Annotated in this window: 57 protein-coding genes, 2 tRNA genes, 1 other RNA gene and 2 pseudogenes (2 of these 62 cut by a window edge); 34 read left to right on the forward strand and 28 right to left on the reverse strand. The window is 69.9% G+C overall.

Annotation, left to right across the window (positions count from 1 at the left end; genetic code table 11):
- Positions 1-432, reverse strand: partial view of a phytanoyl-CoA dioxygenase family protein gene (locus OG928_RS18275; RefSeq protein WP_406284957.1) — the 5' end (the start) only. The gene continues 813 nt to the left of window position 1, outside the view; only the first 432 of its 1245 coding nucleotides appear in the window; it begins with the start codon at positions 430-432; its stop codon lies off the left edge, out of view.
- 66 nt (positions 433-498) lie between these two features.
- Between OG928_RS18275 and OG928_RS18280 the strand changes: the two genes are divergently transcribed.
- On the forward strand, positions 499-1206 hold the full coding sequence (locus tag OG928_RS18280; RefSeq protein ID WP_406284959.1) for an IclR family transcriptional regulator: 708 nt from the start codon (positions 499-501) through the stop codon (positions 1204-1206).
- A gap of 674 nt (positions 1207-1880) precedes the next feature.
- Here OG928_RS18280 and OG928_RS18285 read toward each other — a convergent pair.
- Positions 1881-1968 (reverse strand) — tRNA-Ser (locus tag OG928_RS18285).
- 62 nt (positions 1969-2030) lie between these two features.
- Positions 2031-2129: signal recognition particle sRNA small type (gene ffs / locus OG928_RS18290), an RNA gene on the reverse strand.
- Between the two features lie 89 nt (positions 2130-2218).
- On the opposite strand from ffs, the gene OG928_RS18295 reads away from it, so the two are divergent.
- The 9 genes from OG928_RS18295 to OG928_RS18335 all read left to right on the forward strand — a co-directional run bounded on the left by OG928_RS18295 (position 2219) and on the right by OG928_RS18335 (position 11440).
- Positions 2219-3802 carry a DNA polymerase III subunit gamma and tau gene (locus tag OG928_RS18295; RefSeq protein ID WP_406284962.1) on the forward strand — a complete coding sequence of 528 codons (1584 nt, stop codon included), beginning with the start codon at positions 2219-2221 and terminating at the stop codon, positions 3800-3802.
- 722 nt (positions 3803-4524) lie between these two features.
- Complete coding sequence (locus OG928_RS18300; protein ID WP_020554881.1) at positions 4525-4869, forward strand: YbaB/EbfC family nucleoid-associated protein; 345 nt, start codon at positions 4525-4527, stop codon at positions 4867-4869.
- An 88-nt stretch (positions 4870-4957) separates the two neighbouring features.
- Entirely contained in the window at positions 4958-5557 is a 600-nt protein-coding gene (recR, locus tag OG928_RS18305; protein ID WP_406284966.1) for a recombination mediator RecR, read from the forward strand.
- On the forward strand, positions 5550-6170 hold the full coding sequence (locus tag OG928_RS18310; protein ID WP_406284969.1) for a DUF5063 domain-containing protein: 621 nt from the start codon (positions 5550-5552) through the stop codon (positions 6168-6170). Before recR ends, OG928_RS18310 begins: the two co-directional genes overlap by 8 nt.
- A gap of 253 nt (positions 6171-6423) precedes the next feature.
- The gene (locus OG928_RS18315) at positions 6424-7692 is read left to right on the forward strand and encodes an aspartate kinase (protein WP_406284971.1); all 1269 of its coding nucleotides are present in this window, start codon (positions 6424-6426) and stop codon (positions 7690-7692) included.
- Positions 7689-8777, forward strand: a complete 1089-nt coding sequence (locus tag OG928_RS18320) for an aspartate-semialdehyde dehydrogenase (protein WP_406284973.1) — start codon at positions 7689-7691, stop codon at positions 8775-8777. The genes OG928_RS18315 and OG928_RS18320 overlap by 4 nt, the downstream gene beginning before the upstream one ends.
- A 248-nt stretch (positions 8778-9025) precedes the next feature.
- Positions 9026-9613 (forward strand): SigE family RNA polymerase sigma factor, encoded by a 588-nt coding sequence (locus OG928_RS18325; RefSeq protein ID WP_406291059.1) that lies wholly within the window; start codon positions 9026-9028, stop codon positions 9611-9613.
- A complete protein-coding gene (locus OG928_RS18330; RefSeq protein ID WP_406284975.1) occupies positions 9610-10605 on the forward strand; it encodes a hypothetical protein in 996 nt (331 codons plus the stop codon). Before OG928_RS18325 ends, OG928_RS18330 begins: the two co-directional genes overlap by 4 nt.
- Positions 10606-10648: 43 nt before the next feature.
- The gene (locus tag OG928_RS18335; protein ID WP_406284978.1) at positions 10649-11440 is read left to right on the forward strand and encodes an SURF1 family protein; all 792 of its coding nucleotides are present in this window, start codon (positions 10649-10651) and stop codon (positions 11438-11440) included.
- Positions 11441-11616: 176 nt separating this feature from the next.
- On the opposite strand, the gene OG928_RS18340 is transcribed toward OG928_RS18335, so the two are convergent.
- The 5 genes from OG928_RS18340 to OG928_RS18360 all read right to left on the reverse strand — a co-directional run bounded on the left by OG928_RS18340 (position 11617) and on the right by OG928_RS18360 (position 17180).
- Positions 11617-13455: a S9 family peptidase gene (locus OG928_RS18340; protein ID WP_406284980.1), complete on the reverse strand. Its 1839-nt coding sequence runs from the start codon at positions 13453-13455 to the stop codon at positions 11617-11619.
- Positions 13456-13467: 12 nt separating this feature from the next.
- Positions 13468-13992: a cell wall hydrolase gene (locus tag OG928_RS18345; RefSeq protein ID WP_406284982.1), complete on the reverse strand. Its 525-nt coding sequence runs from the start codon at positions 13990-13992 to the stop codon at positions 13468-13470.
- Entirely contained in the window at positions 13976-15241 is a 1266-nt protein-coding gene (locus OG928_RS18350) for an MFS transporter (RefSeq protein WP_406284985.1), read from the reverse strand. The genes OG928_RS18345 and OG928_RS18350 overlap by 17 nt, the downstream gene beginning before the upstream one ends.
- A gap of 330 nt (positions 15242-15571) precedes the next feature.
- Complete coding sequence (locus OG928_RS18355) at positions 15572-16807, reverse strand: PP2C family protein-serine/threonine phosphatase (protein ID WP_406284988.1); 1236 nt, start codon at positions 16805-16807, stop codon at positions 15572-15574.
- 79 nt (positions 16808-16886) lie between these two features.
- The gene (locus OG928_RS18360) at positions 16887-17180 is read right to left on the reverse strand and encodes a MerR family transcriptional regulator (protein ID WP_406284990.1); all 294 of its coding nucleotides are present in this window, start codon (positions 17178-17180) and stop codon (positions 16887-16889) included.
- 708 nt (positions 17181-17888) lie between these two features.
- On the opposite strand from OG928_RS18360, the pseudogene OG928_RS18365 reads away from it, so the two are divergent.
- Positions 17889-18092, forward strand: a pseudogene (locus tag OG928_RS18365) (IS5/IS1182 family transposase); the annotation flags it as partial.
- 8 nt (positions 18093-18100) lie between these two features.
- On the opposite strand, the gene OG928_RS18370 reads toward OG928_RS18365, so the two are convergent.
- Positions 18101-18622: a MarR family winged helix-turn-helix transcriptional regulator gene (locus OG928_RS18370; RefSeq protein ID WP_406284992.1), complete on the reverse strand. Its 522-nt coding sequence runs from the start codon at positions 18620-18622 to the stop codon at positions 18101-18103.
- Between the two features lie 108 nt (positions 18623-18730).
- Between OG928_RS18370 and OG928_RS18375 the strand changes: the two genes are divergently transcribed.
- From OG928_RS18375 to OG928_RS18410, 8 genes are all read left to right on the forward strand, one after another.
- Positions 18731-18862, forward strand: a complete 132-nt coding sequence (locus OG928_RS18375; RefSeq protein WP_406284994.1) for a hypothetical protein — start codon at positions 18731-18733, stop codon at positions 18860-18862.
- On the forward strand, positions 18810-19751 hold the full coding sequence (locus tag OG928_RS18380) for a haloalkane dehalogenase (protein WP_406284997.1): 942 nt from the start codon (positions 18810-18812) through the stop codon (positions 19749-19751). Before OG928_RS18375 ends, OG928_RS18380 begins: the two co-directional genes overlap by 53 nt.
- Positions 19752-20200: 449 nt before the next feature.
- Positions 20201-20884 (forward strand): damage-control phosphatase ARMT1 family protein, encoded by a 684-nt coding sequence (locus tag OG928_RS18385; RefSeq protein WP_406284999.1) that lies wholly within the window; start codon positions 20201-20203, stop codon positions 20882-20884.
- A 457-nt stretch (positions 20885-21341) separates the two neighbouring features.
- The gene (locus OG928_RS18390; protein ID WP_406285001.1) at positions 21342-21527 is read left to right on the forward strand and encodes a hypothetical protein; all 186 of its coding nucleotides are present in this window, start codon (positions 21342-21344) and stop codon (positions 21525-21527) included.
- A 251-nt stretch (positions 21528-21778) separates the two neighbouring features.
- Complete coding sequence (locus OG928_RS18395) at positions 21779-23014, forward strand: N-6 DNA methylase (protein ID WP_406285004.1); 1236 nt, start codon at positions 21779-21781, stop codon at positions 23012-23014.
- Positions 23014-24219, forward strand: a complete 1206-nt coding sequence (locus OG928_RS18400) for a hypothetical protein (RefSeq protein ID WP_406285006.1) — start codon at positions 23014-23016, stop codon at positions 24217-24219. The genes OG928_RS18395 and OG928_RS18400 overlap by 1 nt, the downstream gene beginning before the upstream one ends.
- 211 nt (positions 24220-24430) lie before the next feature.
- A complete protein-coding gene (locus OG928_RS18405; RefSeq protein ID WP_360316068.1) occupies positions 24431-24688 on the forward strand; it encodes a type II toxin-antitoxin system prevent-host-death family antitoxin in 258 nt (85 codons plus the stop codon).
- Positions 24689-24698: 10 nt separating this feature from the next.
- Positions 24699-24959 (forward strand): Txe/YoeB family addiction module toxin, encoded by a 261-nt coding sequence (locus tag OG928_RS18410; protein ID WP_406285008.1) that lies wholly within the window; start codon positions 24699-24701, stop codon positions 24957-24959.
- A gap of 321 nt (positions 24960-25280) precedes the next feature.
- Here OG928_RS18410 and OG928_RS18415 read toward each other — a convergent pair whose 3' ends face one another.
- Positions 25281-25775 carry a hypothetical protein gene (locus tag OG928_RS18415; protein WP_406285010.1) on the reverse strand — a complete coding sequence of 165 codons (495 nt, stop codon included), beginning with the start codon at positions 25773-25775 and terminating at the stop codon, positions 25281-25283.
- 839 nt (positions 25776-26614) lie between these two features.
- Here OG928_RS18415 and OG928_RS18420 point away from each other — a divergent pair.
- Positions 26615-27181, forward strand: coding sequence for a hypothetical protein (locus OG928_RS18420; RefSeq protein ID WP_406285012.1), 567 nt, complete (start codon positions 26615-26617; stop codon positions 27179-27181).
- 197 nt (positions 27182-27378) lie between these two features.
- On the opposite strand, the gene OG928_RS18425 is transcribed toward OG928_RS18420, so the two are convergent.
- Entirely contained in the window at positions 27379-27999 is a 621-nt protein-coding gene (locus OG928_RS18425) for a TetR/AcrR family transcriptional regulator (RefSeq protein WP_406285014.1), read from the reverse strand.
- Positions 28000-28086: 87 nt separating this feature from the next.
- On the opposite strand from OG928_RS18425, the gene OG928_RS18430 reads away from it, so the two are divergent.
- The 3 genes from OG928_RS18430 (at position 28087) to OG928_RS18440 (ending at position 31988) form a co-directional block, all read left to right on the forward strand.
- A complete protein-coding gene (locus OG928_RS18430) occupies positions 28087-28503 on the forward strand; it encodes a DUF4345 domain-containing protein (protein ID WP_406285016.1) in 417 nt (138 codons plus the stop codon).
- Positions 28504-28661: 158 nt separating this feature from the next.
- The gene (locus OG928_RS18435) at positions 28662-29441 is read left to right on the forward strand and encodes an ABC transporter ATP-binding protein (protein WP_406285017.1); all 780 of its coding nucleotides are present in this window, start codon (positions 28662-28664) and stop codon (positions 29439-29441) included.
- 6 nt (positions 29442-29447) lie between these two features.
- Positions 29448-31988 carry an FtsX-like permease family protein gene (locus OG928_RS18440; RefSeq protein ID WP_406285019.1) on the forward strand — a complete coding sequence of 847 codons (2541 nt, stop codon included), beginning with the start codon at positions 29448-29450 and terminating at the stop codon, positions 31986-31988.
- A 569-nt stretch (positions 31989-32557) separates the two neighbouring features.
- Here the strand turns inward: OG928_RS18440 and OG928_RS18445 are convergent.
- Both OG928_RS18445 and OG928_RS18450 read right to left on the reverse strand, forming a co-directional pair.
- Positions 32558-32634: transfer RNA gene (locus OG928_RS18445), tRNA-Pro, on the reverse strand.
- Between the two features lie 48 nt (positions 32635-32682).
- Positions 32683-33615 carry a metallophosphoesterase gene (locus OG928_RS18450; RefSeq protein ID WP_406285021.1) on the reverse strand — a complete coding sequence of 311 codons (933 nt, stop codon included), beginning with the start codon at positions 33613-33615 and terminating at the stop codon, positions 32683-32685.
- Positions 33616-33751: 136 nt separating this feature from the next.
- On the opposite strand from OG928_RS18450, the gene OG928_RS18455 reads away from it, so the two are divergent.
- On the forward strand, positions 33752-34207 hold the full coding sequence (locus OG928_RS18455) for a GatB/YqeY domain-containing protein (protein ID WP_406285024.1): 456 nt from the start codon (positions 33752-33754) through the stop codon (positions 34205-34207).
- Between the two features lie 165 nt (positions 34208-34372).
- Here the strand turns inward: OG928_RS18455 and OG928_RS18460 are convergent, their stop codons facing one another.
- Positions 34373-36685 carry a transglycosylase domain-containing protein gene (locus OG928_RS18460; RefSeq protein ID WP_406285026.1) on the reverse strand — a complete coding sequence of 771 codons (2313 nt, stop codon included), beginning with the start codon at positions 36683-36685 and terminating at the stop codon, positions 34373-34375.
- Between the two features lie 381 nt (positions 36686-37066).
- On the opposite strand from OG928_RS18460, the gene OG928_RS18465 reads away from it, so the two are divergent.
- Positions 37067-37381 carry a WhiB family transcriptional regulator gene (locus OG928_RS18465; RefSeq protein WP_406285028.1) on the forward strand — a complete coding sequence of 105 codons (315 nt, stop codon included), beginning with the start codon at positions 37067-37069 and terminating at the stop codon, positions 37379-37381.
- A 166-nt stretch (positions 37382-37547) separates the two neighbouring features.
- Here the strand turns inward: OG928_RS18465 and OG928_RS18470 are convergent, their stop codons facing one another.
- The 4 genes from OG928_RS18470 to OG928_RS18485 all read right to left on the reverse strand — a co-directional run bounded on the left by OG928_RS18470 (position 37548) and on the right by OG928_RS18485 (position 42118).
- Positions 37548-38708, reverse strand: coding sequence for an ArsA family ATPase (locus OG928_RS18470; RefSeq protein WP_406285029.1), 1161 nt, complete (start codon positions 38706-38708; stop codon positions 37548-37550).
- Positions 38705-39715, reverse strand: a complete 1011-nt coding sequence (locus OG928_RS18475) for an ArsA-related P-loop ATPase (RefSeq protein WP_406291061.1) — start codon at positions 39713-39715, stop codon at positions 38705-38707. The genes OG928_RS18470 and OG928_RS18475 overlap by 4 nt, the downstream gene beginning before the upstream one ends.
- Before the next feature lie 211 nt (positions 39716-39926).
- Positions 39927-41219, reverse strand: a complete 1293-nt coding sequence (gene kynU / locus OG928_RS18480; RefSeq protein WP_406285032.1) for a kynureninase — start codon at positions 41217-41219, stop codon at positions 39927-39929.
- Positions 41201-42118, reverse strand: a complete 918-nt coding sequence (locus OG928_RS18485) for a tryptophan 2,3-dioxygenase (RefSeq protein ID WP_406285034.1) — start codon at positions 42116-42118, stop codon at positions 41201-41203. The genes kynU and OG928_RS18485 overlap by 19 nt, the downstream gene beginning before the upstream one ends.
- Before the next feature lie 180 nt (positions 42119-42298).
- Between OG928_RS18485 and OG928_RS18490 the strand changes: the two genes are divergently transcribed.
- Genes OG928_RS18490 through OG928_RS18500 form a run of 3 tightly spaced genes read left to right on the forward strand, consistent with a single transcriptional unit; the run spans position 42299 to position 43394 of the window.
- Positions 42299-42751, forward strand: a complete 453-nt coding sequence (locus OG928_RS18490) for an Lrp/AsnC family transcriptional regulator (RefSeq protein ID WP_406285037.1) — start codon at positions 42299-42301, stop codon at positions 42749-42751.
- Between the two features lie 11 nt (positions 42752-42762).
- Positions 42763-42930, forward strand: coding sequence for a hypothetical protein (locus tag OG928_RS18495; RefSeq protein WP_406285040.1), 168 nt, complete (start codon positions 42763-42765; stop codon positions 42928-42930).
- Positions 42927-43394, forward strand: a complete 468-nt coding sequence (locus tag OG928_RS18500; RefSeq protein WP_406285043.1) for a RidA family protein — start codon at positions 42927-42929, stop codon at positions 43392-43394. Before OG928_RS18495 ends, OG928_RS18500 begins: the two co-directional genes overlap by 4 nt.
- Before the next feature lie 270 nt (positions 43395-43664).
- On the opposite strand, the gene OG928_RS18505 is transcribed toward OG928_RS18500, so the two are convergent.
- Both OG928_RS18505 and OG928_RS18510 read right to left on the reverse strand, forming a co-directional pair.
- Positions 43665-44681 (reverse strand): MarR family transcriptional regulator, encoded by a 1017-nt coding sequence (locus tag OG928_RS18505; RefSeq protein ID WP_406285045.1) that lies wholly within the window; start codon positions 44679-44681, stop codon positions 43665-43667.
- A gap of 378 nt (positions 44682-45059) precedes the next feature.
- On the reverse strand, positions 45060-45518 hold the full coding sequence (locus tag OG928_RS18510; RefSeq protein WP_406285046.1) for an ATP-binding protein: 459 nt from the start codon (positions 45516-45518) through the stop codon (positions 45060-45062).
- Positions 45519-45665: 147 nt separating this feature from the next.
- Between OG928_RS18510 and OG928_RS18515 the strand changes: the two genes are divergently transcribed.
- Together OG928_RS18515 and OG928_RS18520 are read left to right on the forward strand one after the other, a co-directional pair.
- Complete coding sequence (locus OG928_RS18515; RefSeq protein WP_406285047.1) at positions 45666-46508, forward strand: Scr1 family TA system antitoxin-like transcriptional regulator; 843 nt, start codon at positions 45666-45668, stop codon at positions 46506-46508.
- On the forward strand, positions 46505-46696 hold the full coding sequence (locus OG928_RS18520) for a DUF397 domain-containing protein (protein WP_406285049.1): 192 nt from the start codon (positions 46505-46507) through the stop codon (positions 46694-46696). Before OG928_RS18515 ends, OG928_RS18520 begins: the two co-directional genes overlap by 4 nt.
- 92 nt (positions 46697-46788) lie before the next feature.
- Here OG928_RS18520 and OG928_RS18525 read toward each other — a convergent pair.
- The 3 genes and pseudogenes from OG928_RS18525 to OG928_RS18535 form a co-directional block, all read right to left on the reverse strand.
- Positions 46789-46944, reverse strand: a pseudogene (locus OG928_RS18525) (hypothetical protein); the annotation flags it as partial.
- Positions 46945-46963: 19 nt separating this feature from the next.
- Positions 46964-47356: a DUF4267 domain-containing protein gene (locus OG928_RS18530; protein ID WP_406285051.1), complete on the reverse strand. Its 393-nt coding sequence runs from the start codon at positions 47354-47356 to the stop codon at positions 46964-46966.
- Between the two features lie 194 nt (positions 47357-47550).
- Positions 47551-47997, reverse strand: a complete 447-nt coding sequence (locus OG928_RS18535; RefSeq protein WP_406285052.1) for an anthrone oxygenase family protein — start codon at positions 47995-47997, stop codon at positions 47551-47553.
- 91 nt (positions 47998-48088) lie between these two features.
- On the opposite strand from OG928_RS18535, the gene OG928_RS18540 reads away from it, so the two are divergent.
- Positions 48089-48667, forward strand: a complete 579-nt coding sequence (locus tag OG928_RS18540; RefSeq protein WP_406285054.1) for a TetR/AcrR family transcriptional regulator — start codon at positions 48089-48091, stop codon at positions 48665-48667.
- 267 nt (positions 48668-48934) lie between these two features.
- Here OG928_RS18540 and OG928_RS18545 read toward each other — a convergent pair whose 3' ends face one another.
- The 4 genes from OG928_RS18545 to OG928_RS18560 all read right to left on the reverse strand — a co-directional run bounded on the left by OG928_RS18545 (position 48935) and on the right by OG928_RS18560 (position 51610).
- Entirely contained in the window at positions 48935-49333 is a 399-nt protein-coding gene (locus OG928_RS18545) for a RidA family protein (protein WP_406285057.1), read from the reverse strand.
- Positions 49308-49685 (reverse strand): alpha/beta fold hydrolase, encoded by a 378-nt coding sequence (locus OG928_RS18550; RefSeq protein WP_406285060.1) that lies wholly within the window; start codon positions 49683-49685, stop codon positions 49308-49310. The genes OG928_RS18545 and OG928_RS18550 overlap by 26 nt, the downstream gene beginning before the upstream one ends.
- A gap of 212 nt (positions 49686-49897) precedes the next feature.
- The gene (locus OG928_RS18555) at positions 49898-50158 is read right to left on the reverse strand and encodes a tetratricopeptide repeat protein (RefSeq protein ID WP_406291063.1); all 261 of its coding nucleotides are present in this window, start codon (positions 50156-50158) and stop codon (positions 49898-49900) included.
- Between the two features lie 30 nt (positions 50159-50188).
- A complete protein-coding gene (locus OG928_RS18560) occupies positions 50189-51610 on the reverse strand; it encodes an ATP-binding protein (RefSeq protein ID WP_406285063.1) in 1422 nt (473 codons plus the stop codon).
- 182 nt (positions 51611-51792) lie between these two features.
- Here OG928_RS18560 and OG928_RS18565 point away from each other — a divergent pair, with 182 nt between their 5' ends.
- Both OG928_RS18565 and OG928_RS18570 read left to right on the forward strand, forming a co-directional pair.
- On the forward strand, positions 51793-52668 hold the full coding sequence (locus OG928_RS18565; RefSeq protein ID WP_406285065.1) for an NUDIX hydrolase: 876 nt from the start codon (positions 51793-51795) through the stop codon (positions 52666-52668).
- Between the two features lie 44 nt (positions 52669-52712).
- Positions 52713-53537, forward strand: coding sequence for an MBL fold metallo-hydrolase (locus tag OG928_RS18570; protein WP_406285067.1), 825 nt, complete (start codon positions 52713-52715; stop codon positions 53535-53537).
- Positions 53538-53620: 83 nt separating this feature from the next.
- Here OG928_RS18570 and OG928_RS18575 read toward each other — a convergent pair whose 3' ends face one another.
- Positions 53621-54295, reverse strand: coding sequence for a Crp/Fnr family transcriptional regulator (locus OG928_RS18575; protein WP_020554920.1), 675 nt, complete (start codon positions 54293-54295; stop codon positions 53621-53623).
- Between the two features lie 227 nt (positions 54296-54522).
- Here OG928_RS18575 and nth point away from each other — a divergent pair, with 227 nt between their 5' ends.
- A protein-coding gene (gene nth / locus OG928_RS18580; protein WP_406291065.1) for an endonuclease III crosses the window boundary here: on the forward strand, positions 54523-54982 show its 5' portion. It continues 443 nt past the right edge of the window; the window shows 460 of its 903 coding nt (coding positions 1-460); the start codon lies at positions 54523-54525; its stop codon lies off the right edge, out of view.

Raw genomic sequence — 54982 nt, forward strand, 5'->3', positions numbered from 1 at the left:
CCAGACGGCGTTGGTGTAGATGGCCCGCCCCGTCAGCAGGGCCCGGGTGGCCGGCTCCCACCGCTTCCAGTCCTGCAGGGTGCCGCGGACGACCTCCGCGCGCTCGGTCCGCACACAGCCGGTGGCGGTCAGGAGCTCGTTGACGTACTCGGAGAAGGTGAGCTCGTCGAGTTCGATCATGGTGGCTGCGCCCGCGTCGCCCTCGACGGCCTTGACCCCCTCCGGGCCCGCGATCCACGTGTAGGCGCGGCCGTCGGGGACGCGGAACGCCAGCGGCGGCACGCCGCCGAGGTCGTTGATGAAGAGGTCGCGGTGCTTGGTGCTGAGCGCGGGGAGGTGGACGGTGTGGAACTGGCTGAACGAGTGGCGGGGAAAGGAATCCGCGATCGCCTCGACCCAGGGAAGGCCGGTGCCCGTGGTGTCGGCGCCCATGGTGACACTCCTCGTCGTGTTACTATGTAACATGATTGTGTTTCTTAGTGAGACTAGGAGGGCTGAGTGTCCTCGGTCAAGGAAATCCAGTCGGTAAGGAACGCGTGCCGGCTTCTCGAGGAGGTGGCCCGGCAGCAGCCGACCGGAGTCAGTGATCTCGCGCGGATCACCGGGATTGACAAGAGTGCTGCTCATCGGCTCGCGGTGACCCTCAACGCCGCGGGGTGGCTGCAGCGCACCGTGGACGGTCGCTGGTACCTCGCTCCCGGACTGCTCGCGGTGCTGCGCGAGTCCTCCTCGACGTCGCTCGCTGAGAGCACCCGCCCGTTGATGGAGGCTGCCCGTGACGCGACCGGGGAGACCGCGATGCTGGTGGTCCCGGAGGGCAATCGGCTCTTGATCGCCGATGTCGTCGAAAGCAGTCACACGCTGCGCGTCTCGGTCACCGTCGGCTCGGAGATGCCGGCGAAGTCGAGCTCGGCGTTGCGTGCGATCGCGGCTCGGCTGCCCGCGGAGCAATTGCCGGCCTGGCGTCGCGTCGATCCCGAACTCACCGAGGAGGCCCTTCAGGCCACCCGAGACCGTGGATGGGGTCTGAATGACAACGAGGTGGCCGACGGGACTCGCGCCGTCGGTGCGGCGCTGTGTGGTGCCGACGGCGTGTCGATCGCCGCGCTCGTGGTGGTCGGGCCCTCGACACGCTTCGGTAGAGAGCTGATGGCACCCCATGGTGAGCTGGTGGCGCGCCTCGCTGATGACTGGGATGGACGTTGATGTCCGCGGAGAACATGGTGCAGGTGTGCGTCGTTCGATCGGGCTGGGTTGGGCCCTGAAGGGTGAACCGTGCGATCGGGGTTTGGGTGTTACCCGGCGGTGTCGGCCCAGTCGTTGCGGCGTGTCGACGCGTCTGCGGGCGACCCGCGCCGATCTGGCAGCCGCCGGCGGCTTCAGGCCGTTGCTGTCATGACAGTTCGCCGCGGATACCCCGACGACGAGGGGCAGCGGCGCACTCAGTGGGTTGAACCCGACCAGGCATGTTGTCCCGATGCGAGGCCCGCCCCTTGGTCTTCGGTGGCATGCGCAGCCACGCCGTGAGCCGACGATGTCCCATCCGCCGCAGCGCCGTCGGCGTGGGATATCCGGTCAACAGGATCAGCGGCCCCGGAAACGGATCTGCAAGGCTCTGTCGAGAGCGGGCGCGATCGCCATCAGGTGCCGGCGGACCCGGTTTCCATAGCCGATGCAGCCGTGGTGCTGTGGTGGGGCCAGTGGGGCAGTCCGCGCTGCCAGTGCGGGACGACGGCAATAAGCGGTTCAGGGCGGTTCGTGGACGGCCGAATAGTTCGCTGCCGGGTCCGATGCCCCGCAACTGAGACCAGAGCTGAGACCGACAACGACGTTGCCCCCGGCCGCAGTGCGACCGGGGGCAACGTTTTGCCTATTACGGCTGGCGGAGGATACGAGATTCGAACTCGTGAGGGTGTGAACCCAACACGCTTTCCAAGCGTGCGCCCTAGGCCACTAGGCGAATCCTCCGTGCGGAAGCTTACAGGAGGTTGGTGCGTGCTCGCGCACCCCTATTCGAGGTGGGGTGGGGACGCTGTGAACCCCCCGTGCACCCGATAGAGCCTCCCTATCCTTGCTGCCTTCCGGCCCTGGGGAGGTTCAGGAGGATACCGCCGCACGGGGGGTCCGGGGCCTACAGTACCGGACGGCGGTCGGTGATCGGGCACCGGTGGGTGGTGAGGGTCCGCGACTGTCGTCCGGCCCGGCTATCGTCGGGGGCGTGTCGCTCGCCCTCTACCGTCGCTACCGCCCCGAGACCTACGCAGAGGTCATCGGGCAGGAGCACGTGACGGAACCCCTCATGCAGGCCCTGCGGAACAACCGCGTCAACCACGCCTACCTGTTCAGTGGGCCGCGAGGGTGTGGGAAGACCACCAGCGCGCGCATCCTCGCCCGATGCCTCAACTGTGAGCAGGGGCCCACGCCCACGCCCTGCGGCGAGTGCCAGTCGTGTCGGGACCTCGGTCTCGGCGGGCCCGGCAGCATCGACGTGATCGAGATCGACGCCGCGTCGCACGGTGGTGTGGACGATGCCCGTGACCTGCGCGAGAAGGCGCACTTCTCGCCGGTGAGTTCGCGCTACAAGATCTACATCATCGACGAGGCCCACATGGTCACGTCGGCGGGCTTCAACGCGCTGCTCAAGGTGGTCGAAGAGCCGCCGGAGCACCTGAAGTTCATCTTCGCGACCACCGAACCCGAGAAGGTCATCGGGACCATCCGGTCCCGGACGCACCACTACCCGTTCCGGCTGGTGCCGCCCGGTGTGCTGCGCGATCACCTCGCGTCGGTGTGCGAGACCGAGGGCATCAAGGTCGAGCCGAGCGTGTTGCCGCTCGTGGTCCGGGCCGGTGCCGGGTCGGTGCGCGACTCGATGTCGGTCATGGACCAGCTGCTCGCGGGCGCCACCGACGACGGTGTCACCTACGCGATGGCGACCTCGCTGCTCGGGTTCACCGACCGGTCGCTGCTCGACGACGTCGTCGAGGCGTTCGTCGCCCAGGACGGGGGAGCCGCCTTCGAACTCGTCGACCGGGTGATCGAGGGTGGCTACGACCCGCGCCGGTTCGTGGCCGACCTGTTGGAGCGGCTGCGCGACCTGGTGATCCTGGCCGCCGTGCCGGACGCCGCCGACAAGGGCCTGATCGACGTGCCGGCCGACCAGTTGGAGCGGATGGTCAGGCACGCGGGCGAGTTCGGCCGGGCCGGGCTCACCCGCGCGGCGGACATCGTCAACACCGGCCTCACCGAGATGCGCGGGGCCACCGCGCCCCGGCTCCAGCTGGAGCTGATCTGCGCCCGGGTGCTGCTGCCCGCGGTCGACTCCGGTGAACAGGGCCTGCAGACACGTCTGGAACGCCTCGAGCGCCGGGTGTCCGTCGGCGGCCTCCCCGCCGCCGCCCCCGCGCCGGCCACCCCCGACCACGCCCGCCCCGACGCGGCCCCGCCCGCCCCGGTACGCCCGCAGGCAGCCGCGCGGCCCCCGTACAGGCCCCGCCGCCCGCACCGGCCGCCCGGCCCCAGCAGCCCCCACAGCAGGCACCCCAGCAGCCCGCCGCGCCCGCCCCCGGGGCCTGGCCCCAGGCCCGCGCCGCCGGCTCGGGCCCCGCACCCGCCGCGACCCCGCCGCCCCAGGCACCCCAGCCGTCCCAGCCCCCCCACGCCCCCCAGCCCCAGGCACCCCAGCCACCCCCCGGCATCGCCCCCGCGTCCGCCCCCCCGTCGGCCGACCTGGCCCGCGTGCACGAGATGTGGCCCCAGGTCCTGGACGCCGTCCGCGGTCGCAACCGCGTGGCCTGGATGATGCTCCAGACCGTGACCGTGGCCGGCTTCGACGGCACGACCCTGACCCTCGCGTTCGAGCAGGCCGGCACCCGCGAGGGCTTCCGCAGCAGCGGCCGCGACGAGGTGGTGCGCCAGTCCGTGCTGGACGCGTTCGGCTTCGACTGGCGGATCGACTGCGTCGTCGCGGGCGAAGGCGGCGGCAGCGGCGGCGGTACGCCCGCGCGCCGCCCGGCGGCCCCGACCCAGTCCGCGCAGCAGCAGCAACAACAGCAACAGCAACAACGGCCCGCCCCGCCCGCCCCGCCCCCCGGCGCATGGCCCGGCGCCCCCGCCCCCACGCAGCCCTCCGCTCCCACGCAGCCCCCGCCCCGGCGGCCCCGGACCCGCGACCCCGCCCCCGTCGCCGCAACCGCCGACCGCCCGCCCGCAACCGCAGCAGCCCGCCCCGCCCCCGCCGCCCGCCCCACCCGCCGAGCCGGGCTTCGACATCCCCGAGGACATCGGCCGGTACGACGACGAGGACCTGGAGGACGACGGCGGCATGTCCACCCACGAACTCCTGGCCCGCGAGCTGGGCGCGACGATCATCGACGAGTCGCCGACCACGTGAGCTCCGCCGATGCGCGCCGCGACCGCGCATCGGCCCCGCCCGGAGCCGTAGGCTCGACCGCAGGGCGGGTGCGTTCGAGCGCGCCGCCCCGAGGCGGTGCGAGGCCGCGTCCGAGCGACGAAGGGTGTCCAGTGTTTCCCGGTGGTGGCCAGCCCGACATGCAGCAGCTGCTGCAGCAGGCGCAGAAGATGCAGCAGGACCTCATGGCCGCGCAGGACGAACTCGCGCGCACCCAGGTGACCGGGAGCGCCGGCGGCGGCCTGGTGACCGCGACCGTGTCCGGGGCCGGCGAGCTGCTGGCTCTGGAGATCTCGCCGTCCGCGGTGGATCCTGAGGACACGGAGACTCTCGGCGACCTCATCGTCGCCGCGGTCCGCGACGCGAACCGCGCCGCTCTGGAGATGCAGTCCCAGCTCATGGGTCCGCTGGCCCAGGGCATGGGCGGTGGCGGCCCGCTGGGACTGCCCGGGATGTGAGCCGGGCGCCCGGCACGGCGGCGGCACCCACCCGGGGCCGGCCGACGGCACAACCCACCGAGATCGAAGACGAGCAGGGAGACCGTAGGTGTACGAAGGCGTCGTACAGGACCTCATCGACGAGCTGGGCCGACTGCCCGGTGTAGGGCCGAAGAGCGCGCAGCGCATCGCCTTCCACCTGCTGGCGGCCGACCCGGCCGACGTCCGGCGCCTCGTGCACGCTCTCACCGAGGTCAAGGACAAGGTGCGGTTCTGCGTGACATGCGGCAACGTGGCGGAATCGGAGCAGTGTCGAATCTGCCTCGACCCGCGACGCGACGTCGCGGTCATCTGCGTGGTCGAGGAGTCCAAGGATGTCGTGGCGATCGAGAAGACCCGCGAGTTCCGGGGTCGCTACCACGTGCTCGGCGGGGCGATCAGCCCGATCGAGGGCGTGGGGCCCGACGACCTGCGGATCCGTGAGCTGATGACCCGCCTTGCGAACGGCGCGGTGACCGAGTTGATCCTGGCCACCGACCCGAACCTGGAAGGAGAGGCGACCGCGACGTATCTGGCTCGCCTGTGCAAGCCGATGGGTCTGCGAGTGACCCGGTTGGCCAGCGGGCTGCCGGTGGGGGGCGACCTGGAGTACGCCGACGAGGTCACGCTCGGGCGTGCCTTCGAGGGGAGACGACTGCTCGATGTCTGACGACCTGAACGAATTCACCAGAGAGATCGCCGACCAGATCGACAGCTTCGTCCTGGCGGTCACCGAGGTGGCCAAGGGCGAGGAGCCGGAGCAGGCGGTGTCGATGCTGCTCCTGGAGGTCTCGCAATTGATGCTCGCGGGCGGCCGGCTCGGCGCGATCGCCGACGTGGTGCCCGACGACCGCTTCGAGCCCGACTCGGGCCCCGACCCGGACGTCGACGCGCTGCGCTCGGCGCTGTCCCGGCTGCTCGAGCCGATCGACGTGTACTACGAGGTCTTCGACCCGTACGTGCCCAAGTCCAAGCCGGTCGCCGCGCGCCTGTCGGACGACGTCGCCGACGTCGTCGCCGACCTCGCGCACGGGCTCGCCCACCATCGTGCCGGGCGCAGCCACGAGGCGCTGTGGTGGTGGCAGTTCTCGTACCTGTCCAACTGGGGTGCGACGGCCAGCGCGGTACTGCGCGCGTTGCAGTCCGTGGTCTCGCACGCCCGTCTGGACGATCCGATCATGGAGAGCCTGGACCCGGCCGGACAGGCGCTCGCCGACGAGTTGGTCGAGGAGCTCGCCGAGCAGCTCGACGAGGCCGTCGTACTGGGCGGCCCGCAGAGCTGAATCCGCCCCCGCGAGCTCCGAGAGATCCGAGGGCTCCGAGGGCCCTGAGAGCCCCAAGGGCCCCAAGGGACCCGAGGGCCTCGAGACACGCCGACCGGGCCGGAACCGATCGCGCTCCGTGGAGCCGAGATGGGCGTTCGGTTCCGACTGCCCGTTTAGTGATATATACGTCTCACAATGTGAATAGAGCTTTGACCACTGTGCGGCCTAGTTAGACTGAGCCGACCGCACAGATATCAAGCGAGGAGCGCACGTGGGCCTTGTCGTGCAGAAGTACGGCGGCTCCTCCGTCGCCGATGCCGAAGGCATCAAGCGCGTGGCCAAGCGAATCGTCGACACCAAGAAGCAGGGCCACGAAGTGGTCGTGGTGGTGTCCGCGATGGGCGACACGACGGATGAGCTGATCGATCTGGCGCAGCAGGTGAGCCCCATCCCTTCCGGGCGCGAACTCGACATGCTGCTCACCGCGGGTGAGCGGATGTCGATGGCGCTGTTGGCGATGGCGATCAAAAACCTGGGCGTCGACGCACGGTCGTTCACCGGCAGTCAAGCCGGTGTGATCACCGACGCGGTCCACAACAAAGCGCGCATCATCGATGTGACGCCCGGTCGGATCCGCTCCGCGCTGGACGAGGGCGCGATCGCGATCGTGGCCGGCTTCCAGGGTGTGTCCCAGGACACCAAGGACATCACCACGCTCGGCCGCGGCGGTTCGGACACCACCGCCGTCGCGCTCGCCGCCGCCCTCGACGCCGAGGTCTGCGAGATCTACACGGACGTGGACGGCATCTTCACCGCCGATCCCCGTGTGGTGAAGAAGGCCCGGAAGATCTCCCGGATCAGCTACCAGGAGATGCTGGAGCTGGCCGCGAGCGGATCCAAGGTGCTGCACCTGCGGTGCGTCGAGTACGCCCGCCGCTACGACATGCCCGTGCACGTGCGGTCGTCCTTCTCGGGACTCGTCGGCACTTGGGTGACGGATGAACCCGAAGGGGACGACATGGAGCACGCGATCATCTCCGGGGTCGCCCACGACACCAGCGAAGCCAAGATCACGGTGGTCGGGGTCCCGGACAAGCCGGGCGAGGCCGCCAAGATCTTCCGGCTGGTGGCGGACACCGAGATCAACATCGACATGATCGTGCAGAACGTCTCCGCGGCCTCCACGGGTCGCACCGACATCACCTTCACGCTGCCCATGTCCGACGGTCAGGCCGCCATGACGGCCCTCACCAAGGCCCAGGCCGAGATCGGCTTCGAGTCGCTGCGCTACGACGACCAGATCGGCAAGATCTCGCTCGTCGGCGCCGGCATGCGCTCGCACCCGGGCGTCACGGCCAAGTTCTTCGAATCGCTCAACAGCGCGGGGGTGAACATCGAGCTGATCTCCACGTCGGAGATCCGGATCTCGGTGGTCTGCCGCGCCGATGGCGTCCCGGCCGCCGTACAGGCCGTGCACACCGCGTTCGGCCTGGACGACCAGTCCGGCGAAGCCGTCGTCTACGGAGGTACCGGCCGATGACCCGCAAGGACAAGCCCACCCTGGCCGTCGTCGGCGCCACCGGCGCGGTCGGCACGGTGATGCTCGAACTGCTCTCCACCCGCCAGGACGTGTGGGGCGAGATCCGACTCGTCGCGTCCGCGCGCTCCGCGGGCAAGAAGCTCGTCGTGCGCGGCGAGGAGGTCGAGGTCGTCGCGCTGACCGAGGAGTGCTTCGAGGGCGTGGACGTCGCCATGTTCGACGTGCCCGACGAGGTCTCCGCGCACTGGGCGCCGATCGCCGTGGCCAAGGGCGCGATCGCGGTCGACAACTCCGGCGCGTTCCGGATGGACCCCGACGTCCCGCTCGTGGTGCCCGAGGTGAACGCCGCCGCGGCGCGCCAGCGTCCGCGCGGGATCATCTCGAACCCGAACTGCACGACGCTGACGATGGTCGTGGCCCTGGGCGCGCTGCACGCCGAGCTCGGTCTCAAGGAGCTCATGGTGGCCTCCTACCAGGCCGCGTCCGGCGCCGGGCAGCCCGGCGTCGACGCGCTGCGCGAGCAGATCGGCAAGGTCTCGGGCAGCCTGACCCTGGGCACCCAGCCCGGCGACGTGCGCCGCGCGGTCGGCGACTTCGGCCCGTTCCCCGCTCCGCTGGCGCTCAACGTGGTGCCGTGGGCCGGCTCGCTCAAGGACGGCGGCTGGTCGTCCGAGGAGCTCAAGGTCCGCAACGAGTCCCGCAAGATCCTGGGGCTGCCCGACCTGAAGGTGCACACGACCTGCGTGCGCGTCCCGGTGATCACCACCCACTCGCTCGCGGTGCACGCCGTGTTCGAGAACGAGGTGTCCGTCGCGCGGGCGCACGAGATCCTCGACGGCGCCCCCGGCGTCGTGCTGTGCGACGACCCGGAGAACGGCGAGTTCCCGACGCCCGCCGACGTGGTCGGCACCGACCCGACCTGGGTCGGCCGGGTGCGGCAGTCGCTCGACGACCCGTTCGCGCTGGACATGTTCATGTGCGGCGACAACCTGCGCAAGGGCGCCGCGCTGAACACCGCCCAGATCGCCGAGGTGGTCGCGGCCGAACTGGCCGAACGCGACCAGGACGGCCACGACCGGCCGTAACAGGCCGCCGAAGCCGAAGCCGAAACAAGTACCGCAAGTACCGCAAGTACCGCGGTGGCAGCCGGTGTCTCCCGACGGGGGACACCGGCTGCCGTGCGTGCGCGGACCTTCCCCGGACCCGAACAGCTGACTGCACGTCACCGAGCCCACTACGGTGGGCTGATGTGTGGATGAGCCGACGACCGTCCCCGGATCGCAGGCGTATACAACCTTCCCGGGGGGTCGGGTGTCCAACAGTCGTGGCAGAAATGGTCGTGAGGGCGGAACCGGTGCTGCGCCCGGTCCGAATGCCCGTGGTCGGTGCGCTGCATCCGGGTGTCCCGGGAGTTTCCGTGTCCTCTGACGCGGGGGTGTCCATCGACGTCCTCACCGAGACCTACCGCGCCCACTATGGTTCGTTGTTGCGGCTGGCATCCCTGTTGCTCGACGACACCGACTCGTGTGAGGACGTGGTGCAGGAGGCGTTCGTACGGGTGCACACGGCCCGGCATCGGTTGCGTGAGGCCGACAAGACGCTGGCCTACCTGCGACAGACCGTGGTGAATCTGTCCCGGTCCACGCTCCGGCGCCGGATCATGGGCATGCGGTTGTTGTCCAAGCCCGAGCCGCACTCGACGAGCACCGAGGACGGTTCGCGGCACGTGTTGGAACGCGACGTTCTCGTCAGGGCGTTGCGGGAATTGCAACGGCGGCAGCGGGAAGTGATCGTGCTGCGCTATTACGCTGATCTGACAGAGGCTCAGGTGGCCGATCTACTCGGGCTGTCGGTCGGCTCGGTGAAGGCGTACGCCTCACGCGGACTGGAAGCCCTCCGGGCCCGGATGGAGACGCCGTGACGAACGACCCGGGGACCCTCGGTCCCGACCCCGACGACCTCGCGGAAGAGGTACGCCGGCGGCTGCACGAGGCCGTCGCCGACGTCCGCCCCGCGTCGGACGCGCTCGACCGCCTACGGGTCGCCGTGCCCGCGCGGCGTCGACAGCGACGCGTCGCGGTGCTCGGCGCCGCCGCCCTCGCGGCGGCGCTGCTCCTGGCCACACCCGTGCTGCGCACGGCGGGGAACTCGGGCGACAACCCCTCCTCGACGAAACTCGGCGGAGTCAACGCGTCGTCGCCGGTCGACGCCGCCACCGAGCTGCCGCCGGCCGCACACGACGGGATGAGCGCCGGGGTCCCGGGCGCGTCCGGGCACTCCTCGCCGGCGACCCACAGCGGCGCACCGACCACCGGGGCCGGCGGCTCCATCGCGCCGACGAACGGACAGAACGCCGGATCCGGTACGGGACAGCCGCAGACGAGCGCGTCGAGCGCGCCGCCCAGCGAGTCCCCGGCGCCGCCCAAGCCGGTCCCCGCCTGCCTGACCAACGAGCTGTTCGGCGAGGACGCCCGCCTGGGGCCGGTGGGCACCGACGGACTGGCGTACGGCGTGCTCCAGGTCCGCAGCAACGCGCGCAAGGACTGTCGGGTCGCCGGTCCCGGCGTGGTCACGGTGTTCTCCCCGCCCGGCAACCCGGTGGTGCAGGTGTCCGTCGTCCAGCACGTGGCGGGCGACGCCGCGACCAGGCTGCCGCAGCCGGTCTCGTCGGAGTCGGGCATCACGCTCAAGTCCGGGCAGGTGTACGAGTTCCAGTTCGCGTGGCAGCCGCAGGCGCCGGGCGCCGACGGCACCTGTGCCGCCGACGCGCCGAAGGCGCCGGTGCCCGCGCTCGGGTACGCGCTGGCCGCGGGCGACTTCAACGTGGCCAGGGTGACGTTGACCCCCACGTGCGGCGGCACCGTCTACCGCACCGACATCTACCGGACGGGGCAGCACCCGCGCGTGGGGTGACACCCGCGCTCGGCGCCCGTCGGCGGGCGGTTACCTTTGGGGGGTGTACCGGTTCCTGCTCCAGCCGCGCTGGCTGGTCTTCCATGTGATCGTGCTCGTCGCGGTCCCGGTGTGCGCGGCCCTGGGTTTGTGGCAGTTCCACCGCTACGGCGAGCACAAGGAGGCCGGCGGCACCGAGGAGAAGGTGTCCGCGGCGCCCACGGTCCCGCTCGGTGAGCTCGTGCCGGGCGCCGGCAAGGTCGAGAGCGACGACCGGGGCCGGTCCGTGACGGCCACCGGGACGTACGACGCGGCGCGCCAGGTGGTCGTGCCGGGGCGGAAGTTGGCCGGCCGCTCCGGGTCGTACGTGGTGACCCCGCTCCTGGTCCCCGGCGGGCCCGCCGTGGTGGTCAACCGCGGTTGGGTCGAGGGAACGGTCGCGCCCGCGCCGCCGGTCGGACCGGTCACGGTCACCGGGCGGCTGGAGTGGTCGGAGGCCGAGCACACCTCGGACGCGGACCGGGCCGACGACCTGCGGCCCGGCCAGATCTCGATGATCAGTACCCCCGAGCTCGTCAACGTGCTGCCGTATCCGCTCACCGACGGCTTCGTCGCGCTGACCGCGCAGACCCCGACGGCCGATTCGGCCGCGCTCGCGCCGATGCCGGTGGCCAAGGAGAGCGGGGGCGGGGGCATTTCGGGGCGCGCGTGGCAGAACCTCGGGTACACGGCGCAGTGGTTCGTCTTCGCCGCCGCCGCGGTGTTTTTGTGGTGGCGGGTGATTCGCCGCGAAGCCGATGAGAGGCGGGAGGCCCAGGAGGCGGAACTGCTCTTGGAGCTGGGCGTCAAAAGCTGACACTTGGCGGCGCGGAAGCGGTTGTCGGGTTGGCCGGCCTGCGGCCCGCATGTCCTCAAGCGCCGGACGGGCTGGAGTGGCTTTGTCCTCAAGCGCCGGACGGGCTTGAAAAGCTCGTCCTCAAACGCCGGACGGGCTGAAACCAGCCCGTCCGGCGTTTGAGGACGTCCTATCGGCTATGCCGGGTTGCGGACCGGTAGGCCGATTACGCTGTCCACGAATGCGAACTCCTTGCGCAGTTGCCGGATCCGCTCCTCGACCACGAGCGAGCCGTGCCCGGCGTCGAAGCGGTAGACCTCGTGCGGCTTGCCGAGTTGTTCCAGGCGCTCGACGTAGTTCTCGATCTGCTTGATCGGGCAGCGCGGGTCGTTCTCGCCGGCGCTGATGTACACCGGCACCCGGACCTGCTCGACGTAGGTCAGCGGTGAGGACGCCGCCCAGCGCTCGGGCACCTCGTCCGGGGTGCCGCCCAGCAGTGTGCGGTCCATCGCCTTCAGCACGTCCATCTCGTCGTGGTACGCCGTGACGTAGTCCGCGACCGGGACCGCCGCCAGCCCGAGTGCCCACGCCTCGGGCTGCACGCCGAGGCCGAGCAGGGTCAGGTAGCCGCCCCAGGAGCCGCCCGAGAGCACGAGCCGCGCGGGGTCGGCCAGGCCCGACTCGACCGCCCACGCGCGCACCGCGCCGATGTCCTCCAGCTCGATCAGGCCGATCCGTACGCGCAGCGCGTCCGTCCAGTCCTTGCCGTAGCCGGTCGAGCCGCGGTAGTTGACCCGGACGACCGCGAACCCGTGGTCCACCCACGCCGCGACGTCCGGCGCGAAGTGGTCGCCGTCGTGTGCGGTCGGCCCGCCGTGGATGTCGAACACGGTCGGGAACGGGCCCTCGCCCACCGGCTTGGACACCAACGCGTGCACCGTGCCGCCCGGGCCCTCGACCCACGCGTCGGAGACCGGGACCGAACCGGGCGGCCGCTCGCCGGGCGGTGTGAGCACGACGTCGCCGGTGGTCGAGCGCAGCTCGGACGGGGTCGAACCGCTGGACCAGTGGTACTCGACGCTGCCGTCGGGGCGCGCGCCCGCGTTGCCGATGGTGCCGGGCGGGGTGTCGATCCGGGTGAGCTCCTTGGTCGCGAGGTCGTAGCGGTAGAGCTCGGAGCGCCCCTGGTACTCGTGGTCGATCAGCAGCGCGGCGCCGTCCGGGTACCAGCCGGCGGACAGGTCGCCGGGCAGGCCGAGGTCGATCTCCGACTCGGCGCCCGTCGCCGGTTCCCAGATCAGCGGCTCGTCGCGACCGCGGCGCTGGTGGATCACCAGCACCCGCTGGTCGCCGGCGACGGGGGAGAAGCCCATCGAGGACAGGTCCGAGTCGGGTCGGCCGCCCTCGGGGCCGTCGTGCAGGTCGGCCACGGGCGTGCCGTCGGGGCGCAGGACGCGCAGCGACGAGTGCATCGCGTCGCCGTGCTCGTTGTGCGCGATCACGAGGTGGGTGGCGTCCTCGGACAGAGCGGACAGCCACGCGGACTCGGTGTGGCGGTACACCGTCACCGGCTCGGCGCCCGGCCGCGCGACGTGGATCGAGGAGCCCTCGTCGTCGGTCATCCGGCCGACGACGACCGTGCCGTCGTTGGCCAGGGCGAGCCCACCCGGGTAGGACGGGTCGAGCCCGGGGACCGCGACCTCGTCGGGGCCGCCCGTGAAGGGCTGGCGCATCCAGACGCCGAATTCGTCGCCGTCGGTGTCGGCGAACCACCAGATCCACTGTCCGTCCGGGCTGATCCGGGCCGACGCGGTGCCGTTGGGCCGGTCCGTGACCTGGCGTTGTGCGCCGGTGTCGCGGTCCCACGCGTACACCTCGAAGGTGCCCGAGGCGTTGGAGACGAAGACGGACTTCGCGGGCGCGTGGTCGGCCCAGCGCGGCAGGCCGATCCGGGCCGCGCGGTAGCGGCGTTCCCAGGCGGGCGCGGGTGGGCTGCTCGGGGTGTCGTTCGGCGTGGTTTTCTCGGGAGCGGACATGTGGCAATTCAACTACGCGAGGGCACCGTTGTGTTCCGGGATCGCCCGACAGCGCTTGATCCCGAGCAGGCGCGCGTAACGCGGGCGCGCGGCGAAGTCCCCGTAGGTCCAGATCGCCGGCAGGCCGACCTCGTGGCACAGGTGCAGCACCCGATCGGGACCCAGGTGCACCGCGATGTGCGCCGCGTAGCCCTCGTCGAGGCCGGGCCGGGGACCGCCGTCGAACAGGAGCAGGTCGAGCGGCTCGGGCTCGGCAACGGTGACGGTTGCCGCATTGTCGGCCCACAGGTCGGACGAGCGCAGCGGCGGGACGTGCAGGCCGTGGTGGGCCAGGAAGGCGTACGCGTACAGCTGGCAGTTCGCGCCCGCCGACAGGTCGCCGGCGGCGACCGCCTGCGGATGCCGGGCGTACACGTAGGGGACCGCGCGAAAACGCGGCGGCAGCGCGGACAGCGACGCCGTCCGGGGCAACGCCTCGGACGGCGTCTCGGAAGCGTCGGACGAGGTGGCGGACGAGGTGTCAGGTGTGCCGGGCATGTTTGGGATCCAACAGCAGCGAGACCGCGAGTTCCACCGCGGTCAACGCGAACAGCACGCCGAACACGATGGTGTAGTCGTCGGTCAGGTCGTGGATCGCGCCGAAGACGATCTGCAGCACGGCCGCGATCGGGTACGCCACCACGAACGTCATCGCGGACAGCCGGCCGGCCGCCGCCGGGCTCGGCGCGAACCGCACCAGCATCACGAGCATGAGCGGGAACGCCCCGCCGAGGGTCAGACCGAGGAGCGCGATCGTGGGCCACGGGGCGAGGTTCGGCGCGAACGCGAGCAGGCCCATGCCGACCGTCGCGCCCGCCACGGTGACCGCGAACAGCGGCCTTGGATCCGCGAAGCGGTCCGCGAGCAGCGGGATCACCAGGCCCGAGACGATGCCGGTGAGGCCGAACACGGACAACAGCAGGCCCGCGCGCCCGGCGCTCCAGCCCTGCTCCTCGTACGCCGCGGGCACCCAGCCGACGACGCCGTAGTACGAGCTGGTCTGCATCACCAGGAAGATCGCCAGGATCCAGGCCACGGGCCGACGCCACGGCGAGGCGTCCGCGCCGGTGCGCCCGGTCGCCGTCGGGGTGCTCGGAGTCGCCGGCACGGGCCTCGTGCCGCGCATCACCGGTGCCCACGCGAGCAGGCCGAGCACGGCGGGCACCGCGACCACGCCGAGTGAGAGCTGCCACGAGCCGAATCCGTCCGACAGCGGCACCGCGAGCGCGCTGCCGCCGGCCGCGCCGACGCCCACCGCCGCGCTGTACAGGCCGGTCACCGCGCCGGCCCGCTCGGCGAAGTGCGTCTTGACCACGCCGGGCAGCGCCGCGCCCAGGACCGCGATGCCGGCGCCGGCGATCAGCGTGCCCAGGAAGAGCGGCACCGGGGCGGCGCCGCCGAGCCGGACCAGCACGCCCACGAGCAGCGCGGCCACCGACGCGGCGACGGTCCGCTCGTACCCGTATCGAGCCGCGCCGCGATGCGCGAGCGGCGCGAACACGCCCATCGACACCACGGGGATCGCGGTCAGCACGCCGGCGGCGGCGCCGGACAGGCCGAGGTCGGCGCGGATCGCGGTCAGCAGCGGTGGCACGTCGGTGATCGCCGCGCGCAGGTTGATCGCGACCAGGAACAGCGCGATCAGGGTCGTCGTCTGCGACGGCGGCCGCTCGTCGATCCGCCCGGGTGCCGGTCGGTCGCCGAGTGTGCGGGCGAAACGTCGCGACTCGGCGGGGGCTGACGGCATTGCGGTACTTCCTTCGTACTTCCTCGTTCGACACGACCCGGCGGGACGGGAATCGGCCGAGACCCGGGCCGTCGAAGTCTAACCGCCGGCCGGCGACCCGCCCGGGCCTCGGCGGCGGCAACGAGGTCAAGGTCTCGCGCCCCTCGGACGCGCCGGCCGCCCGACAGGCCACGGACACACAGCCGGCCTGTACCCGCCCTGCGTGCCGCCCGCCTCTCCCCGACGGAAGCGCTCGCGGCACCCTGACCCCCGTTCGAACCCACGACGACGCTCCCCACCCCACCCCCGCGCGGAGTCGCGAGGGGCTGGGGCGCGGCGCGTCCGCCCCGGTCAGGTGCCGGCGGCGCCGTGCCATTGGAGGAGCAGGATCGTGGCGTCGTCCTGGAGGTGGTCGTGGTGGTACTCGCGGATCGTGCGGATGAGCCGGCGCAGGGTCTCGGGCGCGGGCAGGCCGTCCGCTATGTGGCGGATGACGAAGTCGACGAACCGGTCGAGGCCGAAGATCTCCCCTTGCGGGTTGCGGGCCTCGGTGACGCCGTCGGTGTAGAGCAGGAGCCAGTCGCCGGGTTCGAGCTGCTCGTCGTAGAGGTTGACGGGCAGGCCCATGTCGGTGCCCATCGGGTGGGCGGGCGGGCGCTCCAGCGTCGCGACCCATTGGCCGTTGCGGATGAGTACCGGTGGGTGGTGGCCGCGGTTGACCCAGGTCAACCGGCCGCTGCGCAGGTCGAGTTCGGCGATGATCGCGGTGGCGTAGCGGCTGCGGCCGAACTGCTCCACGAGGGCGGCCTCGATCGCCTCGCTCGTCTCCACCAGGCCCACCCCGTGGCGTCTGCTGCTGCGGCAACCGGCCAACGCGAGGGCGACGGTGAGGGCGGCGGCGGTGTCGTGGCCCATGGCGTCGAAGACGCCCAGGTGCGTGGTGGTGCCGTCGACGGCGTACTCGTACGCGTCGCCGCCCATCTCGTAGGCGGGCTCCAACGCGGCGCTGACCGTGACCTGTTCGCCGGCGAAGGACCCCGGCGGCATCAGCGTCCACTGCATCTCGGCGGCGAGTCCCATCGGCCGGGTGCGGACCAGACGCTCGTAGGAGTCGCTGTACGCACGCTTGCTCACCAGCAGCAGACCCACGAGGGAGGCGAGGTCGAGGGCGTACTCCAGGACGCCTTCCTCGGCGTCGTCCGTTTCCAGACCCAGGACGCCCAGGCGTTCGGCGCCGTCCATGAGGGGGAGCCACAGGCTCCTCGTCCGCGGACCCTCGGGTTCGGCCTCGTCGGCGCCGGCCGGGGCCTCGACGAGCTCGGCGCTCTGGAACGCGCGACCGGCCAGCGTGGCGTCCACCCGCAGCTCCGGCTCGGGGGTTCGTTCCGCCGTACCCCCGTCCGCCGTCCGGCCGGGCACGAGGCGGAGCAGTTCCTGCTGCACGTCCACGAGGTAGATCAGCGGCCTGCGCAGGCCCAGGGGCCGGGCGTGCGAGGCGATCAGGTCCGGAAGATCCTCCAGAGAAGCACGAGCACTGGCCCGAAGCAGGCCCCTCGTCATGGCCGCACCGATCGAGAGGAGCTTCACTCGGGCATCCCGTCCTGACATCGTGCGGGCCCCGAAAACAGCGGGGGCGACTCTTCCGTACCCTACGTCCGAGCGCGGGTCAGGGGTTCTCGTCCGGCTGCGTCTCGTCCGGCGGCGTCTCGGCCGCGCCGCGCAGTTCGGCGTTCAGGCGCAGGGCCTCTTCCAGCTGATCCTTGAGGATCACGATGCGGCAGGCGGCGTCGATCGGGGTGCCCTGGCCGACGAGCTCACGGGCGCGCTGGGCGATCCGCAACTGGTAACGGGAGTAACGGCGATGTCCGCCCTCGGAGCGCAGCGGGGTGATCAGACGAGCCTCGCCGATCGCGCGCAGGAAGCCCTGGGAAGCGCCGATCAGCGCGGCCGCCCGGCCCATCGTGTAGGCGGGGTAGTCGTCGTCGTCGAGCCTGTCGGCCCTGGCCGGAGTCGAGCCGGTTTCTCGGATCCATCGGCACCTCCCTTGAATTCGCTTCCGTTCGGGACAACGCGTCGAGGGGCCCTGGCGCCGTACGGCACCAGGGCCCCGAAAGAAATCCACACCATCACCGACACCGACGTGTCGGCCTATTTGTTCCGCAACCGCCCGAAGTATCGGGGAAGCGGGGATCGCAATTGCGTGACCGCGGACCACCTTTCGTACCGGCGTCTCTACGGATCCCACCCGGCCGAAAACCTCACCGCGCCGAGCGGGCGATCCAGATGGCGTTCGCTCCTTCCTCTCCTGTCTGTTGTGCAACGAGTACTGCCACCGCGGGTACAACCGAACTGCAGGTACTGCCGAACTGCGGTCCTGCACGGCGGCCCCGTGGGCCGCCCCAGTCTCTCCTCGGCCCGACAGCCGGCCTCCGGAACCCTCGCCGAACAACTCGGTCCCGGACTCTGCTGTCGAACCCTCAACAACGCGCGCCAGTTCGTCTCTGTCGCGCCTCACTGATTCGCTTGGCTACGAGAGAAAACCTATGCACCAAACGACGCGATGTCTAGTACCGCCACAACAGATTTTCCTGCGCCGCCGAAACCGGAAAACGGCACGCTTCCCGCCAGGCTCCGCTGGTACAAGAAGGCGCCCACGCCGCGATGCGACGGCAGCCGGGGCGGGCGGCCGGTCAGCCACGGCGGCGCCGAGCTCTACAAGGAACGGAACGCCGTCGAGCGCCTGATCAGCCGACTCAAGGACTGGCGCGGCATCGCCACACGCTTCGACAAGACACCCGAGGGCTACCTCGCCGGCCTCGAACTCCGCGCCTCGATGATCTGGCTCGAAGATCTCGTGCAAGCAGCCGATTGATCACCACATCACACACGCCTGACTAGTGCCGCGCCCGTCGCGTCGGGGTGCGGCGGGCGCTGGGCGTGGTGGTCCAGAAGGCGGGTGAGCAGCTGGACGAACCGGTCGCGTTCGGTGGGGGCCAGGGGTGCGAGCAGTTCCTCGTGGAGATCGTCGAGGGCTTGGTCGAGGAGGACGAGGTGGCCGTTGCCCTGGCCGGTGATCGTGATGACGTTGCGGCGACGGTCGTTGGGATCCGGTGTGCGCTCGACGAGGTCGCGTTCGGCCAGGTCGTTGAGGACGCCGACCATGTCGCTGCGGTAGATGCCGGTGCGCCGGCTCAGCGTCGCCTGGCTGCCCGGGCCGTACTCCTGCAACGAGGCGAGCACCGCGTAGTGCCACTTGCGGGCGTCGAGGCGGGCCAGGCCCTCGGTGACCAGTCGATCCGACTGCGTGGATAGCTGTGCCAGCAGCCGGCTCGCCCGTTTGCGCAGCCCGCCCGGCGTCCGCCTCTCGGGGTCGGGAGTGTCCATTGCTTCGGCTCTGGTCATGACGGTGATCGTAGCCGTTGCGTTAGTCGGACTAACGATATAGGTTCGTTCACGCCGGAAACGTTCGGCAGATAAACATTAACTCGGCGAACGAATGGGGGTCGGATCATGACCGGCACCGCCCTCGGCCCGATCATCCAGGGGCTGTGGGGCGACCTGCCGGCCGAGGCCCCGGCCGTCGCGGGCCGTGCCCTCGGCATCGTCCTGGAACGCGCCGACGCGATCCCGACCGGCGCCTGAACCCCCTCATCCCAGCTCGGACAAGGAACACCTCATGCCCACGATCGACGTTCTCGACTCGACCATCCACTACGAAGTCCACGGCAGCGGAGCCACCGTCGTCTTCCTGCACGGCAACCCCTCCTCCTCCCACGCGTGGCGGAACGTCCTTCCCCTGGTCGGAGAGGGCCGGCTGATCGCCCCCGACCTGATCGGCATGGGCCGCTCGGGCAAGCCCGTCAGCGACTACCGGTTCGACGACCACGCCCGCTACCTGGACGCGTTCTTCGACGCGCTCGGCCTGGACGAGGTCGTGCTCGTCGGCCACGACTGGGGCGGCTCGCTCGCCTTCGACTGGGCGGCCCGACACCCGGACCGGGTGCGCGGCCTCGCCTTCTTCGAGACGATCGTCCGCCCGATCGCCTCGACCGAACTCTCCGATCAGGCCCGCGCTCGCTCCGTGAAGCTCCGCACCGACGAGGGCGAGTCCCTGGTCCTCGACGGGCACTTCATGGTGAACGCGGCCTACACCGGGGGCGTGCTCAACCCTCTCGGCGACGAGGAGATCGAGGTCTACCGGGCCCCGTACCTCACCCGCGAGAGCCGTCGCCCGCTGCTGAACTGGACCCGCTCCCTACCGATCGACGGCGACCCCGCCGACGTGACCGCCCGGATCGAGGCGTACGGCCCCTGGCTGGCCGACAGCCACGACGTCCCGAAGCTCCTGCTCACCTTCGACTCCGCAAAGACCCTCCTCATCACCCCTGCGGTCGCCGCCTGGTGCCGGGACAACATCGCCGCCCTCCGGGTCGAGCACATCGGCCCCGCCGGCCACCACGCCACCGAGGACCAGCCCGAATCGATCGCCAAAGCGCTCTCCGCCTGGCTGGACCGGCACCACCTCCGCTAGAGCCGAGTTCCGCTCTGAGCGCGCAAGTAGTAGTCAGCAGTGCCGTTTCGGCTGCTCGGGGGACTGTGATGCCGAAGTTTCTGATGGCCAGTCAACCCGTGGACGGGGCGCGAGGAGCAGAAGGTCCGGAGACTGGCCATAGCGCGTCATGCACCGGCGGACCGGGTCCTCCGCGCCAGGATCATCACGCCGACCCGGGAAGGTCTGCACGTGCCGCGGGTTTCCCCCGGGCGGTGTGCCGCGCGAAGACAAGGAGGTCGGCAGGAGGCTCGGCGGCAAGTGGGTCGGGCCGACGTCGATTGCCACCGAAGGCGGGCCGCTCGACCTGGCGGTCGATGGAGGTTGCCGGCAGCCGGAGTAGTTGCTGTACTTTCGCGCCCGCGATACGCCAAAGGCCCCATCGGAATCATCCGATAGGGCCTTTGACCTGCTGGTCGGGGTGGTGGGATTTGAACTCATTCGACATCACCGCCTCGGCCGGGGATGCCCAATCCCCCGCCCTGATCGCGGACGACAGCCCGCTCCTGTGGTCCGCGCTCGCTGCTGCGAGCAACCCGAGGGTCTGTGTCATCGCGGACAACGCCGGGCGGGAGCTGCTGCCCGACCTCGTCCTGGTCGACCATCTCCTCACGAGCGGGCCGGCCGCCGAGGCCGTCCTGTACGTCAAGCCCTCCCCCTACTACGTGTCGGACGCGACCACCACCGACGTCCTTGCGACCGTCGACCGCCTTCGCGTCGCACCGGGGCAGGAGGCGGGACGGATCGGCCGACGGCTGTGGCAGGCGATGAACGGCGGCACCCTGATGGTCCGCACCCACGAGTTCTTCTGTGCACCGCTGCCGTTCCACGACATGCCCGCCGACCTCAGGGCAGAGCTCTCCGGCGCCACGATGACGATCAGCAAGGGCGACCTCAACTATCGCCGCCTCGTCGGGGATCAACTCTGGGATGCCACAACCCCGTTCGCCGAGAGGGTCAGGCACTTCCCGTCCCCGGTGGCCGCCCTGCGTACGTTGAAGTCGGACGTCGTCGTTGGCCTCGACGCACCGGTGGTCGCCGGGCTGGACACCACAGGGGAGCCCTGGCGCACCAGCGGCAAGTACGGCCTCATCCAGGCCTACGCCGGCACGTAGTACCGCCTGCGGCCGTTGGAACATGCACAGGACGCCGGCGGTGGTCGGGTCTGATTCCGATCGGGGAAGCCGACAGACCGACCTCGACGGGGCCGCCAACGCTGCCCACGGGAACCACGAAATCTCGCAGACCCCCTGCATCCGGTATCGAGGCTCCCGACTACCGTCGCGCTTTCGGATGTCGGCATCGATGTCTGTGCCCCCGAGCGGCAGTTCGTTGGGCCGCCGGTTGAGTATCCAAGCGACGATGGAGAAGAACCCAAACCTTGTGCCCTCATCGTTTGGGCTTAATGGGCTGTTTTTGGGCCATAGGAAGAATCCCAAAAGGCGTGCTCCAAGTGCTCTCTTCTGCGCGGGACCTACGGTTCGTACGACTCAGGGAAGTGGTGACGACTTGAACGGGTCTCATGTGGATCTTCTCGGGGTGCATGAGGTGTCGAAGCAGATGGAGTTGCGCATGAAGCGGAAGCTGTTGTTTGTGATCGTGGCGACCTTGGTAGCGGTGATTGCGGCCCTGTTGGCTGGGATTGTGAGTACAGCCGGTGGAGCACACCTGCCGGTGGCGATTCAGATGGGTGCTGCGGCCTTCGCCGTTACGCTGCCGCTTGTCCTCACGGTCATGTCCACGATCGGGCTGGTGTGACTGTGGGCGATCGGCATCCCGTGGGGCAGGGGACATGGACACCTGGGGCGAGAGTGGAAAGACCGGATGAAGTATCCCGTCGAGTCCGGCAGTTGACGCGCAGGCTCAGCGATCGACTGAACGTACATGACGCCTACCGAACCGTCATCGGCCTGATCTACCTACGATGCGAGGCGCGAGACCATCGTTCTGTGGCGTCGGGGAGGGCTTCGTGGTCCTGGCTCGTTGCGCAAGCCGCTCATGCTGCGGCTGTGGGACCCGATGTGCGGCTATGTCTGCGCCAGTGGCTGCCACGCGGCCTTACGCGAGACGAAGCGGATGGGGACCCGGATCTCGTGCCTCGGCTCCCGGGGACAGTCGATGACGACCTCCGTGGCCTGATCAAGGCGATCGACCGAACCGATGCCCTGGGAGAGCTTCTTGATCAGTGCTTGCAGGACATGTCCGCCACACAGGCCAAGGGCGGACACTACTTCACCCCCCGAGGCGTCGCGCGACTGATGGTGGCGTTGGTGGCGCCTCAGGACGGCCATCGGATCTACGATCCGGTGTGCGGCTCGGCGGGGTTGCTGATCGACTCCGTTCGCCACGTGTATGAACGGACAGGCCTTGACGCGAAGTTGTCGCTCACGGGGCAAGACCTGCACGCCGGCACGCTTCAGATCGCGCAGATGAATCTTGCCGTGCACGGCGTCGAAGCACACCTTGAGCTGCCTGTGGACAGCCTGGCCCAGCCTACGAACGCGTCCTACGACATCGTGCTTGCCAATCCTCCGTTCAACATGGCCCCGTGGGGTCCCGAGCCCCTGCGCCGGGGGGATCCACGGTGGCCGGACGACGCGCCCCCGCCTCGTGACAACGCGAACCACGCCTGGATCTTGCATATTGCACACGCACTGGCCCCGCAGGGCAGGGCAGCCATCCTGATGGCTGATGGCGCTGCTACCGGGGTGCGGCCGATCGATCGAAGAATTCGCGAACAACTGATCCGCGACGACCTCGTCGAGTGCGTGGTGGCGCTGCCCCCGGGCCTGTTTCCCCACACCCGGATTTCCTGCTGTCTCTGGGTACTGAACCGGGACAAGCGTCCGCATGTGGAATGGGGACCGAGTGACCGCCGTGACATGGTCCTGTTCATCGATGCCCGCAAAGCGTACGAAACCACCGGCAGCCGTCGGCAACGGCGCCTGACACCGGAGGGTGTTGCGAAGATCCGGCACACTCTCGACGCCTGGAGAGGATCGGCGACGACTGGACAACCGCATGCCGCCTATCAGGACGAGATCGGGTGGTGCCATGCCGGGTCCGGTCAGGAGATCGTCGTCCACGAGCATGATCTGCTGCCCACTCTGTACACCGCCGAACCCGCCGCCGAGGGGGTGGTGGAGCGGCAACTCGTCGAAGAACTCACCGAAGAGCTGTACTCCAGATTCGACGAGGCACATGCGCTGGAGCGCGACTTGCGACACATCCTGGATGGCCTCTGATGCCCAACCTCGCAGCAAATAACCCGGCCCGTCCAGGACGGCACCACGCCTGGAAGATGGTCACGGTCGCCGACCTCGCGGATCTGAAGATCACCTACGGGACCCTCGACGAGAACCTACCCGACCACCAGGGGATCGTCCGGGCAGGCGACATTCGTGACGGACGGATCACGACGTCCCAGCCCGGTCGCATCGGTGCGGCCGGTCCGAAGGACACGCGGGCGGCGCTACAGGAGGGCGATCTGGTGGTCGTGTTGGTCCGCCGGGTCGGCGACGCCGCACTTGTCACCGAACAACACAAGGGATGGATCGCCACGCGGGCGGTAGGCATCGTCAGGTCCCAGGACCCCGATATCACCCACTGGCTGCGAATCTGGTTCCGGACCCCTGCGGGCCAAGGCTGGATCAATCAGCAGGTTTCCGCGCACGTCGAGCCCACGCTGAGCCTCGACGCACTGCGCAAGATGCGAGTGGCTTTCCCGCCACCAGAGCAGATCAGGGCGATCCACGAACTGGTCACCCTGATAGCGAGAAAGGTCGAGCTCAACCATCAGATCGTCGCCACAGCGATCGCTTTGGCAGACGCTCACTACGCCACCTGGACGCGACAGCGCGAATCGTGGACGCCAACCACCTTCGGTAAGGTCACCCACGCGAGGACCGGAAAATCCGTCCCACCGGCATTTCCGGACGATGGCGGCGTGGACGTCGCCCGGGTCTCTCCTGCCGATATCTTCAAAGCGTCACTGCCGTATATCGACCAGACCGTCCGACGAGAGTGTGTCGATCCAGGTGTCGTGTGCGAGCCAGGCACGATTCTGGTGGCTCCCAGGCCGGGTGAGGCACGCACGGCGGTGGCCTTGGAACCCACCGCACCTTGCCGAGGGATGCTTGCCGTTCGCCCTGTTGACGCGACGGACCTGTGGTGGCTTTTGCACGAACTCCGTTCCAGAAGCATTCAATTACCGGAAGCTGCGCAAGGTAGTCACGCGCGCGAGATCACTCGACGGGCCTTTTCACGGTTGCACGTCGCCTGGCCTGGCCCGGACGTACGCCGGCAATTCTTCCGGGTTGCGAAGCCCTTGCATGACAGAGCGCGCGCCGCGCTCGCCGAGAATCGCAGCCTCAATGTCCTGCTCGACATGTTGCTGCGTGACATCTCGTCCGCTTCGGGTTCCTTCTTCGGACGGACCGACCCCGTGTAGCGGGAGGCGGCGCCAAGCATGGCCTCACGTTGACCCCAGGCATCGGGTGGCAAGGGTTGAACCCTGGAAACGTGCGGGTTGGAGCAGTCGTCGGAGCCGTGTGTCAAGCGCGGATCATGCATCTGCGGCGCCCGGCCGCAGGCGTCGTTCGGGGACTTGCCGCGTCACCAAATGCGACGTACAGTTTCTTGTACATCAAGGAGGGTCGGCTATGAAGACTATGACGTATTCGGAGTCTCGCGCGCGGTACGCCGAGGTTCTTAACTCCGTCAACGACGACCGCGAAGAGGTTGTCATCACCCGAGCCGGACATGACCCGGTCGTCATCGTCTCCCTTGAGGACTACGAGTCCCTGAAGGAGACGGCCTACCTGTTGCGAAGCCCCGCGAACGCCCGGCGCCTGCTCGCGTCCATCGACGAATTGGAAAACGGCGGCGGCACCGTACGTGAGCTGACGACCGACGAATGAGGGCCGGCGCATGAAGATCACGTTCTCCTCCCGCGCCTGGGACGACTACCTGTGGTGGCAGCTTCAGGACCGAAAGATCCTGAAGCGCATCAACACACTTATCGCGGACATCTCCCGGAGCGGCAACGAGGGGATCGGCAAACCGGAACCACTCAAGCACGGGTTCCAGGGCTACTGGTCGCGCCGTATCAACGACGAGCACCGACTGATCTACAAGGCCACCGAGGACACCGTCCTGATCGCTCAGTGCCGCTACCACTATGAGAACTGACGCGACCCAAGCGGATCGAGCGCAGTGCCGGTCGGCTGGGTCGGCGGCCGGTAGATGAATGCCGCCGGCGACCAGCGTGCGCTGTATTTTCGTGCAGGAAACGCACCAGAGGCCCTACCGGATTTCTCCGATAAGGCCTCTGACCTGCTGGTCGGGGTGGCGGGATTTGAACCCACGGCCTCTTCGTCCCGAATCATGGGCAGGCGGGTTGCTGGGGCCATCTGCGCAGGTCAGAGGTAGTGCCAGGTTCGTTGACGGTCACTGCTGGGGGGCGTGGTTGCTGTACTTTGCTGCTGCACAACAGGGCCTGCGCAAGCACTGTTACGAGGTCAGGCTCTTGCGGCGTGCACGCATGTAGGTCCCGGCCGTGCTGCTTCCTCCCCAACCGCCGGTCGTGGCGATGTCCCACCCCTGCTGGTCTCGCATCTGTTTGGCGAAGGCGTCGAGGTCGCGGATGCTGCAGCCGCAGTCGAGGTGGACGCGGATGGTGATGTAGCTGCCCATGGGCTTCTTCTCGGAGGGGTCGAGTTCCCATCGCGCCGTGTGCTCGTGATCGGCGAGTCCGGTGCGTTCCGGGTCGTGGACGAGGCCGTGGGCGCGGGCGTACTCGTCGAGGTCGTCGATGACGAACAAGTGGCTCGCCCACTCGCCGGGCCACACTGCGAACAGCCGGGACTTCCCGCTCCGGGCCCGCTCGTAGGTGCCGGCGTCCGTGCCGTGGGTGACCGTGCCGTTCTCGGATATCTCGATGTAGCACAGGGTCTTACGGGTGTACGGGAATTCCTGGCCCATGGCTGCCGCGCTGCGGGGTTCCATCCTGCTCCTCTGCGTCTTTGGCCCCCGGGGCGCTCGGTCACCCGGCGCCGCCCGGGGATTCACCGTTCCTCGGAGATCCTGCCACGGGCCCATCCCCGCAACTTGGCATGAATACGTCGGCTCTTGCAGGCCGGTCGGGTGAGTGGCCGCCGGCTAGCCGGATGGCCCCGTGGGCGGCCGGCCCGTTGGCCGGCGCCTGCTTGTCCGTGATCCACGAGCTGACCCTGGCTTGTAGGTCCCCCTGTCCCACGGCCGGTTGCTCCTGGATCTCGGCTCCGATTGGGGTCTACCCATGAGCTGACGGGGGCCCTTGCTCCGTTCGAGGGAAACCAGCCGAACCTCATCGCGCGGCGGTCAAAGTCCGCCCGTTCGATCGCAGCCCGCCGCGACCAGCAGCCCGGTGAGGTAGGGCCCGCCGGCCGGCGAGAACCCGGTTCGCAAGCGTTTGGCACACCGAGGCCGGCTGGTATTCGGTGCGTCGCGCGGGTCGGATCGAAGCCATCTCAGGTGGGCCGACTCAGGTCAAGGCCACCTCAAGGTGAACGCCACTGCGTGTGCCCGACCGCAGGACGTGCGGGGGTTCGCGCGGTGGCTGCTTCCGGGGGAGCAGGTCGCCACCTCCCCGGGGAGCAGACGAACGCGTCTCACGGAGGTCTTCGACCTGCTCCGGGAGCACTCCCGGAGCATCTCCCGGCGGGACGCCCGGCGGGCCGGAAATCGCGAGAGTTGAACCCGTCGACGAGGCCGAGATCGCAGCCGGATCCGCGCCTCGCCGACACGGTCCGGATCGTTCGGCCCGTCCCCGCCCGCGCGTTCGATCCGTTGCTTCGGAGGCAATCGTGACCACGACTCCCGCGCCGAGTACCCGCCGCTTCTCGCGCCCCGTGCGCCGGGCCGTCAACGCCGGGCACGTGGTCTTCGCCGTCGGCATGCTGGGCGTCGAGTGGACCATGATGCTGATCGCCGGACTGGCCCGGACGACGGACGACCCCACGCTGCGACACAGCGCCTACAGTGTGTTGCGCCTGCTCGCCTTCGCCGGTGGCATTCCGTTCGGGGTGCTGTCGCTGCTCACCGGTGTCCTGCTGTGCGTATTCACGCCATGGGGGCTGTGGCAGCACCTCTGGATCAAGGTCAAGATCGTGCTGCTGTTCGCGGTGCTCATCAGCGGCGGCGCGGTCGTCAGCCAGTTCGTGCACCGCCTCATGAGCGCCTCCGGCCCCGGTGGCAACGCGGATGCGCTGCCCGCCCTGCAGAACTGGCACATGGCGGTGGTGGCCTTCCAACTGCTCGCGCTGATCGCCGCCACGGCCCTGTCCGTCTTCAAGCCCTCCGGCCGGCGCCCCCGCCCCGCGGCCCGCGTCAAGGCCGCAGCCCCCGTGCGCGAGACCGTCTCCGCGCGCTGACTCCCGACGCTCGTCCCCTCGATCGTCAAGGACTGTCATGACTGGCTCGACTGCGGAGACGAACAGGTGGCTTGCCCACTCGCCGGGCCATACAGCGAACAGCCGGGACACGTCTGGTCGACGGACATGTGGTGCCGGCCTTTCTCGGCGGGTCGCGGGCCTGGCTGGGCCCGCCGGTCTCGCCGGTCGGGGCCGGTTCAGGCGGGCAGGGCGGGCGGCCAGTCCGGGGCGGGGTCCTCGGAGAGCAGGGGCCGCAGGGCGCCGATCGCCGCGCCGATGCAGGTGTCCCGCAGCTCGGTGCGGGTGCAGGTCTCGCGTGTGAGCCAGTCCACGCACAGCACTTGGACGAACACGAGCCAGGCCTTCAGTGTCGCGGAGACCGCGGCGTGCGTGCGTTCCTCGGCGAGCGGGAGCACACCGAGGAAGCGTGAGCGCAGGGCGTCGAGTTCGTCCGTCATGATCGTCTGGATGACAGGGTCGCCCGCCAGCACCCGGTTCGCGGCCAGGACGGCGTGGCGGTTGGTGATGAAGTAGTCGAGGTGGGCGTCCAGGCCCTGGGCGAGCTGCTCGACGAATGTGGCGCCGGGGTCGAGCGTGGTCGCCTCCAGCAGCCGGTCGGTCGCCTGCTGGTAGACCGCCGCGAAGAGGGCGTGCTTGCTCGGGAAGTGCTGGTAGAGCAGGGCGCGGGACACACCGGCCTGCCGGGCGACGTCCTCCATCAGCACGTCGTCGTAGGGGGCGGCGGAGAAGAGCCGGGCGCCGACGGCGAGCAGCTGGGCACGGCGGTCGGCGGGGGGCAAACGTCGGCGTGGCGGCATGCGCTCAGATTACTACTTGACATGCGTCTATTAAAGGAGGCTACTCTGAAGCTAAGTAGACACACGTCAATTAAGTGAAGTGGGGTCATGGCCAAGGCACTTCGGGTGTTCGCATGGGTGATGGGCCTCGCCTGCACGGCGATCGGGCTGTTCCACGTGGTCGGCGGCAATGCCGCGATTCCGGGCGAGGCCGACGCCGGCCCCACTCTGGACAGCCTGGGCCGGTTCTTGGGCGCGATCTTCGCCGGGTACGGGCTGGCCTGGCTGTGGGCGGCCCGGCAGGACCCCGTCCCGGCGAAGGTGGTGCGGTGGCTCGCGGCGGTGTTCCTGCTGGGCGGCGTGGGGCGGCTGCTGTCCCTGGCGGTGCACGGGTGGCCGCACTGGTTCCAGGTGGCGCTGACCGTGATCGAGCTGGTCTTCCCGCCGGTCTGGTTCTGGCTGGCGGATGCCGACGAGCGGGCGTCCCGGGAGTGGCGGCCCGCGAGTGCGCCGGCCGCCCGGTAACTGCTCGCGCTGATCGCCGCCACGGCCCTGTCCTCTTCAAACCGTCCGGCAGACGCACCCGCCCCGCGGCCCGCGTCAAGGCTGCGCGGTCCCCGTGCGCGAGACCGTCTCCGCGCGCTGACTCCCCACGCTCGTCCCCTCGATCGTCAAGGACTGTCATGAACACGAGCACCATGCCCAGTGACCGCCACGCGGCCCGGACCGTGCGGGTCTCCCGAGTGCACGGCGACGGCGACACCGTTGTGCGTGCCCTGGACGACGTCACGATCGGATTCGAACGGGGGCGGTTCACCGCCGTCATGGGTCCCTCCGGATCGGGCAAGTCCACGCTGTTGCACTGCCTCGCCGGACTCGACGACGTCTCGGCCGGAGAGGTCTACCTCGGCGACACCGAACTCGGCTCGCTGACCGACCGTCAACTCACCCGGCTGCGCCGGGACCGGATCGGCTTCGTCTTCCAGGCGTTCAACCTGCTGCCCACGATGACGGCGCTGGAGAACATCCTGCTCCCCGCCTCCCTCGCGGGCCGCAAGCCCGACCTCGACTGGCTCGACCGCATCGTGACCTCGGTGGGGTTGGACACTCGCCTGCACCACCGGCCCGGGGAGCTGTCCGGCGGCCAGCAGCAGCGCGTCGCGGTGGCCCGGGCGTTGGTGGGTCGGCCCGAGATCGTGATGGCCGACGAACCGACCGGCAACCTCGACTCGCGCTCGGGCTCCGAGGTGCTCGCGCTGCTGAGGAACGCGGTGAACGAGTTGGGACAGACGGTCCTGATGGTCACCCACGACCCGGTCGCGGCCGGCTTCGCGGACTCGGTGGTGTTCCTGGCCGACGGCCGCATCGCCGACGTCATGGACAGCCCCACGTCCGATCGAGTCCTGGACCGAATGAAGGCATTCGACCGCGTGGCCGCCGGTGTCGGCGCCCGAGGGGTGTGACACACGATGCTGATCCGTCTCTCGCTCGCCAACCTGTGGGCCCGCAAGCGCCGGCTCGTGGGACTCGTCCTGGCGGTGCTCCTGGGCACCGCCTTCCTCTCCGGCTCGCTCGTGCTCGCCGACACGATGAGTTCCTCCATCGGCGGCCTGATCCGCGACAGCGGCGCCGGCACCGATGTGGTGGTGCGCAACGCCACCGCGGTGACCGACGACCCCGGCGCTCAGCGCGGCGGGATCGACGCCTCGCTCGTGGACCGGGTCCGGGCCGTGTCCGGCGTCGCCGCCGCCGAGCCGATCATCCAGGGCTACGGCCAGGTCGTCGGCAAGGACGGCAAAGCGCTGACCGGCAACGGTCCGCGGATGGCGGGCAACTGGGTCCCCGACCCGGCACTGACCCCGTATCGGCTCGCCGACGGCCGGGCGCCCGCCGGCCCCGACGAGGTCGTGATCGACCGGGGTACCGCGAAGCAGGGGCACCTGAAGCCCGGCGACCGGGTCACGGTCCTGACCCCCACACCGGTGCCGGTGACCATCGTGGGCGTCGCCACCTTCGGTGACCAGGACGCCTTCGGCGGCGGCTCCTACACCGCGTTCGATCTGGACGGCGCGCGGCAGCACGTGCTGCGTGATCCGGGCAAGGTCTCCACCATCGCGGTGCGGGCGGTGTCGGGCACCGATCAACGGGAACTGGCCGCCCGCATCCAGCAGGCGCTGCCCGCCGACACGCAGGCACTGCCCGGCAGCGAGGCCACCGGTGAGGCGGTCGACGCCGTCGAGGACGGCTTCCTGAAGATCTTCCGCACGTTCCTGACCGTCTTCGCCGTGATCGCACTCGTCGTCGCGGCCTTCTCGATCAACCACACGTTCTCGGTGGTCGCCGCGCAGCGCACCCGTGAGGTCGCGTTGATGCGGGCACTGGGCGCCGGGCGCGGACAGGTGCTGCGCCAGGCGCTGATCGAGGCGCTCGTGATCGGGGTGACCGCGTCCGTCGCCGGTCTGGCGGCGGGGCTGGGTCTGGCGGCGGGGCTCAAGGAGTTGTTCACCGCGCTTGGGGTCGAACTGCCCGCACGGGGCCTGACGTTCAAGGCGTCCACCGCCTACACGGTGCTGCCGGTCGGCATCCTGGTGACGGCGTTCGCGGCACTCGTGCCGGCCGTGCGCGGCTCGCGGGTCGCCCCGGTCACCGCGCTGCGCGGTGCGGGCGCCGAGAGCGCCGAACTGCCTCGGCGTCGGCTGATCGCGGGGGCCGTGCTGCTCGCCGCAGGCATCGCGGTCGGCATCGCCGGCGGCGGCCTGACGGGCCTGGCGATCGCGGCGCCGGCAGTGCTCGTGGGCGTGGTCCTGATCGCCCCGGCCGGCATCCGCGCGGTCGGTGGTCCGCTCACCGCGCCACTGGCGCGACTGCGGGGCGCACCGGGCGCCCTGGCCCGGGGCAACCTCCTGCGCAGCCCGCGTCGGACGGCGGGGTCCGCGATCGCGATGGTGCTCGGGATCGCGATCGTCACGATCTTCGCGGTGTTCGCCGCGTCCCTCAAGCAGGGCTCGGGTGAGCAGACCCGTGAGGTGATCGCGGGCGAGATCGTGATCGGTGGATCGGCGCCGGGCGGCTGGGCCGGTGGCGGTCACAGCCCCGAGCTCAGCCGCAAGGTGGCCGAGGTGTCCGGGGTCGAGGTTGCCGGTGGCATCCGCGGCGCGAACGCGCTCGTCGACGGCCACAGCCGACAGGTCCTCGCGGTGGAATCCGCGCGCTTGGACCGCCTGTTCGACCTCGACGTCACCGCCGGTCGGGTGAGCGGGCTGAGCCCGAACGACATCGCGGTCTCCGCCGACACGGCGAAGGACCAGGGTTGGCGGATCGGCTCGACGGCCGAGGTCACCTTCCCCGACGGCGCGCGGCAGACGTTCACGGTGGCGGGATTGTACGACCGCACCGCCGTGGTCGGCGACTACCTGATCGACCGTCAGGCGTGGGAACCGCACGCGGACACGGCCCTGGACTCGGCGACCGTGCTGCGGCTCGCCCCGGGCGCCTCCATCGACGAGGTCAAGGCGGCGGTCGAAGGCCTGGCCAAGGAGTACGGGGCCCCGCCGGTGCGCGACCGCGAAGGGTTCGTCAAGGCGCAGGGCGCGATGTTGGAGACGCTCGTCGCCGTGGTCTACGTACTGCTCGCGCTCGCGTTGGTGATCGCGCTCGGTGGAATCGCCAACACGCTCTCGCTCGCGGCCTACGAACGCACCCGTGAGCTGGGCCTGTTGCGGGCGATCGGTGCGGCTCGGGCCCAGGTGCGGTCGGCGCTGCGCTGGGAGTCCACCCTTGTGGCCACGATCGGCGCCGTGACCGGGCTCGTGATCGGCCTGTTCCTGGGCTGGACGACGATCCGGGCGATCGGTTCGGGCAACACCGGAGCGGCCCTGCCGTTCGAGATCCCGACCCTGCAACTGGCCCTGTTGATCACGGTGGGCGCCCTGGGCGGCCTGCTTGCCGGCGCCCGCCCGGCCGCCAAGGCCGCCAAGATCCCGGTCCTGCGGGCGATATCCACCCAGTAACCGACCTACCGCACGTGCGAGTGCCGGGCCCACGGGCCCGGCACTCGCACGCCCGAGCCCACCCCGCCGACCCACACCGCGGGGCTCCGCGCGTCAGGCGGCCCGCTCCGACTCGCCGGCGAAGCCGGCCCACGGCGCGTCGAGCAGCGCTCACCGGAACGCGGGTCGCATCCCTCGCTCGCGGCACGTCCGTACGATCTGCGACACGCGCCTGCGTCCACGTGGCTCAACGCCGGAGCGCCCCGAACGCAGGTCGCGGAGTGGGCCGGCCAGTCGGTGACCTTGCTGCCGCGGTTCCACGTCAAGTGCATCGTCGGCCAGGACGCGCACGCCAGAGAGCTCATCGAACGCGCGCTCGGGAGGACTACGACGGCCCTGACCTCGAAGAACCGGGCCCGGGAGCGGCCGTAACCCAGCGCGTATTTTGCCGGCGTTGGTTGCCACCGAGGGCGGGCCACTCGACCTGGCGGTCGATGGAGGTTACGGGCAACCGGAGTGGTTGCTGTACTTTCGTGCCGGTAACGCGCCAAAGGCCCCATCGGAATCATCCGATAGAGCCTTTGACCTGCTGGTCGGGGTGGCGGGATTTGAACCCACGGCCTCTTCGTCCCGAACGAAGCGCGCTACCAAGCTGCGCCACACCCCGATGCTGCGCGTTCAGCTTAGCGGGTCGGGGGCCTGAGGCGAAATCCGGTTATCGCGGGGTGGGGGCGGCGGTGCTGCCGGGGGACTGACGGGGTGTCAGGGTCAGCAGGGTGGCCTCCGGGGGGCACGCGAAGCGGAAGCGGGCGTAGCGCGAGGTGCCGCAGCCCGCGGAGACGTGCAGGTACGCCTCGCGCTCGGCCGAGACGTGCCTGGAGAGGCCCTTGGCGCGCTTGCGGTCCAGGTCGCAGTTCGTGGCGAGGGCGCCGTAGAACGGGACGCACACCTGGCCGCCGTGCGTGTGGCCGGCGATCACGAGCGGGTAGCCCTCGGCGGTGAACGCGTCGAGCGCGCGCAGGTACGGCGCGTGGACGACGGCGAGCGAGACGTCGGCGGCCGGGTCCGGGCCGCCGGCCACCTGCTCGTAGCGGTCCCGGTCGATGTGCGGGTCGTCCAGGCCGACCAGCTCGATCTCCAGGCCCTCCACCTTGAGCCGCCCGCGCGCGTTGTTCAGGTTCTCCCAGCCCGCCGCGTCGAAGCCGTCGCGCAGGTCGGTCCACGGGTTCTCCCGGCCGAGCCGGCGGGTGCCGTCGTCGCGGCGCAGGTAGCTCGTGGGGTCCTTGGGCCGGGGGCCGTAGTAGTCGTTGGAGCCGAACACGTACGCCCCGGGCCGCGCCATCAGCGGGCCGAGCGCGTCGAGCGTCTCCGGCACCGCCTCCGGGTCGGACAGGTTGTCGCCGGTGTTCAGCACGAAGTCGGGATGCAGCGCGTCGAGCCGGCGCAGCCACTCCTGCTTGCGGCGCTGGCCGGAAACCATGTGGATGTCGGACACCTGCAGGATCCGCACCGGTCGGGCACCGCGCGGCAGCACCGGCACCTCGACCCGGCGCAGACGGAACGAACGGGCCTCATAGGCCGCCGCATAAGTGAGGCAGGCTGCCCCGGTGGCGGCAACGGCAAGGGGGATGGCTGAACGCGGTCGCATCCCTCCATGCTGGCAGAGCCGGCCGGCCGTCGGCAGTCTCGTGATCGCACTCGTGTGTGCGCGGGCGCACTCGCGGCGCCCGGCCACCGGGTAATTGGGTGGGGTGGTGGGCCCGACGGCTGCGACACTTGAGCGCATGAGCCCCTTCAAGAGCCGTTTGCAGAGCGACCTCACCGCGGCCATCCGGTCCCGCGACGAACTGGTCTCCTCCACGCTGCGCCTCACCCTGACCGCGATCACCAACGAGGAGGTCGCGGGCAAGACGGCCCGCGAGCTGTCCGACGACGAGGTCGTCAAGGTCATCGTGCGCGAGGCGAAGAAGCGTCGCGAGGCCGCCGAGGCCTTCGAGAACGGCGGCCGGCCCGAGTCCGCCGCCCGCGAGCGCGCCGAGGGCGAGGTCCTCGCGGCCTACCTGCCGGCGCAGCTGTCCGACGACGAGCTCAAGGTGATCGTCGCCGACGCGATCGCGGCCACCGGGGCGAGCGGTCCGCAGGCGATGGGCCAGGTCATGAAGGTCGTCCGGCCCAAGGTCGGGGACAAGGCCGAGGGCGGCCGGATCGCCGCCGAGATCAAGGCCCAGCTCGGCGTCTGACGCACCGCCGTCCGACGCACGGCCGTCCGACGCACCGCTGTCCGACACACCGCCGTCCGACACCGTACGAAACGCCGATGGCGGTGCCCCCCGATCGGGGGGCACCGCCATCGGCGTCTGCGTCAGGATCCGGGCGATGCCGGTTCCGTCCCGCCTCGTGCGTCCTCAGCCATCGATCCACGGCGGAGTGGTCCACGGCGGCCGCGGCGTGTGCGGTGGCTTGGTGTTGCCGCCGCCCCCGGGTGGCGGGGTGCTCGGCGTCGTCGGCGGGGTCGTCGGCGGCTTGGTGTTGCCGCCGCCCCCGGTCGGCGGCCGATTCTCGCCGCGGGGATTGGGCTTGTCGTCCGGCTTCTTGTTCGGATCCGGCTTGGCCGGAATCGTGCCCGCGGGCGGGTCGACGAAGTCCGGATCGTCCATGCCCTTGAGGGCGCCGGTCATGGCGCTCTTCCAGATCGGTCCGGGGACCTCGCCGCCGTAGACCTTGGCGTAGGTCTTGCCGGCGATCCGGATGTTGACCATCTCGACGTCGTCCTTGGCACCGCCGACCCAGACCGCGGTGGACAGGTTCGGCGTGTAGCCGACGAACCAGGCCGCCTTGCGCTCGTTGGTGGTGCCGGTCTTGCCCGCGTTGTCCCGGTCGCTCAGGCCGGCCTTGGTGCCGGTGCCGTCCTCGACCACGCCCTTGAGCAGGGTGTTGATCGTGTCGGCGGTGGACTGCTTCATGACCTGCTTGCAGCCCGCCTGGGGGACGGGCAGCTTCGTGCCGTCGAGCTTGGCCACCTCGGTGACCGCGACCGGCGAGCAGTACACGCCGCGCGCGGCGAAGCCCGCGTAGGCGGCGGCCATGTTCAGCGGGGCGATCGCGTTGGCACCGAGCGTCATGCTCGGGACCTGCACCAGCGGCTTGCCGTTGCCCTGGTGTACGCCCATCTGGTCGGCCAGCGTCGCGATCGGACACAGTCCCACGTCCTTGGACAACAGGACGAAGTAGGTGTTGATCGACTTCTCCAGCGCGGTCTGCATGTTCCACGTGCCGGTTTCCGAGCGGCTCTCGTTGACCGGCTTGTAGTTGGGGTCGCGAGCGGTGTCACCGCACGTGCGGAACTTCTCCTTCCGCATGTCGATCTCGTAGCCGGTGGAGTATTCCTGATCGACCTCCATGCCGCTTTCCAGCGCCGCCGCGGCGGTGATCGGCTTGAACGTCGAGCCGGTCTGGAAACCGAAGGTCGAGCCGCCCATCGAGTGGTCGACCGAGTAGTTGAGGGTCGTCTCGTAGTCGCCGAATCCGTAGGGCCGGCTCTGGGCCATCGCCTTGATCTTCCCGCTGCCGGGTTCGACCATCACGACGGCGTCCGCGACCGGATCCTTTTGGAGTACGCCCTTGGTTGCGGCGGAGTAGGCCGCCTTCTGGGCCTTTCGGTCCAACGTGGTGGTGATCCGCAGACCACCCTCGCGCCACAACTGGTTGCGCTCTTCCTTCGTCTTGCCGAACGCCGTGTCGTTCTTGACCACCCGTTCGACGTAGTCGCAGAAGAACGCCGCGCCGTCGATCTGGTCGGCGGTGATGCAGCCGTTGGGCAGCGGCTGGGTCTTCAGGTTGAGTTCGGTGGCCTTGGCCCCGTCGGCCTCGGCCTGCGAGATGACGTTCACCTCTGCCATCCGCTGCAACACGATGTTGCGGCGGTCCCGGGCGGCCTTCGGGTAGCCGATCGGGTCGAACGCCGAAGGAGCCTGCACGACGCCGGCCAGGGTGGCCGCCTCGGGCAGGGTCAGGTCCTTGGCGTGCTTGCTGAAGTAACGCTGCGACGCGGCCTCGACGCCGTACGCCTGGCGGCCGAAGAAGGTGATGTTGAGATACCTGGTCAGGATCTCGTCCTTGGACAGCTGCTGTTCCAGGCCGATCGCGTACTTCAGTTCCTTGATCTTGCGGGAGATCTCCTGGGCCTGGGCCTTGGCCACCTTGGCCGGGTCGTCGCCGGCCTCCTCCACGAAGATGTTCTTCACGTACTGCTGGGTGAGACTGGAACCGCCCTGCTTGGTTCCGGTGCCCGACTGCTGATTGCGCATCAGGGCGCGCAGGGTGCCCTTGAGGTCGATCGGACCGTGCTCGTAGAAGCGCGAGTCCTCGATCGCCACGATCGCCTGACGCATGATCGGCGAGATCTGGTCGAAGTTCACCAGGATGCGATACCGGTCGTAGACCATCGCGAGTTGGTTGCCCTCGGAGTCCAGGATGTACGACGGCTGCGACAGGAACGGCTGGGCCAGGTCGCCGGGCAGGTCGTCGAAGTTTTCCGACGCCGCCTTCGCGGTCAGGCCGAAGCCGCCCACGAACGGCAGCGCGATTCCCGCGACCAGGGCGCCGGCGAGGATGCTCGCACCCACGAAGGCGGCGAACCGGCCCACGAAGCCCAGCGGGGATCGGGGGCGGGACGGGCCGCGTTTCGGACGGGCCGAGCCGGAGGAAGTTCGGGCCATGGACGACACCCTACGTGCCGAAACACCGCGCACGGACAAGGGACTTCGCCTAAGCTTGCCGTGCAGCCGTGGGAATGCTGTCACCGCGCATTTCACTCTTTGGAGTGAATGTGGCCGAATGTCGCATTCCCGGCACCGTGTTCCGTGCCGGCGAGCCGCCGACGACATGCCTCCATCTGAGTGAGGCCGCGACCGGAAACGCAAGAGCATTCACCCGGACGGGTGGGTCCATATTTGCGCATAGTCCTTCCGGGCCATCGATGACTGCCCGTGAAGGGGCTGTTGCGCGTGCCCAGGGTTTCGTACCGTCCTGCTTGGCGACGGGAATTCCCATCGCCGCCGTTGGGGGAGCCTCGAAAATCGGGAGAGGACGGCACCAGCATGAGCTGGGTTACCGACTGGAGCACGCAGGCCGCCTGCCGGAGTACCGATCCGGATGAGCTGTTCGTGCAGGGGGCGGCGCAGAATCGAGCCAAGGCAGTGTGCACCGGATGTCCGGTTCGCACCGAATGCCTGGCGGACGCGCTGGACAATCGAGTGGAGTTCGGCGTCTGGGGCGGCATGACCGAGCGGGAGCGGCGCGCGCTGCTGCGCCGCCGGCCGCTGATCACCTCGTGGCGTCGACTGTTGGAGACCGCGCGTGAGGAGTACGAGCGGGACATCCACGGAGACGAGGAGTTTCGGGTCGCCGGCTGAACACCTGCCACAGCCTTGAATACAACCTTGAACGCAGCCTTGAACGGCGCCATGGTCGAGAACCACCGTCTTGGAGCGTCACAGCCCGCCGGGGCCGGGAGTCAGGCCCGGGCCCCGGCAGGGTGGTGACGGATCGTCGGTGGTCGGCCGAGCAGACGGCACGAGATCAGCCCGAGCCCAGGCTCTGGCCGATGACGCGCAGACCGTCCAGGTCGTGCACGTCGCCGGGCAGTGCCGGGACCTCGGCCACCCGCACCTCGGGGTGGATCGAGGTGAAGCGCGTGCGCATGCGCTCCTCGCGGTCGATCACGCGCAGCCGCTCGGCGTGCAGCGTGAGCAGTCCCGCGACCAGGCGCAGGTCGGCCGGGCGCGGCGACTCGTCGTCCTGCTCGCCGTCGGCCTGCTCGGTCAACGCCTCGGCGGCGGCCACGCTCCGCTCCGCGGACAGCCGGCCCGCGCGGGTCGCGTGCACGCGGTTGAGCACGAGGCCGGCCAGCGGCATGCGCTCGGTACCCAGGCGCTCGACGAAGTACGCGGCCTCGCGCAGCGCGTCCTTCTCGGGGGCCGCGACCACCAGGAACGACGTCCCGCGGGCCTGGAGGAGTTTGTAGGTCGCGTCGGCGCGCTTGCGGAAGCCGCCGAACGTGGTGTCGAGCGCGGCCACGAAGGTCTGGATGTCGGTCAACAGGTGGGTGCCGACGACCTTGCTGAGCGCGCCGGTCATCAGCCCCATGCCCGCCGACAGGAACTTGAGCGCACCGCGCCCGCCCACCTTGGCGGGGGCGGACAGGATTCGGATCAGCCGACCGTCGAGGAACGAGCCGAGGCGCTGGGGGGCGTCGAGGAAGTCGAGCGCGGACCTGCTCGGCGGGGTGTCCACCACGATCAGGTCCCACTCGCCGGTCGCGTGCAGCTGGCCGAGCTTCTCCATCGCCATGTATTCCTGCGTGCCGGCGAAGCTGGAGGACAGCGATTGGTAGAACGGGTTGTCCAGGATCTGCTGCGCGCGCTCGGGGTCCGCGTGCTGTTCGACGATCTCGTCGAACGTGCGCTTCATGTCGAGCATCATCGCGTGCAGGCTGCCGCCCTTGCTCTCGTCGACGTCGACGACCCGGCGGGGCGTGTTGTCCAGCTCGGTCAGCCCCATCGACTGGGCGAGCCGACGCGCGGGGTCGATGGTCAGCACCACCACGTCCCGACCGCGTTCGGCCGCGCGCAGGCCGAGCGCCGCGGCCGTGGTGGTCTTGCCGACCCCGCCGGAGCCGCAGCACACCAGGATGCGCGTGCCCAAGTCGTCGATCAGCGCGTCTATGTCCAGCCTGTTCATGCCATCCCCTGCTCGCGCAGCGCCTCGGCCAGCCGGTACAGACCGCCCAGGTCCATGCCGTCGGCCAGCAGCGGCAGTTCGTAGACCGGCAGGTCCAGGCCGCGAACCAGGCCGCGACCGGTGCTCTCCAGCTCGATCCGGCTCGCGTGCTCGTCGGCCTCCGCGAGCAGGGACGCCACCAGCGGCCGCGTGGGCTTGATGCCGCCGGCGACGAGGCCGGCCTCGAGCAGCTCGGGGGTGAGCCGCTGCCCGGTGTCGCTCTCGTCCTCGGCCTGCAGCGGCGGGCGGGCCATGTTGATCACCACGCCGCCGGCGGGCAGCCCCGAGGCGCGCAGTTCGGTGACGCCGTCCACGGTCTCCTGGACCGGCATCTCCTCCAGCAGCGTGACCAGGTGCACGGCGGTCTGCGGCGAGCGGATCACGCCCATCACCGCCTCGGCCTGGGTGTGGATCGGGCCGAATCTGGCCAGCCCGGCGACCTCGGTGTTCACGTTGAGGAAGCGCGCGATCCGACCGGTGGGCGGCGCGTCCATGACCACCGCGTCGTAGGCGAATCTCCCCTGCACCCGGCGGCGGGCCGACTCGCACGCCTTGCCGGTCAGCAGCACGTCGCGCAGACCCGGCGCGATGGTGGTCGCGAAGTCGATCGCGCCCAGTTTCTTCAGGCCCTTTCCGGCCCGACCCAGGTGGTAGAACATGTCGAGGTATTCGAGCAGGGCCTCCTCCGGGTCGATCGCGAGCGCGTACACCTCGCCACCGCCCGGGGCGACCGCGATCTTGCGGTCCTCGTAGGGCAGATGCGGGCAGTCGAAGAGTTGGGCGATGCCCTGCCGCCCCTCGACCTCGACCAGCAGGGTTCTGCGCCCGCCGCCGGCCAGGGCCAGGGCCAGGGCGGCGGCCACGGTCGTCTTGCCGGTGCCGCCCTTGCCGCTGACGACGTGCAGGCGCACACCCTCCCAGTCGCCGTTTCCCTCGGTCGTATGTGCGCCCACCGCTGTCGCCGTCATCGTGTCCGTCCAGCGCGTCCGACCGAGGCGGCCGACGGGGCGGTCGTTCCGGGTGCGTGGCATGCCCGGATCCCTGCCCCCACCGGCATGCCCCATACGGCCGTACCCGCGGAAATCCCGGACTCGCGTGACCTCGCACCCAAACTCACGAGTCGAGCCTAACCACCCGGTCCCCGCGGGGTCCGAGGTGATACCCCAGTGGTGACCCGAGTCACGTCACCGTCGCCCGAACGGCGTAGCGCGCGTCCTTGTACGCCCCCGTCTCCAGGATGTCCCCGAGGATCCGTACGGACTCCACGACATCGGCGTAGCCGACGTACAGCGGGTTGAAGCCGAACCGCAGCACGTCGGGGGGCCGGACGTCGCCGATGACACCCCGATCGATCAGCGCCGACATCACCGCGTGCGGCTCCGAGTGGCGGACCGCGACCTGGCTGCCGCGCAGCGCGTGCTCGGCCGGGGTCAGCGTTTCCAGGCCGAGCGCGCCGACGCACTCGATGAACAGGTCGGTCAGCGCGAGGCTCTTGGTCCGCACCGCCCGCATGTCCACGCCCTCGTACGCGCCGAGCGCGGCCTCGAGCGCGAGCATCGACAGCAGCGGCGGGGTGCCGATCCGGGCCCGCTCGATGCCGGGCGCCGGCGCGTACCCGGCCTCCATGCCGAACGGGTTCGCGTGCCCGTGCCAGCCGGTCAGGGCCGGCGCGAAGCCGGCGATGTGCCGTGCGGCGACGTAGATGAACGCCGGCGCGCCGGGGCCGCCGGAGAGGTACTTGTACGAGCAGCCGACGGCGATGTCGACGTCGTTGGCATCCAGGTCGACCGGCAGTGCGCCGGCGGAGTGGCACAGGTCCCAGATCGTGAGCGCGCCGGCGTCGTGCGCGGCGGCGGTGAGGCCGCGCAGGTCGCGCAGCGCGCCGCTGCGGTAGTCGACGTGGTTGTACGCGATCGCCGCGACCGCGTCCCCCTCGGCGCGCAGCGCGGCGGGCAGTTCGGCGACCGGGACCCGGCGCACCTTCGCGCCGAGCAGGTCGGCGACCGATTCGGTCAGGTAGAGGTCGGTGGGGAAGCTGTCCGGGTCGGCGAGGACCACGGTGCGACCCGGTCGCAGCCGCAGCGCGCCCGCGACCGCGTTGAAGATCTGTACCGACGTCGAGTCGCCGCACACGACCTGGCCGGGGGCGGCGCCCACGAGCGTCCCGATCGTGTCGCCGATCCGGGTGGGGGCCTCCCACCAGCCGTTGGCGTTCCACGAGCGGATGAGGTCGGTGCCCCACTGGCGGTGCACCGCGTCGTTCAACGCCTCGGGCACGGCGGCGGGCAGCGCGCCGAGCGAGTTGCCGTCGAGGTAGATCACCCCGGCGGGCAACAGGAATCGCTCGCGCACGTGCGCCAGCGGGTCGGCCGCGTCGAGCTCGGCGGCCCTTGTTCGATACGTCGAGTCGAGCGCGAAGGAGGGTCGGGCCGGGGAATCACCGGCGACCGCGTTCAGCAAGGGATCGGACATGCCACACCATCTTTCGATGAAGATGAATCAGCCTTCGAAGGTTCGACCAAGGTGCGCATGGTCCACAATTCGGGAAAAACGCGCACGCGTACGGTCTGTTCCAACCAAGATGCTCCGGCCGAACCACCTGTGCCCGGCCGATTTCCCAGCGCTCGAAGTGTGGCGGCCAGATGCCGCTCGCGCCAGCGTGTCCAGCGCTCGGAAACATCCGTGAGCGCCTCGCCGAGCTCGATCAGGTCGCGCACGCCGTCCGTGTAGGCGCTCGCCCAGGCTCGCTCGACGTCCTCGGACGGGGTGTACGGACGGCTCGGGTCCGAGGTCTCGTCGGCGCGGTACAGACCCCGGCGGGCCAGCACGCCGAGCGCGTGGTCGTACAGGCTCGGGGCGCGCAGCGAGCGGTCCAGGTCGGCGTGCACGGCCGGCGCGCCCACGTACGGCCGGAGCACGCCCGCGCGCTTGATCCCGAGCAGGAACTCCAGGTGCCGGTACAGGTGCGACTGGAAGCCGGACGAATCGCCGAGCGCCCCGCGGAACGCCCCGAACTCGCCGGGGGTGAGCGTCGCGAGCAGGTCCCAGGTGGACACCAGCACGTCCAGCTCGCGGATGCTGCGCCGGATCGTGCCGGTCGCGCCGGGCACGTCGTCGGCGTCGAGTTGCTCGCCCGCGATCGTCCATTCGTGCCGGAGCAGCGCGAACAGCAGCTCCATGACCTGCGACGAGATCAGGAACGAGAGTTCGGCCGGCACGTCGGTGCGGGTCTGCTGGATCGAGAGCAGCTGGTCGAGGTGCACGTAGTCCGAGTAGGGCGGCGCGGTCGCGCCGGGGAAGTCCTGGTGCGGGCCCGCCATCGGGCAGCCGCCCGTCGTCTCGGTCTCCACCGCATGTCCACCGGCTGGCATCGCGGACCACCTCTCGTGCGCATCCCACCGGAGTCCGGAGGGGTCGGTCGGGGAATGCCCACATGAAACCGTTCGACCATTCGGTTGGGAATGGGTGTCGGGCACCACCGGAGGCGATTCGGTTTACGCTCCCAAGGTGTCGAACGGCAGATCTCTCACGATCGTGAACCGAGGATGAACATGGATGCGATCGACCGCGCTCTGCTCGCCGAGCTGCAGCGCGACGCGCGGACCTCACTCAACGAACTGTCCCGCCGGATCAACCTCTCCGCGCCCGCGGTGGCCACCCGCGTGCGCCGACTCGAACACGCCGGGGTGATCACCGGCTACCACGCGCACGTGGATCCGGCGGCGGCCGGGCGCGGGGTGATCGCGCTGGTCCGGATGAATTGCTACGGCCCCGCGTGCCTGCTCCGCCGGGACGCGGACACTGTGCGCGAGTGGCGCGAGGTGCTCCAGGTGCACCGGGTCACCGGCGACGCGTGCTGCCTGTTGATGGTCGCGGTCCCGACGATGGCCGACTTCCAGGTGCTGATCGACCGGCTCGGCGAGCACGGGCAACCGTCGAGCACGATGGTGCTGTCCTCGCCGGTGGCGTGGCGCCCCGTCGAACCGCCGGACGTGTCCGTCTAAAGTCTTCAGACATGACGAAGTGGGAATACGTGACGGTCCCCCTGCTGGTCCACGCGACGAAGCAGATCCTGGACAACTGGGGTGACGACGGCTGGGAACTCGTGCAGGTCGTACCGGGCCCGAACCCCGAGAGCCTGGTGGCCTACATGAAGCGGGCGAAGCAGGTGGCGGGCCAGTGAGCGAAGCAAGCCCCGAACAGCGCATCACCGATCTGGGTCTGACCCTTCCGGGCGTGGTGCCCCCGGTCGCGGCCTACGTTCCGGCGATCCGTACCGGCAACTACATCCACACCTCGGGCCAGCTGCCGATGATCGACGGCAAGCTGCCCGCGACCGGCAAGGTCGGCGCCGAGGTCACCGCCGAGGAGGCGAAGGAGTTCGCGCGGCAGTGCGCGCTCAACGCGCTCGCGGCGATCAAGGCCGAGCTGGGCGACCTGTCCCTGGTGCGCCGGGTGGTCAAGGTCGTCGGCTTCGTGGCCAGCGCCCCGGACTTCACCGGTCAGCCCGGTGTGATCAACGGCGCGAGCGAGCTGCTCGGCGAGGTCTTCGGCGAGGCCGGGCGACACGCCCGCAGCGCCGTCGGCGTGGCCGTACTGCCGCTGGACTCCCCGGTCGAGGTGGAACTCCTCGTCGAGGTCGTCTGACCCGGACGCCGCGGACCACAACGACGACCCGCAAGCCGTCGGCCCCGACCACCACCAGGTGGCCGGGGCCGACGCCGTTCGCCCCGAACCGAGAAGCGGTCCTGACGGATCCGGTTCTCGCCCCCTCCAGGCAGCGTCCCTACGCTGCGACGAGTCGAAGCCCTGGTCCTGTGCCGACGTATCGGCGAGTGGCGACGCGCGAAGATCGGTCAGGTTTCCAAATGGGACAAGATTTGGTCCACCTCGACGCGCCACATCCGAGCGGCCTCATCAGCCATGTGTCCCGACCGAGTCGGCAGGGCGGGCGTGGAAGGCCCGACGCAATTCTTGGACGCGTCGGCGGACCTCGTGCACGGGTAGGCCGGTGCCGGGAGCCGACGGTTGTTCGTGGCGACACGTCCGGCAGAGGCCGCCGGGAAGGGCTTCGGGGCGTCCTGGCACGGCGCAGGTTGTGCATTCCAGGAGGCGGCGGGGAGGCGGAGGTGTCTCGGGTGTAGTGGTTTCAGCTCGCAGGGGCTCGGGGGGCAGCTTTTCGATGAGTCGCCTGCGAGTGAAGGCGCCCGGGGCGTGGATCTGGTCGGGCAGGCCGGCCGTCAGCGCGAGGACGAGCTGCGGCTTGGTGATTCCGCGTGCGAGCCAGGTGGCGGCGAGGGGTTCCAGCGTGGCGCAGTCGGTGGCGGAGAGGGTCAACCGGGCGTCTTTGTGGCCGAGTTCGCCGAGGGCTTCGTACGCGGCGGAGCGGGGGCCGGTGGGGGCGCGGTGGGCGTCGGATGGAGCGGGGGGATCTGCGGCGGGCGGTGAGGCTGTGGGCTGCCGGGCGCGTGGGGTGGGTTCGCGTTCGGGAGACGATGTGGTGGGGGCTTCGGCTGCGCGAACTTCCCTGCTCGCTGCGGGAGGTGGCGTCACGGTGGGCTTCGCGGGCTCGACCGGGGCCGGAGCCGGGGCCGGCGGATCGGCGGTCAGGAAGTGGGCCCACCAGGTGTCGTCGCAGGCCGTGCGGGAGAAGTACGTCCGGTACACCCAGCGCGTTTGGTCGCCGCCGACGGCCTCGCGGACTCGGCGCAGGTGGCCGGCTGCGGACAGCGCGGTGAGCGCGGAGCGGACGGCTTGCTGCCCGTAGCGGGGGAGGGACTTGGCCAGTGTCTTGACGTCCATCGCGGCGCCGTCGGGCAGGCGGTCGACGTAGGCGGCGATGTACGCCTCACGTTCGGGCAGGTGTGCGAAGTCGTGCCTGCGGCGCGGGGGTTGGTCGGGGACTACGCGTTTGCCGTAACCCGGATTGGCCATTGGATGCGCGGCGTGGCGCGGGGCGGCGTTAAAGTCATCACAAGCCATGGGATCGCCTTTCAGGTTCACGATCGTTGTGGTCAGACCCCGGTTCGGTGTTGATGCACCTGCCGGGGTCGTTCGTTGTCGCGAACCTAGGACGCTGCGACGCTGCGCTGCAAGCCGGTCACGAATAGTCATACATGCAGATCGCGTCCGGTCCCCGCGCCCCACGCGCGGGCATGGGGAGGGTGGGTGGGTGGGTTCAAATAACCGCCCAATCCAACAAAAGGGCGCTCGGATCTCGACCCTCGACACCCGATGCCCGGCGCCTGTGCTTCGAGCTTCGGGGCTGAGCAAAGCCAGCGCGCGGACCGCCTGTTCGCCGAGCTATCGAGATCATGGAGACCCAGGCAGATCCTCATCGCGGGTATTCATTTCCGCGAAGACGACCTTGCCCGGCCCCGATCGTTCGGTCACTCCCCAACAGGTCGCGACGGAATCGACGATTACCAGACCCCGGCCGCTCTCGGCGTCTGCGGCCGGCGGCGGCGCGCTCACGGGTCGTTCGGGATGGGCGTCGGCCACCTCGACCCGAACGACACCCGTCGCGCTGTCATAGGCGAGTCGCAGCGCGAAGCCGGTGTCCGGAACGCCGCCATGCAGCACGGCGTTTGCGGCGAGTTCTCCGACGATCAAGGCCACCGAGTCGGAGACCCGACTGCCGTACGGGATGCCCCAGGTTGCCAGCTGGTACGTGGCGAGACGGCGCGCGCGGCGCGCACCGCGCCCGGTGGCCGAAAAGCATTGTGCGAACACCCGTGCGGTGGCGCTGATTTGCGTCAGTGGAAATGTCATGCCCCAGAGTTCGCAGCTCGCCGACGTCACGAACAGGGACTGCGCCAGTACAACCCGATCTGTACTGGTTGACGGTATGGACTGGGCGAGTAACACGCCGTGACAATGAATCACGTTGCCGGGGCACGGGAACGGAAGGTGGCGGGGATGACAGCGGACAACGGCGGTAGGTGCGGTGAGCCCGAGTTGTCGGACAGTCTCAAGACGTTCGGCGTGGTTCTCAAGGCTCTTCGAGACGAAGCCGGGCTGACGCAAGAGGAGTTCGCGCCATGCGTGGGCTACTCGGGTCACTACATCGCCAAGATCGAACAGGGCAAACGCTTCCCGCCCCGGGACCTCGTGACTCGCTCCGAGACAGCACTCGGACCGACTGCGGGACGCGTGCTGAAGGCGGCGGCGCAGAGCTTGTCCCGCAAGGCGGGATTGGCCTCGTGGTTCCGGCAGTGGGCGGGGATCGAGGAAGACGCGGTGTCGCTGTGCACGTACGAGTGCCGGGCGATCCCCGGACTACTGCAACCGGAGATGTACGTCCGAACCATCTTCGAGCGTAGGCTTCCACCGCTTTCCGAAGACCAAATCGAACAGCAGGTGGCCGCTCGCCTCGAACGACAGCGCCTACTGGTCGAACGGCCGAACACGGCGTTCAGCTTCATCATCGAACAAGCCCTGCTGGAAAGGCGCCTGGGAGGCAGGGAGGTCACCCGTGCCCTGATAAACCACCTCCTCGAGCACACCAAGCGGCGCAACGTGGAGATCCAGGTCATGCCTCTGTGCCGGGAGGACCATGCGGGCATCGACGGTCTCATCTATCTGGCTGAAACCACCGAGCACAACTGGGTCGGATACTCGGAGGGCCAACAATCCAGCGTCCTGATCACAAGTCCGAAAGACGTGAGCGCGATGCTCCAACGCTATGGCAGGCTGCGCTCGCAGGCCCTCGGCCACGACGCCACGGTGAGCCTGTTGGAGGAGATGCGAGGAGCGCTATGAGTACCCGAGAGTCGACATGGTTCAAGAGCAGCTACAGCGGCAGCTCCGGCGACAACTGCGTCGAGGTCGCCGTGCGCCCTGAGGTGGTTCGTGTCCGGGACACCAAGGACGTACGGATCCACCCTCTCACCCTCTCGCCCACCGCCTGGTCCCGTTTCACCGCAGACACGGCAGGCAACCGAGACTGAGCACCGCAACGGTGGCCAAGCATCCGGCCGCCGCTGCGGCGAGTCCAGGCACCGCCGCGACTTCGCCCCCGGGGCCATTGCCTGGCGAACGTCTCCATCTGCATGAGGACCAGGTCGATGGCCTCGCGCTCCTCGTCGGGCGGGTAGTCGAACTTCGTCAGGACTCGGCGAATCTTGGGCGCTGGTGAGTTGGTGGAGCATAGGGCCGCAGCCGTCCAGGTCGAGCATCCGCGTCTCTTGATCCTCAATCCGACTCTCGTGCGGATTTCAGGCGGTTGCCGGCCGCTCGCGCAGCAGCAGTCCTGCGGTCACCGCGACGGTGGCCGCAGCCAGCCCGTGGACGCCGTACGCGGTCGCCGTCGAGCCGCCTTCGTTCAGCACGATCGTCATGTCGCCGACCGGGACGACGGCCATCGCCGCCATCGCCAGCCCGAGCGCCTTGCGCTGCCCGGCGAGCACCAGCGCGAGGATTACCAGTCCGAAGCCGATGTCGCGCATGCCCTTGACCGCCAGGAACCCCTCCCCCTGGTCCTGTGGCCAGGTCGGCAGCCCGAACCCCTCGGCCGTCGCCTGCGGCGCGAGCAGGTAGCTGATCCCGGTGTAGAGGAGGAACAGGCCGCCGAGGACGGCGAGGACGGTGGCGAAGCGCTTCATGGTCATTGAGATTCTCCTGAGGGTGTCGTACGGCAGGGCAGGGCGGAGCGGGATCGGCGGCGGGCGTCGCATCGCCCGCGAGGCGACGCGTCAGCGACAGCGGGGAGCGGGGAGCGGGCGGGGACTTCGTCCCGTGGCCCCGACGTCCCGGCGCTGTCCCGACGGACGTCGTGACGGCCGGGGCGGGTGGGCCTGCGGGTTCAGACGAGGGCGCTGACGAGGAGGGTGAAGGCGGCGATGATGACGGCGACGCGGACGTAGTGGAGGCGCTCCCAGCGGCGCACCTGCTCCTGCCAGTCCGCGGGCCGGTTCTCCGGGGTCCACGTCTTGTTCCGGTTGTTGATCGGGACGAGCAGCAGGACCGACATCACCACGCTCAGGAGCAGCAGCGCGCCGGCGGCGACGACCAGGGCGGTGCCGTCGTGGTGCCGTCCGGCGACGGCCCAGACGCCGACCAGGACGAGCGAGCCGATGTACCAGACCGGCATCACCGCGCCGAGCATCCGCCCCCCGTGGGCGTGGCCGCTCTGGCGGCTGTCCTCGGGCAGCGCGTTCAGGATCGGGTTCATGACGAAGGCCACGGCGAACTCCACCCCCACCATCACGCCGACGACCACGGTGGTGAACACCTCGAGTGTGCTGAGCATGACGACCCCTCCAAATATCTAGCACTGCTAGGTGATGGGGCAAAGCTAGTACTGCTGCCGCTCTCTTGTCTAGCGATGCTAGGATCGAGGAATGTCGGTACAGGAACGCAAGCAACGCGAACGCGCCGAGCGCGAACGCCTCATCGTGGCGACCGCCCGCGAACTCGCCGAACAGCAGGGCTGGGACGCGGTCACCACCCGCCGCCTCGCCGAACGCATCGAATACAGCCAGCCCGTCCTCTACAGCCACTTCCGCGGCAAACGCGAGATCATCGGCGCCGTCGCCCTCCAGGGCGCCGCCGAACTGGCCGCGGCGGTGCGCGCCGCGACCGCCGCCGCGGACGGCCCGCGCGCCCGGGTCGCCGCCCTCGCCCGCGCCTACCTCGACTTCGCCGCACGCAACCCGGCGGTCTACGACGCCGTCTTCCACCTCGACGGCGGCCTCGCCTTCGCGCACCAGGACACCCCGGAACCGCTCAAGGACGCCTTCGCCGCGCTGCTGGAAACCCTCGGCGAGGCCGCCGGGGACGGCGTCCACCCGGGCGTGTTCACCGAGACGTTCTGGGCCGCCCTCCACGGTCTGGCCACCCTGACCCGGTCCGGACGGCTCCCGCCGGAGTACGCCGAACCGAGGCTGGAACTCCTGGTGGACCGGCTCACCATGGTCTGACACACCATCGGGGATACGAGCTGCAACCGACCGGAAAACGGCGTCAGCGGGGTCGGCCGGACGGAGTTACCGCCGTTCACCGTTCCGATGCAGGTCGCCGTGCTTGTGACTTGGATTCCTTGATGGCTCTGTCTCACTTCATGCATCAAGTACGCCAGAACCGACCTTCACACCCGGTTGCGACCCGTTTCGTTGCTTGCCACCTGTTCCTGAACCGCCGCCCGCGCCGGGATGAACAGCCTCCGGACACAGGCGGCGGCGACTATTTCAGGACCGCGCGGCGACGGCTTCGACCTCGAACAGGATCTCGGGCATAGCCAGGCCGGCGACCCCGATGACGGTGTTCGTGGGAGGGTTGGCGCCGCCACCCTGCACGGCCCCGCCGATGGCCCCGAGCTTGGCGAAGTCAAGGCCCACCACGTACGTCCTGAGCTGGACGACGTGGCTGAAGTCGAGCCCGTGGGCGGCAAGAGCGACACCGAGGTTGCCGAACGCCTGCTCCACCTGCTTGGCGAAGTCCGTCGAGACGACCGAGCCCTCTGCGTCGGATCCGTACTGACCCGAGATGAACACCAGGTCCGTGCCGGCCGGGACGGCGGCGGTGTGGCTGTAGCCGAACGGGACCGGGTTGTGCAGACCGTCAGGATTGACGATGGTGTGCGACATATAGATCATCTTTCTTGTGCGATTGGTCGGTTCGTGTGCCGGTCGTCAGCCGGTCGCGGTCGCGGTGGTCCATAACGCCCCAGATCTTCAATCCGGGATGGTCGGGTGCGACCAGCCGGAACCGGTTGCCGGGCACATCGATGAGTCGGCGGAACTGGTGCGAGGCGGACGGGAATCCGTGCAGCAGGAGCAGCACGGGAGCGTCGGCGGGACCGGCTTCGCGAGAGAAGACGCGGGCGCCGTCGGCGTCGGCGAAGCGGTGTGCCACGCCGGGAGAAAGTTCATCGGAATTCCATGGGTATCCGGCGTGTTCGTGCACCTCAAGAGTGCTGGGTCTCCAGTTGGTGATCAACGAGAGATCGGACAACGCCGGTTGCTTGTGCGGCAACGATGCCGTGACCGGTATCACGCGCTCGTCGCGTCACGTTTCAAGCCCGGTCCTGGTCTTAAGGGGCGAAAGGTCCAGGCACCTGCGGTGCCGGACATCGCCGCCGGCACCGTGAACACGATGCCGGACGGGATCCGACGGCCGCGCGCCTTCGCCGACGGCCGGCCTCGCAACCGTTACGTGGACCGTGCCCGTTCCAGGTTCGCCCGCACCAGCGCAATCAACGGATGACCGGGGCTAAGTATCCGCTCGGAGTCGGCCAGGGTGTGTTCGTACAGCGGGGTCGCCCGTCCCAGGTCCCCCGCCGACTCGTACGCGTACGCGAGGTTGTTGCGGAAGATCAGCGTGCCGGGGTGGGCGGCGCGCAGTTCTCGCTCGGAGTCGGCGAGGTTTGGTTCGAGCAGCGGGATCGCCCGCCCCAGGTCCCCCGCTGACAGGGCCTGCCGTCGACTTCGTGCGGCCTGCGTTCAGCGGGTGCGCCAGGCCGCGAGGAGGTCCTCCGGGGAGAAGGTTGCCTGGAGGCCGGGGCAGGTGATGCCGCTTCGGGAGACTGCGACGAGGGGGAGGGGGGCGTCGGTGAGGGCGGCTCTGTGCTTGTGCAGGGCGGCGAGGTCGTGGGCGTCGAATGGGGACGACTCCAGCCATTTGATCGACCCCAGGAACAGCAACTGCTCGGCCACGGGCTGTCGGTCGGCTCCCACGAGGTCGATCTCGACGTCGTTGCTTCGGGTCCAGTAGCCGCCGACGGCGGGGGCGGCGGGCAGTTCGCCGGCCGGCAGAAGGCGGGCGAGGGACTCTCGGATCAGCGGCTCGACGGCGCGCCCTCGCCAGCTGGTCCACCGGTCTCGCGTCCGGGCCAGGGTGAGGTCTCCGCGCATGCGCTCGATCTCCGCCATGTGCGGATCGAGAAACGCCAGCCAGAACCGCAGATACGGATCCGCCACGCGGTAGCGGCGTTCCTTCGAGGGGTGCAGGGAGATCGGAAGTTCGGCCGCCACGACACGTTTGTCGATCAGCAGGTCCGCCGCCCTGGTGAGGGTGCTGTGGGCGATCCCGCCGGCGGCGCGCGCGATGTTGGTGAAGGTCCGCTCGCCTGTTCCGATCGCCCGCAGCACCTCCCGGCCCATCGCCTGCGGGGGGAACTCCGCCGCGAGTGACCGCTCGGCCGAGACCAGGAGCGCGGAGATCGGGTTCTCCAGCGCGGTCTCCAGGAATTCCCACATGGAGGCCCCGGGCCGCCACTCCCGGCAAATCAGCGGCAGGCCACCGGTGATCAGTGCGGCGTCGAAGGCGGCGGCCGGCTCCAAGTCGAGCATCTCGCCGATGTCGGCCGGGTTCAGCGGACCCACGACCATCTCGCGTCCTCGCTGATGGAACGGCCGTTCGTGGCTGTCCAGCGCCTCCATCATCGACAGGTCCGAACCGACCAGCAGCAACAGGACCGGCTTCCGGCTGAGCAACCGGTCCCAGGCCCGCTGGAGCATGCCCTCGAAGGCGTCGACGCGCTCCATCAGGTAGGGCACTTCATCGATCACCACCACGCTCGGGGTGTCGTCGGGCAGGATCTCCGCCAGCAGCCGGAAGGCCGCGTTCCACTGGCTCGGCGTCTCCTCGGCGAAGAGCGCGTGTTCGGGCAGCGTGGAAGCGGCAGCGGCGTCGAGCAGTTCCGCCAGTTCGTCCTCGGCGGAGCCACCGCCGGCGGTGAAGAAGAGGTGGGGGACCGCCGCCTGCCGGAGGAACTCCTCGACCAGAGTGGACTTCCCCACGCGCCGCCTACCGCGCATCAGCACGCACTGGCCGGGCCGAGCCGCACCCACGGCCTCGCGAACCTCGTCGAGCGCGTTCCGCAGTGTGCGCAGCTCTCGACCCCGGCCGATGAAGCGATGCATGCGAAGGGTCCCATCGTGGTGACACGGTAATACTGGTCCCAGAGATAGTAGCGCAGGAGATACTATCTCTGGAGCTAGTAATCGGAAGGATCCTTGGATCCCCCAGTCGGGTCCGATCGGATCCGGTCGGTTTTCGGGGGTGTCGGATGGAACTTGACTCGGTCAGGCGTACGATCCGGGCCATGGCCGAATCTGGGAGTACGCAAGCGGGTGGCGCGCCGTCGGGGTTGCCCGCGTCCTGGGTCGAGCGGGCCCGGGCGATCATCGCCGGCGAGGCCGAGCCCGTCGCGCCGCGGCGGGCGGCGACCGTGGTGCTGTTGCGCGACCGGCCCGAGGGGCCCGAGGCGTATCTGCTGCGCCGGCACACCACGATGAAGTTCGCGGCCGGCATGTACGCCTTCCCCGGCGGCGCCGTGGACCCGCGCGACGCGGACCACTCCGTGGCCTGGGCCGGGCCCGACCCCGCCGAATGGGCGAAGCGGTTCGGCACCGGCGCCTCCGAGGCCCGGGCGATCGTCTGTGCGGCGGTCCGCGAGACCTTCGAGGAGTCCGGCGTCCTGTTGGCCGGTCCGAACGCGAACACGATCGTCTCCGACACCACCGGCGAGGACTGGGAGGCCGACCGCGCGGCCCTGGTCGCGCGTGAGCAGACGCTGACCGAGTTCCTGGAGCGCCGCGAACTGGTGCTGCGCTCCGACCTGCTCGGCGCGTGGTCGCGCTGGGTCACCCCGGAGTTCGAGGACCGGCGCTACGACACGTGGTTCTTCGTCGCCGCCCTGCCCGCCGGGCAGCGCACGCGCGACGTCTCGGGCGAGGCCGACCGGGTCACCTGGGCCCGGCCCGCCGACGCGCTCGCGCAGCACCGCGCGCAGGAGATGGCGATGTTGCCGCCCACCATCGACACGTTGCGCCACATGGCCGAACTCGCCGACCCCGCGGCGGCCCTGGCGGCCGCGGCGGATCGCGAGATCACGCCGATCATGGCGCAGGGCCGCTTCGACGGCGATCGCCTCGTCCTCGAATGGCCCGGCATCGCGGACCCGTTCGGGCTGCGATGAGGCCCCACCGGAACTGAGACACCCGACTGGTACAGGATGCGCTCATGAACGCACAGCCCCTGCCCGGCAACCCCCGTTCGAGCATCGGCGGGCCCGCGAGCCCCCGGGTGACGTGTCTGCTCGCGCCGAATCCGAGCGCGATGTCGCTGGACGGCACGAACACCTGGATCGTGGCGGAGCCCGGCTCGGACACCGCCGTCGTGATCGACCCGGGCCCCGACGACGAGGGCCACCTGCGCGCGATCGTGGCCGCGGTGGCCGCCGACGGTCGCCGGGTGGGCCGGATCCTGCTCACCCACGGCCACCCCGACCACTCGGCGGGCGTCGCCGGTCTCAAGGCGCTCACCAATGCCGTCGTGCACTCGGTCGACCCGCAGTGGCGCTACGGCGGCGAGGGCCTGAGCGACGGACAGGTGATCGACGACGGTGGCCTGGATCTACGCGTCGTGGCCACGCCCGGCCATTCGGGTGACTCGGTGTGCTTCGTGGTCGCCGCGGACCGGTTCGTGATCACCGGCGACACCGTGCTCGGCCGCGGCACCACGGTCGTCGCGCACCCCGACGGCAAGCTCGGCGCCTACCTGGACTCGCTGCGCCGACTGCGCGCGCTGGCGGAATCCGGCGAGGCCACCGTGATCCTGCCCGCACACGGGCCGATCCTGGACGACGCGGCCGGCGTGCTCGACTTCTACCTGGCCCACCGAGCCGCCAGGCTGGCCCAGGTCGAGGCCGCGGTGGCGGCGGGCGACAAGACCGCCCCCGAGGTCGTGCAACGCGTCTACGCGGACGTGGACCGCGGGCTGTGGTGGGCCGCGGAGCTGTCCGTCCGCGCCCAGCTGGAGTACCTCGCCGAGCGCGCAGACGCCTGAACCCGGCGGACACCCGAACGGGGACGCCCGAACACGACTGTGGGGCCCGCCGACGGCGGGCCCCACAGTCGTCGTCCGAAGTGCTACCGCGAGCGGCGGGACAGCCGCTCGACGTCCATCAGGACCACCGCACGCGCCTCCAGGCGCAGCCAGCCGCGGCTGGCGAAGTCGGCGAGCGCCTTGTTGACGGTCTCCCGCGAGGCGCCGACCAGCTGGGCCAGCTCCTCCTGGGTGAGGTCGTGCGCGACGTGGATTCCCTCGTCGGCCGGCACGCCGAAGCGGCGCGACAGGTCGAGCAGCGCCTTGGCCACGCGGCCGGGGACGTCGGAGAAGACCAGGTCGCCCAGGCTCTCGTTGGTCCGCCGCAGGCGACGGGCTATCGCCCGCAGCAGTGCCGCCGCGACCTTGGGCCGACCGGTCAGCCAGGGCTGCAGGTCGGAGTGGCCCAGGCCGAGCAGCCGTACGTCGGTGAGCGCGGTCGCCGTCGCCGTACGCGGTCCGGGGTCGAACAGCGACAGCTCGCCGAACATCTCGCCCGGGCCGAGCACCGCGAGCATGTTCTCGCGACCGTCGTTGGAGCTGCGGTGCAGCTTGATCTTGCCCTCGATCACCACGTACAGCCGGTCGCCCGGGTCACCTTCGTGGAAGAGCGAGTCGCCGCGCTCGAGCGCGACCTCCGTCATGGAGGCCCGCAGCTCAGCGGCGTCCTCATCTTCGAGCGCCGCGAACAGCGGAGCCCGCTGCAAAACGTCGTCCACGAGGTTCCTCCTAGCCGGCTTGGGGACACCAATGATGCCGGACGGTCAAACAGTGCGATCGGTCACAGTCTGACGCACCGCTACTCGCAATCATCACGCGGGGTGGTCTGGATCACGAACGGGCGGATCAGTAGTAACCGGACATGTCGCTCCTGTGATCAAGCGTGTGCGGCCTGCTCGACCGTACGCCTCGCGCATCTGCGTACTCTGGCCGGGTGTCGAGCAACGTGACGGAGCCCGCGCCGCGCAGGTCGCGGAGCTCCGCGAAAGTCGTGAAAGTCGAGTCGCACATCGCTCTGGTGCGCCGTGCGCGCCGGATCAATCGTGAACTGGGCGAGATATACCCGGGCGCGCACTGCGAGCTCGACTACGGCGACGCGTTCCAGCTGCTGGTCGCCGTCGTGCTGTCCGCGCAAACCACCGACCGGCGGGTCAACACGGTCACCCCGGCGCTGTTCGCCCGCTACCCCGACGTCGCCGCGATGGCCGCCGCCGAGCCGGCCGAGCTGGAGGCGATCATCCAGCCGACCGGGTTCTTCCGGGCCAAGGCCCGCTCGGTGCTCGGGCTGTCGCAGGCCGTCCTGGAGCGGTACGACGGTGAGGTGCCGGGCAGGCTCGCCGACCTGGTCACGCTCCCGGGGGTGGGCCGCAAGACCGCCCACGTCGTGCTCGGCGAGGTCTTCGGGG

It is taken from the genome of Embleya sp. NBC_00896, from assembly GCF_045207785.1.
Taxonomy (GTDB): domain Bacteria; phylum Actinomycetota; class Actinomycetes; order Streptomycetales; family Streptomycetaceae; genus Embleya.

Bases quoted from the DNA above. Each gene is read 5' to 3' on its own strand.
- OG928_RS18310 (WP_406284969.1), top strand. From the start codon at position 5,550: ATGTCTGACGACCTGAACGAATTCACCAGAGAGATCGCCGACCAGATC.
- OG928_RS18320 (WP_406284973.1), top strand. From the start codon at position 7,689: ATGACCCGCAAGGACAAGCCCACCCTGGCCGTCGTCGGCGCCACCGGC.
- OG928_RS18325 (WP_406291059.1), top strand. From the start codon at position 9,026: ATGGTCGTGAGGGCGGAACCGGTGCTGCGCCCGGTCCGAATGCCCGTG.
- OG928_RS18340 (WP_406284980.1), bottom strand. From the start codon at position 13,455: ATGTCCGCTCCCGAGAAAACCACGCCGAACGACACCCCGAGCAGCCCA.
- OG928_RS18345 (WP_406284982.1), bottom strand. From the start codon at position 13,992: ATGCCCGGCACACCTGACACCTCGTCCGCCACCTCGTCCGACGCTTCC.
- OG928_RS18350 (WP_406284985.1), bottom strand. From the start codon at position 15,241: ATGCCGTCAGCCCCCGCCGAGTCGCGACGTTTCGCCCGCACACTCGGC.
- OG928_RS18360 (WP_406284990.1), bottom strand. From the start codon at position 17,180: ATGGGCCGGGCGGCCGCGCTGATCGGCGCTTCCCAGGGCTTCCTGCGC.
- OG928_RS18370 (WP_406284992.1), bottom strand. From the start codon at position 18,622: ATGACCAGAGCCGAAGCAATGGACACTCCCGACCCCGAGAGGCGGACG.
- OG928_RS18375 (WP_406284994.1), top strand. From the start codon at position 18,731: ATGACCGGCACCGCCCTCGGCCCGATCATCCAGGGGCTGTGGGGCGAC.
- OG928_RS18390 (WP_406285001.1), top strand. From the start codon at position 21,342: ATGAAGCGGAAGCTGTTGTTTGTGATCGTGGCGACCTTGGTAGCGGTG.
- OG928_RS18400 (WP_406285006.1), top strand. From the start codon at position 23,014: ATGCCCAACCTCGCAGCAAATAACCCGGCCCGTCCAGGACGGCACCAC.
- OG928_RS18405 (WP_360316068.1), top strand. From the start codon at position 24,431: ATGAAGACTATGACGTATTCGGAGTCTCGCGCGCGGTACGCCGAGGTT.
- OG928_RS18410 (WP_406285008.1), top strand. From the start codon at position 24,699: ATGAAGATCACGTTCTCCTCCCGCGCCTGGGACGACTACCTGTGGTGG.
- OG928_RS18415 (WP_406285010.1), bottom strand. From the start codon at position 25,775: ATGGAACCCCGCAGCGCGGCAGCCATGGGCCAGGAATTCCCGTACACC.
- OG928_RS18425 (WP_406285014.1), bottom strand. From the start codon at position 27,999: ATGCCGCCACGCCGACGTTTGCCCCCCGCCGACCGCCGTGCCCAGCTG.
- OG928_RS18430 (WP_406285016.1), top strand. From the start codon at position 28,087: ATGGCCAAGGCACTTCGGGTGTTCGCATGGGTGATGGGCCTCGCCTGC.
- OG928_RS18435 (WP_406285017.1), top strand. From the start codon at position 28,662: ATGAACACGAGCACCATGCCCAGTGACCGCCACGCGGCCCGGACCGTG.
- OG928_RS18440 (WP_406285019.1), top strand. From the start codon at position 29,448: ATGCTGATCCGTCTCTCGCTCGCCAACCTGTGGGCCCGCAAGCGCCGG.
- OG928_RS18450 (WP_406285021.1), bottom strand. From the start codon at position 33,615: ATGCGACCGCGTTCAGCCATCCCCCTTGCCGTTGCCGCCACCGGGGCA.
- OG928_RS18455 (WP_406285024.1), top strand. From the start codon at position 33,752: ATGAGCCCCTTCAAGAGCCGTTTGCAGAGCGACCTCACCGCGGCCATC.
- OG928_RS18460 (WP_406285026.1), bottom strand. From the start codon at position 36,685: ATGGCCCGAACTTCCTCCGGCTCGGCCCGTCCGAAACGCGGCCCGTCC.
- OG928_RS18465 (WP_406285028.1), top strand. From the start codon at position 37,067: ATGAGCTGGGTTACCGACTGGAGCACGCAGGCCGCCTGCCGGAGTACC.
- OG928_RS18470 (WP_406285029.1), bottom strand. From the start codon at position 38,708: ATGAACAGGCTGGACATAGACGCGCTGATCGACGACTTGGGCACGCGC.
- OG928_RS18475 (WP_406291061.1), bottom strand. From the start codon at position 39,715: ATGACGGCGACAGCGGTGGGCGCACATACGACCGAGGGAAACGGCGAC.
- kynU (WP_406285032.1), bottom strand. From the start codon at position 41,219: ATGTCCGATCCCTTGCTGAACGCGGTCGCCGGTGATTCCCCGGCCCGA.
- OG928_RS18485 (WP_406285034.1), bottom strand. From the start codon at position 42,118: ATGCCAGCCGGTGGACATGCGGTGGAGACCGAGACGACGGGCGGCTGC.
- OG928_RS18490 (WP_406285037.1), top strand. From the start codon at position 42,299: ATGGATGCGATCGACCGCGCTCTGCTCGCCGAGCTGCAGCGCGACGCG.
- OG928_RS18495 (WP_406285040.1), top strand. From the start codon at position 42,763: ATGACGAAGTGGGAATACGTGACGGTCCCCCTGCTGGTCCACGCGACG.
- OG928_RS18505 (WP_406285045.1), bottom strand. From the start codon at position 44,681: ATGGCCAATCCGGGTTACGGCAAACGCGTAGTCCCCGACCAACCCCCG.
- OG928_RS18510 (WP_406285046.1), bottom strand. From the start codon at position 45,518: ATGACATTTCCACTGACGCAAATCAGCGCCACCGCACGGGTGTTCGCA.
- OG928_RS18515 (WP_406285047.1), top strand. From the start codon at position 45,666: ATGACAGCGGACAACGGCGGTAGGTGCGGTGAGCCCGAGTTGTCGGAC.
- OG928_RS18520 (WP_406285049.1), top strand. From the start codon at position 46,505: ATGAGTACCCGAGAGTCGACATGGTTCAAGAGCAGCTACAGCGGCAGC.
- OG928_RS18530 (WP_406285051.1), bottom strand. From the start codon at position 47,356: ATGACCATGAAGCGCTTCGCCACCGTCCTCGCCGTCCTCGGCGGCCTG.
- OG928_RS18535 (WP_406285052.1), bottom strand. From the start codon at position 47,997: ATGCTCAGCACACTCGAGGTGTTCACCACCGTGGTCGTCGGCGTGATG.
- OG928_RS18540 (WP_406285054.1), top strand. From the start codon at position 48,089: ATGTCGGTACAGGAACGCAAGCAACGCGAACGCGCCGAGCGCGAACGC.
- OG928_RS18545 (WP_406285057.1), bottom strand. From the start codon at position 49,333: ATGTCGCACACCATCGTCAATCCTGACGGTCTGCACAACCCGGTCCCG.
- OG928_RS18560 (WP_406285063.1), bottom strand. From the start codon at position 51,610: ATGCATCGCTTCATCGGCCGGGGTCGAGAGCTGCGCACACTGCGGAAC.
- OG928_RS18565 (WP_406285065.1), top strand. From the start codon at position 51,793: ATGGCCGAATCTGGGAGTACGCAAGCGGGTGGCGCGCCGTCGGGGTTG.
- OG928_RS18570 (WP_406285067.1), top strand. From the start codon at position 52,713: ATGAACGCACAGCCCCTGCCCGGCAACCCCCGTTCGAGCATCGGCGGG.